52 protein-coding genes and 1 riboswitch (2 of these 53 cut by a window edge) are annotated in these 57,671 nt (G+C 48.4%); of the genes, 27 read left to right on the top strand and 25 right to left on the bottom strand.

What is annotated here, in order from left to right:
* From JOY44_RS13370 to JOY44_RS13355, 4 genes are all read left to right on the top strand, one after another.
* Positions 1-294, top strand: partial view of a protein phosphatase 2C domain-containing protein gene (locus JOY44_RS13370; RefSeq protein WP_171574216.1) — the final stretch only. 2,112 nt of this gene lie to the left of the window's left edge; only the last 294 of its 2,406 coding nucleotides appear in the window; its start codon lies off the left edge, out of view; its stop codon occupies positions 292-294.
* A gap of 102 nt (positions 295-396) precedes the next feature.
* Positions 397-2,055 (top strand): CHAT domain-containing protein, encoded by a 1,659-nt coding sequence (locus tag JOY44_RS13365; protein ID WP_171574215.1) that lies wholly within the window; start codon positions 397-399, stop codon positions 2,053-2,055.
* Between the two features lie 10 nt (positions 2,056-2,065).
* Entirely contained in the window at positions 2,066-2,422 is a 357-nt protein-coding gene (locus JOY44_RS13360) for a translation initiation factor (RefSeq protein ID WP_171574214.1), read from the top strand.
* Between the two features lie 116 nt (positions 2,423-2,538).
* Positions 2,539-3,960, top strand: coding sequence for a 1-acyl-sn-glycerol-3-phosphate acyltransferase (locus tag JOY44_RS13355; RefSeq protein ID WP_171574213.1), 1,422 nt, complete (start codon positions 2,539-2,541; stop codon positions 3,958-3,960).
* Positions 3,961-4,080: 120 nt separating this feature from the next.
* Here JOY44_RS13355 and JOY44_RS13350 read toward each other — a convergent pair whose 3' ends face one another.
* Entirely contained in the window at positions 4,081-4,902 is an 822-nt protein-coding gene (locus tag JOY44_RS13350) for a biotin--[acetyl-CoA-carboxylase] ligase (protein WP_197985300.1), read from the bottom strand.
* A 175-nt stretch (positions 4,903-5,077) separates the two neighbouring features.
* Positions 5,078-5,206: riboswitch (guanidine-I (ykkC/yxkD leader) on the top strand.
* A 130-nt stretch (positions 5,207-5,336) separates the two neighbouring features.
* Here JOY44_RS13350 and JOY44_RS13345 point away from each other — a divergent pair.
* The 4 genes from JOY44_RS13345 to JOY44_RS13330 all read left to right on the top strand — a co-directional run bounded on the left by JOY44_RS13345 (position 5,337) and on the right by JOY44_RS13330 (position 11,403).
* Positions 5,337-6,086, top strand: a complete 750-nt coding sequence (locus JOY44_RS13345) for an urea amidolyase associated protein UAAP1 (protein WP_171574212.1) — start codon at positions 5,337-5,339, stop codon at positions 6,084-6,086.
* Between the two features lie 30 nt (positions 6,087-6,116).
* Positions 6,117-6,758, top strand: coding sequence for an urea amidolyase associated protein UAAP2 (locus tag JOY44_RS13340; RefSeq protein WP_171574211.1), 642 nt, complete (start codon positions 6,117-6,119; stop codon positions 6,756-6,758).
* 213 nt (positions 6,759-6,971) lie between these two features.
* Entirely contained in the window at positions 6,972-10,637 is a 3,666-nt protein-coding gene (uca, locus tag JOY44_RS13335) for an urea carboxylase (protein WP_171574210.1), read from the top strand.
* Positions 10,638-10,650: 13 nt separating this feature from the next.
* On the top strand, positions 10,651-11,403 hold the full coding sequence (locus JOY44_RS13330) for a cobalt-precorrin-6A reductase (RefSeq protein ID WP_171575974.1): 753 nt from the start codon (positions 10,651-10,653) through the stop codon (positions 11,401-11,403).
* Positions 11,404-11,420: 17 nt separating this feature from the next.
* On the opposite strand, the gene cbiE is transcribed toward JOY44_RS13330, so the two are convergent.
* Positions 11,421-12,653, bottom strand: coding sequence for a precorrin-6y C5,15-methyltransferase (decarboxylating) subunit CbiE (gene cbiE / locus JOY44_RS13325; protein WP_171574209.1), 1,233 nt, complete (start codon positions 12,651-12,653; stop codon positions 11,421-11,423).
* A 281-nt stretch (positions 12,654-12,934) separates the two neighbouring features.
* On the opposite strand from cbiE, the gene cobG reads away from it, so the two are divergent.
* From cobG to JOY44_RS13300, 5 genes are all read left to right on the top strand, one after another.
* Positions 12,935-14,542 carry a precorrin-3B synthase gene (gene cobG, locus JOY44_RS13320; protein WP_197985299.1) on the top strand — a complete coding sequence of 536 codons (1,608 nt, stop codon included), beginning with the start codon at positions 12,935-12,937 and terminating at the stop codon, positions 14,540-14,542.
* Complete coding sequence (locus JOY44_RS13315) at positions 14,535-15,164, top strand: precorrin-8X methylmutase (RefSeq protein WP_197985298.1); 630 nt, start codon at positions 14,535-14,537, stop codon at positions 15,162-15,164. Before cobG ends, JOY44_RS13315 begins: the two co-directional genes overlap by 8 nt.
* Complete coding sequence (locus JOY44_RS13310) at positions 15,161-15,865, top strand: precorrin-2 C(20)-methyltransferase (RefSeq protein WP_171574208.1); 705 nt, start codon at positions 15,161-15,163, stop codon at positions 15,863-15,865. The genes JOY44_RS13315 and JOY44_RS13310 overlap by 4 nt, the downstream gene beginning before the upstream one ends.
* Entirely contained in the window at positions 15,862-17,271 is a 1,410-nt protein-coding gene (cobJ, locus tag JOY44_RS13305) for a precorrin-3B C(17)-methyltransferase (RefSeq protein ID WP_171574207.1), read from the top strand. The genes JOY44_RS13310 and cobJ overlap by 4 nt, the downstream gene beginning before the upstream one ends.
* Positions 17,272-17,353: 82 nt before the next feature.
* Positions 17,354-18,748: a cobyrinate a,c-diamide synthase gene (locus tag JOY44_RS13300; protein WP_171574206.1), complete on the top strand. Its 1,395-nt coding sequence runs from the start codon at positions 17,354-17,356 to the stop codon at positions 18,746-18,748.
* A 22-nt stretch (positions 18,749-18,770) separates the two neighbouring features.
* Here the strand turns inward: JOY44_RS13300 and JOY44_RS13295 are convergent, their stop codons facing one another.
* The 8 genes from JOY44_RS13295 to JOY44_RS32375 all read right to left on the bottom strand — a co-directional run bounded on the left by JOY44_RS13295 (position 18,771) and on the right by JOY44_RS32375 (position 30,372).
* Entirely contained in the window at positions 18,771-20,270 is a 1,500-nt protein-coding gene (locus tag JOY44_RS13295; RefSeq protein WP_171574205.1) for a sensor histidine kinase, read from the bottom strand.
* Between the two features lie 81 nt (positions 20,271-20,351).
* The gene (locus JOY44_RS13290) at positions 20,352-25,631 is read right to left on the bottom strand and encodes an AAA family ATPase (protein WP_171574204.1); all 5,280 of its coding nucleotides are present in this window, start codon (positions 25,629-25,631) and stop codon (positions 20,352-20,354) included.
* Between the two features lie 245 nt (positions 25,632-25,876).
* Positions 25,877-25,999: a hypothetical protein gene (locus tag JOY44_RS32380; RefSeq protein WP_281063304.1), complete on the bottom strand. Its 123-nt coding sequence runs from the start codon at positions 25,997-25,999 to the stop codon at positions 25,877-25,879.
* An 84-nt stretch (positions 26,000-26,083) separates the two neighbouring features.
* The gene (locus tag JOY44_RS13285; RefSeq protein ID WP_171574203.1) at positions 26,084-27,676 is read right to left on the bottom strand and encodes a B12-binding domain-containing radical SAM protein; all 1,593 of its coding nucleotides are present in this window, start codon (positions 27,674-27,676) and stop codon (positions 26,084-26,086) included.
* Positions 27,677-27,880: 204 nt separating this feature from the next.
* Positions 27,881-28,357, bottom strand: a complete 477-nt coding sequence (locus JOY44_RS13280) for a phosphohydrolase (protein ID WP_171574202.1) — start codon at positions 28,355-28,357, stop codon at positions 27,881-27,883.
* 45 nt (positions 28,358-28,402) lie between these two features.
* Complete coding sequence (locus JOY44_RS13275; protein WP_171574201.1) at positions 28,403-29,602, bottom strand: HhoA/HhoB/HtrA family serine endopeptidase; 1,200 nt, start codon at positions 29,600-29,602, stop codon at positions 28,403-28,405.
* Between the two features lie 326 nt (positions 29,603-29,928).
* Positions 29,929-30,072 (bottom strand): hypothetical protein, encoded by a 144-nt coding sequence (locus JOY44_RS13270; protein WP_171573854.1) that lies wholly within the window; start codon positions 30,070-30,072, stop codon positions 29,929-29,931.
* 177 nt (positions 30,073-30,249) lie between these two features.
* Positions 30,250-30,372 carry a hypothetical protein gene (locus tag JOY44_RS32375; RefSeq protein WP_281063303.1) on the bottom strand — a complete coding sequence of 41 codons (123 nt, stop codon included), beginning with the start codon at positions 30,370-30,372 and terminating at the stop codon, positions 30,250-30,252.
* Positions 30,373-30,592: 220 nt separating this feature from the next.
* Here JOY44_RS32375 and JOY44_RS13265 point away from each other — a divergent pair, with 220 nt between their 5' ends.
* Complete coding sequence (locus tag JOY44_RS13265; protein ID WP_171574200.1) at positions 30,593-32,044, top strand: nicotinate phosphoribosyltransferase; 1,452 nt, start codon at positions 30,593-30,595, stop codon at positions 32,042-32,044.
* A gap of 39 nt (positions 32,045-32,083) precedes the next feature.
* Here JOY44_RS13265 and JOY44_RS13260 read toward each other — a convergent pair whose 3' ends face one another.
* From JOY44_RS13260 to JOY44_RS13245, 4 genes are all read right to left on the bottom strand, one after another.
* Positions 32,084-33,688: an ATP-dependent DNA ligase gene (locus JOY44_RS13260; protein WP_171574199.1), complete on the bottom strand. Its 1,605-nt coding sequence runs from the start codon at positions 33,686-33,688 to the stop codon at positions 32,084-32,086.
* A gap of 23 nt (positions 33,689-33,711) precedes the next feature.
* Positions 33,712-34,293 (bottom strand): Uma2 family endonuclease, encoded by a 582-nt coding sequence (locus tag JOY44_RS13255; protein ID WP_171574198.1) that lies wholly within the window; start codon positions 34,291-34,293, stop codon positions 33,712-33,714.
* Between the two features lie 85 nt (positions 34,294-34,378).
* Positions 34,379-35,341, bottom strand: coding sequence for an isoaspartyl peptidase/L-asparaginase (locus tag JOY44_RS13250; RefSeq protein WP_171574197.1), 963 nt, complete (start codon positions 35,339-35,341; stop codon positions 34,379-34,381).
* A gap of 19 nt (positions 35,342-35,360) precedes the next feature.
* Complete coding sequence (locus tag JOY44_RS13245) at positions 35,361-35,525, bottom strand: DUF2256 domain-containing protein (RefSeq protein ID WP_171574196.1); 165 nt, start codon at positions 35,523-35,525, stop codon at positions 35,361-35,363.
* 130 nt (positions 35,526-35,655) lie between these two features.
* Here JOY44_RS13245 and JOY44_RS13240 point away from each other — a divergent pair, with 130 nt between their 5' ends.
* From JOY44_RS13240 to JOY44_RS13215, 6 genes are all read left to right on the top strand, one after another.
* Positions 35,656-36,513, top strand: a complete 858-nt coding sequence (locus JOY44_RS13240) for an RNA methyltransferase (protein WP_307821944.1) — start codon at positions 35,656-35,658, stop codon at positions 36,511-36,513.
* 181 nt (positions 36,514-36,694) lie between these two features.
* Entirely contained in the window at positions 36,695-37,360 is a 666-nt protein-coding gene (locus JOY44_RS13235; protein WP_171574194.1) for a hypothetical protein, read from the top strand.
* 44 nt (positions 37,361-37,404) lie between these two features.
* Entirely contained in the window at positions 37,405-38,121 is a 717-nt protein-coding gene (locus JOY44_RS13230) for a hypothetical protein (RefSeq protein WP_171574193.1), read from the top strand.
* A gap of 215 nt (positions 38,122-38,336) precedes the next feature.
* Positions 38,337-39,242: an alpha/beta fold hydrolase gene (locus JOY44_RS13225; RefSeq protein WP_171574192.1), complete on the top strand. Its 906-nt coding sequence runs from the start codon at positions 38,337-38,339 to the stop codon at positions 39,240-39,242.
* Positions 39,243-39,464: 222 nt separating this feature from the next.
* A complete protein-coding gene (locus JOY44_RS13220) occupies positions 39,465-39,704 on the top strand; it encodes a helix-turn-helix domain-containing protein (RefSeq protein WP_171574191.1) in 240 nt (79 codons plus the stop codon).
* Positions 39,691-40,440 (top strand): type II restriction endonuclease, encoded by a 750-nt coding sequence (locus tag JOY44_RS13215; RefSeq protein WP_171574190.1) that lies wholly within the window; start codon positions 39,691-39,693, stop codon positions 40,438-40,440. Before JOY44_RS13220 ends, JOY44_RS13215 begins: the two co-directional genes overlap by 14 nt.
* On the opposite strand, the gene JOY44_RS13210 is transcribed toward JOY44_RS13215, so the two are convergent.
* On the bottom strand, positions 40,429-41,346 hold the full coding sequence (locus JOY44_RS13210) for a DNA adenine methylase (RefSeq protein ID WP_171574189.1): 918 nt from the start codon (positions 41,344-41,346) through the stop codon (positions 40,429-40,431). The two genes, JOY44_RS13215 and JOY44_RS13210, sit on opposite strands and share 12 nt — an antisense overlap.
* Before the next feature lie 262 nt (positions 41,347-41,608).
* On the opposite strand from JOY44_RS13210, the gene JOY44_RS13205 reads away from it, so the two are divergent.
* Entirely contained in the window at positions 41,609-42,169 is a 561-nt protein-coding gene (locus tag JOY44_RS13205) for a Uma2 family endonuclease (RefSeq protein ID WP_171574188.1), read from the top strand.
* A gap of 247 nt (positions 42,170-42,416) precedes the next feature.
* Here JOY44_RS13205 and JOY44_RS13200 read toward each other — a convergent pair whose 3' ends face one another.
* Entirely contained in the window at positions 42,417-43,088 is a 672-nt protein-coding gene (locus tag JOY44_RS13200; protein WP_171574187.1) for a TetR/AcrR family transcriptional regulator, read from the bottom strand.
* Between the two features lie 167 nt (positions 43,089-43,255).
* Here JOY44_RS13200 and JOY44_RS13195 point away from each other — a divergent pair, with 167 nt between their 5' ends.
* A complete protein-coding gene (locus JOY44_RS13195; RefSeq protein ID WP_242541781.1) occupies positions 43,256-44,284 on the top strand; it encodes an NAD(P)-dependent alcohol dehydrogenase in 1,029 nt (342 codons plus the stop codon).
* Between the two features lie 29 nt (positions 44,285-44,313).
* Here JOY44_RS13195 and JOY44_RS13190 read toward each other — a convergent pair whose 3' ends face one another.
* The gene (locus JOY44_RS13190) at positions 44,314-45,495 is read right to left on the bottom strand and encodes a TRC40/GET3/ArsA family transport-energizing ATPase (RefSeq protein WP_171574186.1); all 1,182 of its coding nucleotides are present in this window, start codon (positions 45,493-45,495) and stop codon (positions 44,314-44,316) included.
* A gap of 214 nt (positions 45,496-45,709) precedes the next feature.
* Here JOY44_RS13190 and JOY44_RS13185 point away from each other — a divergent pair, with 214 nt between their 5' ends.
* Positions 45,710-45,985, top strand: coding sequence for an NIL domain-containing protein (locus JOY44_RS13185; RefSeq protein ID WP_171574185.1), 276 nt, complete (start codon positions 45,710-45,712; stop codon positions 45,983-45,985).
* A gap of 37 nt (positions 45,986-46,022) precedes the next feature.
* Here JOY44_RS13185 and JOY44_RS13180 read toward each other — a convergent pair whose 3' ends face one another.
* The 7 genes from JOY44_RS13180 to coaE all read right to left on the bottom strand — a co-directional run bounded on the left by JOY44_RS13180 (position 46,023) and on the right by coaE (position 53,089).
* Positions 46,023-46,397, bottom strand: coding sequence for a DUF2358 domain-containing protein (locus JOY44_RS13180; protein WP_171574184.1), 375 nt, complete (start codon positions 46,395-46,397; stop codon positions 46,023-46,025).
* Between the two features lie 14 nt (positions 46,398-46,411).
* Complete coding sequence (gene recN / locus JOY44_RS13175; RefSeq protein ID WP_171574183.1) at positions 46,412-48,352, bottom strand: DNA repair protein RecN; 1,941 nt, start codon at positions 48,350-48,352, stop codon at positions 46,412-46,414.
* A gap of 179 nt (positions 48,353-48,531) precedes the next feature.
* A complete protein-coding gene (locus JOY44_RS13170; protein ID WP_197985296.1) occupies positions 48,532-49,491 on the bottom strand; it encodes a sensor histidine kinase in 960 nt (319 codons plus the stop codon).
* An 11-nt stretch (positions 49,492-49,502) separates the two neighbouring features.
* Positions 49,503-50,069: an IS630 family transposase gene (locus JOY44_RS13165; RefSeq protein ID WP_171572406.1), complete on the bottom strand. Its 567-nt coding sequence runs from the start codon at positions 50,067-50,069 to the stop codon at positions 49,503-49,505.
* Complete coding sequence (locus JOY44_RS13160; RefSeq protein WP_171572405.1) at positions 50,066-50,581, bottom strand: helix-turn-helix domain-containing protein; 516 nt, start codon at positions 50,579-50,581, stop codon at positions 50,066-50,068. Before JOY44_RS13160 ends, JOY44_RS13165 begins: the two co-directional genes overlap by 4 nt.
* A gap of 2 nt (positions 50,582-50,583) precedes the next feature.
* Complete coding sequence (locus JOY44_RS13155) at positions 50,584-52,209, bottom strand: cache domain-containing protein (RefSeq protein WP_171574182.1); 1,626 nt, start codon at positions 52,207-52,209, stop codon at positions 50,584-50,586.
* A gap of 226 nt (positions 52,210-52,435) precedes the next feature.
* A complete protein-coding gene (gene coaE / locus JOY44_RS13150) occupies positions 52,436-53,089 on the bottom strand; it encodes a dephospho-CoA kinase (RefSeq protein WP_171574181.1) in 654 nt (217 codons plus the stop codon).
* A gap of 176 nt (positions 53,090-53,265) precedes the next feature.
* Between coaE and JOY44_RS13145 the strand changes: the two genes are divergently transcribed.
* The 3 genes from JOY44_RS13145 (at position 53,266) to JOY44_RS13135 (ending at position 55,131) form a co-directional block, all read left to right on the top strand.
* On the top strand, positions 53,266-53,607 hold the full coding sequence (locus tag JOY44_RS13145; protein WP_171574180.1) for an NAD(P)H-quinone oxidoreductase subunit M: 342 nt from the start codon (positions 53,266-53,268) through the stop codon (positions 53,605-53,607).
* A gap of 262 nt (positions 53,608-53,869) precedes the next feature.
* Positions 53,870-54,586 carry a heme oxygenase (biliverdin-producing) gene (locus JOY44_RS13140; RefSeq protein ID WP_171574179.1) on the top strand — a complete coding sequence of 239 codons (717 nt, stop codon included), beginning with the start codon at positions 53,870-53,872 and terminating at the stop codon, positions 54,584-54,586.
* Between the two features lie 344 nt (positions 54,587-54,930).
* Complete coding sequence (locus JOY44_RS13135) at positions 54,931-55,131, top strand: hypothetical protein (RefSeq protein WP_171575969.1); 201 nt, start codon at positions 54,931-54,933, stop codon at positions 55,129-55,131.
* A 31-nt stretch (positions 55,132-55,162) separates the two neighbouring features.
* On the opposite strand, the gene crtH is transcribed toward JOY44_RS13135, so the two are convergent.
* Entirely contained in the window at positions 55,163-56,713 is a 1,551-nt protein-coding gene (gene crtH, locus JOY44_RS13130; RefSeq protein WP_171574178.1) for a carotenoid isomerase, read from the bottom strand.
* Between the two features lie 338 nt (positions 56,714-57,051).
* Here crtH and upp point away from each other — a divergent pair, with 338 nt between their 5' ends.
* Positions 57,052-57,671: the 5' portion of a uracil phosphoribosyltransferase gene (gene upp, locus JOY44_RS13125; RefSeq protein WP_197985292.1), read on the top strand. The gene runs 70 nt beyond the window's last position; the window shows 620 of its 690 coding nt (coding positions 1-620); its start codon is at positions 57,052-57,054; the stop codon falls past the right edge of the window.

Here is a 57,671-nt window from a genome sequence, read left to right as displayed (position 1 = left end):
TCAGGTCAGCCTTTATCACGCCTGATTTCGATTCCCGTGGGGACAGTGTTGGAAGTGGCTGCTGTGCAAGTGCGCTTGGATCAACGTTGGCTACAGCTTAAAGTGTGCTCTCTGCCTACAGCAGCGAGGACTACGGATCAAGCAACACCCTTTGGTCAACCGGGCGATGCCGGATGGATACAAGAAACCGCGATCGCGCCCTTGGTCACCTCTAACATCAGCCTCACTCCTGTGCAATTGGGTGCCTGTGCTGCTAAACGCCAAACAGCCACCCCATCTATAGAAACTAACTGAGGACTGCAATTTCTTTCCAAACACCGATTAGACTGATAGAACGAATAATTACAGAAGATACTAAAAAGCTCTCTATTTTGAATTGGGCTACATTGCTTACGAATGCCGTTACCTGAAAGCCCCTACTTGAGTTTGGCAGTGACCCCGTTACAGATTTCTGGCGCGGCGCACTTCGCAATTCACGTAACCAAAGCGCCCTATCCCGGTGGGCTTGCCCTACATAATTGCATTTGGACTGATTCCCTGAGTCAATTATGGCAAGTGTGGCAAGAAATGTTTTTCACCCACCCCCTGCCACCCTATCCGCTTGAGCAGACTGCACTGCCCGATATTTCCTCAGACTCCAATCAACCAGGAGGGATGTCTGCGCGATTGATGCAAACGTTGGGTGTCAGCCTATGGCAATGGTTATTTGATGGCTCAATTATGGTGAGCATTAATCAAAGTCGTGGTATTGCGATCGGGCAAGGAAATCCTCTCAGATTACAGATTGAAATTCGCGATCCTATGCTAATTTCCTTACCCTGGGAAATTATGCAAGAATCCCCCGGCACTCCAGCCATTTCCCTAAGCCAAAACATTTTGTTTAGTCGCACCACCAGCGATGTCTCTGCATTACCGCCCTCTCGCCCTGAAACCGCGCTCAAAATCCTGTTAGTTCAAGGACAGGCTTCTGATAGCAACGGCATGGGGCTTACTAAAGAAACCCTGCCCATGCTGAAGCTAGAGCAAGAAGCAGACCTGTTAGCGCAAGTGTTAAAAAGCTCTGGCAACTCAGGCATTGGAGGTTCCAAAGACATTCCTTGTGAAGTCCGAACACTGGTTCAACCCACTCCAATTGAGCTGATTCAGGCACTTGAAACGCGCAATTACAACGTAATGTTTTACGCCGGGCATGGGATGCCGGGTCCCGATGGAGGCGTGTTATTTGTCCGTCCAGATATGCCTTTGAATGGCACAGAGTTAGCTCAGGTGTTGACTCGATGCCAGGTAAAACTAGCGGTATTCAATGCTTGTTGGGGTGCCCAGTCTGACCACTACTATCGCAACGATGCAACGATGCCGGGGGGGAAAATATCTCAACCTATGCCCCGCAGCAGCCTTGCTGAGGTGCTAATTCATCATGGGGTGCCTGCCGTATTGGGGATGCGTAACTCGATAACGGATCAGGAGGCGCTGAGCTTTATTCAAGAATTTGCCAAAGCATTAGCGGAACGGAAACCGATTGATCAGGCGGTTGCGATCGCCCGTCAACATCTACTAGCAGTGTATAAATTCAATCAGCAAGCCTGGACGTTGCCCGTGCTGTATATGCACCCTGAATTTGATGGAGAATTGCTTACGCCGATTGCATCCATCGCACCCGGACATACTCAGATTGGAGTAGAATCATCCACCTCCGTTGCCTGTCTGCGATCGCTGCAAGATAACCGCGTTTGGCAAATTCGCGGCGGATACATGACCATTGGCAGAAGCCCAGATAATGACCTGATTTTGCGAGAAGATGAAGCGGGAGCCTCGCGTGAACACGCCATGATTCTACGCCGAGAAAGTCAGGGAACGCTTGACGATGTCACCTACTTTCTCCGGGATGTTTCCCGCTTTGGCACTTGGGTTTCCTTAGATGATAAAAGATGGCAAAGAGTGCATCAACAGGAAGTTCTGCTGATGCCAGGAAGCCAGATCAAATTTGGCAGCTCTCAAAACAATCCCCTAGAGTTTACGATTCTCAGTACGTCTGAACCCCCACCATCCAGCTAATCAGAGTCTTGTGGTTAAAAAGAAAACTCCTAATCCCAATCCTACCGAGCGATTTATTTATCGCGAATTTGGTGCCTCTGAAAACTCAGAGGCGCTACAACGTGGTGTTCCCGATCTGCCGCCGAATCAGCAAAGCCCACGGGTAGAGACTTCCAGCAAAGGTCGTAAAGGAAAAACTGTGACCATTATTCGCGGTTTTCAGGCAAATCCAGAGACCTTGACCGACCTGCTAAAAAAACTGAAAAATCTGTGTGGTGCAGGCGGCACCCTCAAGGAGAATGAACTTGAAATTCAAGGTGACCACAAGCAAAGAATTGTTCAATATTTACAGCAGTTGGGCTACAAAGCGAAAGGGAGCGGGGGATAGGAAGTACGGAGTTGAGAGTACGGAGTACTTAAATCGCACTTCGCACTTCGCACTTCATACCCCGCACCCGTACTTCGCACCTTGTACCCCGTACTTTTCCTTTCTGGAGCCATCCCTTGCCTGACACCATCACCCGCGTTCAGCCACCTTTGGAGTTTCTTCCTCCTATTTTCAATCCCATCGTGCGGCGGTTGGTGAGTTGGGCATTTCCTTTTTTGACTCGCTCTCAGACTACGGTGCGCCAAATCGAAGCAGAAAACGTAGAAACGCTGGTTGATCTTTATCGTCAATTTCAAGATGGCAAAATTCGGTTTTTACTCGCTTTTCGCCATCCCAGTGCCACCGATCCTTATTGTGTAGGGCAATTGATCTGGAGATTGGTGCCTCAAGTTGCTAAACAGCAGGGGATTTCGCTGAAACGTCCGGTGCATTCTTATTTCATGTACGATCGCGGCATTCCAATTTGGGCAGGGTCTTGGGTTACTTGGCTTTACCCACGACTGGGCGGCATTCCCATTCGTCGCGGCAAGATTGACCTAATGGGGCTGAAAACTGCCCGCACTCTCTTCGCCAACGGAGACTTCCCCCTAGCGGCGGCTCCTGAAGGGGCTACAAACGGACACAACGAAATTATTAGTCCGTTAGAGCCGGGAGTGAGCCAGCTTGGTTTTTGGTGCGTGGAAGATATGGTCAAAGAGAAGCGATCGGAGCAAGTTTTTATCTTGCCTATTGGGATTGAATATCGCTATGTCACGCCTCCCTGGGCAGCAGTGGAAAAAATTATCACTCAGCTTGAGATAGACACTGGCATAAAAGCCCCAGAGATGAGCCAAGCACAACGATTGGACGAGTCTACTCTGTATAAACGGTTATATTGTTTGGGTGAACATCTGCTATCCGTGATGGAAGCTTTCTATACGCGGTTTTATCACAAAGCTTTGTCAGTTCCAGTACCCATTCCAGATCAACACAGCGCTGGCTCAACAGCTTCGTCAATGCCCTCGTATGAAGCCTTTTCAGCACGACTGAAGGCTTTGTTAAATGCAGCTCTACAGGTTGCAGAAGATTATTTCAACCTGCAACCTAGAGGTAGCGTTATAGATCGCTGCCGTCGGTTGGAACAAGCCGGGTGGGATTGCATCTATCGAGAGGACATAAAGCTTGAAACTGCCTCCCCGCTTGAAAAAGGGCTAGCCGATCGCGTTGCCGAAGAAGCCGATTTGCGCGTGTGGCATATGCGACTAGTGGAAAGTTTCGTGGCGGTCACTGGTAATTATGTGAACGAAAGACCGACTATAGACCGTTTTGCCGAAACAACGCTCTTGATTTGGGACATGGTTTGCCGGATTAAAGGAAGAAATTCGTTTGAACGACCTAAGTTAGGCAACCAGAAAGCGTTTCTCAAGATTGGAAAACCCATTTCTGTATCTGATCGGTGGGACGCTTATCAAGGTGGGCGAAAAAATGCGAAACAAGCCGTCACAGATCTAACCCAAGATTTGCAGATTGCGTTGGAAAGTATGCTGACGAAACAGTAAATGTCGCTTCGGTGTTCGACATTCGCCAATACGATTGACACGATAGCTTCAGGGAGATAAATCCTACTTTATAGCCCTCATATCACTGCCCTAAACCCTCTCCCATGCGGGAAAGGGGCTTCAATACTGAATAATCCGACCTGATGTAAAGGGGTGAATGACACCCTGGGGCGATCGCACTAACAACCTGCCCTGATCATCAAATCCAACGGCTTGCCCTGAAATCGATTCTCCATTCAGTTCGAGAGTAATGGAGCGATCGCGTAATCCATCGCGTTGATGTAATTCGGGAAATAAAGGAACAATCCCATCGAATCGGGATGAATCCCAGTGTTGAACAACAATATCTCGCACCTGCATCAAATAATGCCGCGATCGCTCCAGCAAATCTAACTCTTCGGGCACCGTAGAGATTTCATGCAGGCTAATCGCGTTACCGACCTGATCGGGAGATAATTCAGCTTGAACAAAGTCAACACAGCGGTTGAGTCCAATGCCCACAACAACCCGCGTCTGTCCAGAACGACTCCCCGAAGTAGCTTCACACAAAATTCCAGCTACTTTGCGTCCGGCAATCAACACATCATTGGACCACTTCAAGCACAATCGTCCGCGTTGGTCGGGAAGCAAATCTTCAATCGCGTGAATCACAGCTAACCCGATGACCAAACTTAACCCTGATAGTTGAGGCATGGGAAAATCGAGAATAAAACTTGCGGTTAGCACACCCATTGGCGAATGCCAGGTGCGCCCATGTTGTCCGCGTCCTGCGGTTTGACGGCGCGTAAACACAACGGCTCCATGAGGTAAGCGATCGGCGTGCGTCGTTGCCCAGGTGTTGGTACTGGGACAACTGTCAACCCAATGCAGCCAGCCAGGTAAATCCATTGGATCAGGATTGCCAGACGCAGGAAATGGAATTAGGGCTTCCCTATGTTTCACATGTTCCCCTTTCCACATCTTCAACTCTTTAATTCTTTGCCGCCTGACCGCTGACATTGTCAAGATTGACTGACTGCGGCATGACCGATGCCTGGGGTAGGCATTGCATGGCTTTGAGTTTGATTATATAATCATCAAAGTTTTATCTGACATATATCTAAATAGTCAATGAACAGGAATTTGCTTCTAGGGTTCCGATTTAGCCGTTTATTCAGCTAAGTGACTGGTCCGAGAGAAGCAGCTAACTCAAAATTCTGTTGAGAATGCTGAGTTGGTCACACGGCGGGAAAAAAGCCCGGGAGAGCCATACAGAGTTAAGTCTCTGTTGGAAACTCCTGGGCTTTGCATTTGAGTCAGTGGCTGCTCCAGTTCCAAAAGCTAGGTAAAACTTCTGGGGTCTCAACTGAATTATTCACCGTCAATAGGAGACTTTTATGGTGCAAGCATCTGTTTCGCCAGATTCTGGTCTATCCAATCCAGCCGCAATTGATCCAGGGCTGATTTTATTGGATGAGACCCTGCCGGGTAGCGCCTATTGGCATGGCGTGATCAAGCGAGGAAACACCTTGCGTGTAACGGATTTAGCAGGATCTCAGGGCGTTTCGCTGATTTGCTACAACGCAGATAATGCGATGGAGCGGCTGAACGTCGCTGATACTGCAAAAATCCAGTTCAATGCCTTCTTAAAAAAGGGCATGGTGATTTACTCCGATATGGGGAGAGTTTTGTTTTCGGTTACAGAAGACACCTCTGGCTATCACGATCTATTTGGAGGATGCAGTCATACTGCAAGCAACGCTACCAAGTATGGAGATGGCGAGTTTTGGGTAAATTCCCGCGATAACTTCCGCAGAGCGGTGACGCGATATGGCTTGAGCAAAAAAGATGTGATGCCCAATATTAATTTGTTTACGCAGGTAGCGATCGCGCCAGACGGCAAAATGAGTTTTGTCGAAGGGCATGAGCAACCGGGAAGTTTTATCGATCTTCGCGCCGAAATGAATGTGTTGGTAGTTTTATCGAACTGCCCTCATGTGCTGCATCCTAGTAATACCTATGAGCCAAAACCCATTCAAGTGACCGTCTGGAACTCTCCGGCGATCGCAGCCGATGATGTCTGTCGATCTGCGAATCCTGAAGCAACTCGTGGCTTCATCAATACCGATGCTTTATTTGCTCAATAGTTTACCAGCCGCATTTGTTAGGACTGAATCATGACGCTTACGATTGAACCTGTTCTCGACCCCAAAACAGCCATTTATGACGAGGTGCTTCCTGCTAGACATCCTTGGTCACGGGTCATTCAGAAAGGGCAAATTCTTCGGATTGAAGATTTGGGTGGCAACCAAGCCGTTGATTTTCTAGTTTACAATGCCGATGATCCCTCTGAGCGCTACAGTGCGCAAGATACAACCGTTACCCAAGGCAATCTTTATTTGAATACAGGTAGCAAACTGATATCAAATGATGGTCGAGTGATGATGACGATCTTGAAAGATACCTGTGGACGGCATGACACATCGGGCGGTGCTTGTAGCTGTGAAAGTAACTCGGTACGCTTTGGGCTAGATAAAAAATATCAACACGCCTGTGTCGAAAACTTTCTCACAGCTTTAGCACCCTATGGCTTGGGCAAACGGGATCTGGTCAGCAACATCAACTTTTTTATGAATGTCCCTGTTTCAGAGGATGGCACCTTAGAAATTGTTGATGGCATTTCTGCCCCTGGCAGCATAATCGATTTGCAGGCGGAAATGAATGCGATCGTTGCCATTTCTAACTGTCCACAAATCAATAATCCCTGTAATGCTTACAACCCTACGCCAATCCGACTAATTATTTGGGATGCGGCATAAAGGGATAGAAATAGGGGATGACGCGATGTGTAACGTCCCCTCTCACCTCAAATCCCTCTTCCTAAGCAGGAGAGGGATTTTGATTATTACCTTCTCTCAAGGCAAGAGAAGGAGCTAGGACTGGGGAGTGCCTTTAGTTGCACATCCGGTGAGTGGATTAAAGACTAACCCTACTTCTGTTTGATGTTTTCAGCACTTACTGAGAAAGCTTTCATGTTCAACAAAGTTTTGATTGCTAATCGGGGTGAAATTGCCTGCCGTGTAATTCGGACGCTCGATCGCCTGGGAATTGCTAGTGTTGCAGTCTATTCAGAAGCGGATGCGCCTACTCAGCATGTTTCAATGGCGACAGAGGCCGTGTGTATTGGCGCGGCTCCTGTTGCAGAAAGCTATCTCAAGGGCGATCGCATTCTAGAAGTGGCACAGCAAACTGGAGCGCAGGCAATTCATCCCGGCTACGGTTTTTTGAGCGAGAACATCGAGTTTGCAGAAGCCTGTGAAGCCGCCGGGATTGCATTCATTGGTCCTACGCCACAACACATTCGCCAATTTGGTCTAAAGCACACTGCTCGTGAATTAGCAGAGCAAAATCAGGTGCCATTAGTCCCTGGAACGGGTCTGTTGAAGGATATAAAGCAGGCACAACAGTTAGCAGCAGAAATCACTTATCCAGTGATGCTGAAAAGTACCGCAGGCGGGGGCGGCATTGGAATGCAGGTCTGCTTGAACGAAACAGAGCTAACGGATGGGTTTGAGAAAGTACAACGTTTGAGCCAAACCAACTTTAAGCAAAGCGGTGTTTTTCTAGAAAAATATATTCAAGCAGCACGACATATTGAAGTGCAAATTTTTGGGGATGGCGCTGGTGCTGTGATTGCGCTCGGAGAGCGGGACTGCTCAACTCAACGCCGCAATCAAAAAGTGATCGAGGAAACTCCTGCACCGGGCATCAGTGATGCACTACGGCAGCAACTTTATGACTGTGCTGTGCGATTAGGGCAGGCGGCAAATTATCGCTCCGCAGGCACGGTTGAGTTTGTATTTGCTGTAACCACACAACAGTTCTACTTTTTGGAAGTCAACACGCGGCTCCAGGTCGAACATGGAGTGACTGAAACGGTCAGCAAAATTGACCTGGTGGAATGGATGGTACGCCTCGCAGCAGGCGATTCCACATTTCTAAAAAATTATCAACATCAATCCCGAGGGCATTCAATCCAAGTACGGATTTATGCCGAAGATGCGAACAAGAATTTTCAGCCGAGTTCTGGGTTATTGAGTGCTGTTCGGTTTCCAGATAATATTCGCTGCGATCGCTGGATTGAAGCTGGAACAGAGGTTACGCCATTCTATGATCCGCTGTTGGCAAAGGTGATTGTCCAGGGAGAGGATAGAGAAGCGGCGATCGCCCAACTTCAAACCGCTTTACAGGAATCAGAAATCGCTGGGATTGAAACGAACCTAGAGTATCTGCGTCAGGTCATCGCCAGTCCCGCATTTATTCAAGGAAGCATCAGCACTCGCTATCTCAACACTTTTGAATATAAGCCACGCACGATCGATGTTCTCGACTCTGGCACTTACACTACCGTTCAAGATTATCCCGGACGGATCGGCTATTGGGATATTGGGGTGCCGCCATCAGGACCCATGGATCATCTGGCATTTCGTCTCGCGAACCGGATATTGGGTAACGCTGAATCGGCAGCAGGACTAGAATGCACGGTCACAGGTCCGACCTTGCGATTTAACTGCAATACAGTTATCTGCCTCACAGGTGCCGTCATGCAAGCCACGCTCAACGGTCAGCCTGTACCCTATTGGACATCGATTCCCGTTAACGCAGGCAGCACCCTTAAGCTTAAAACCATTCAAGGACATGGATATCGCACTTATCTTGCCATCCAGCACGGATTTGATGTTCCTGATTATTTGGGCAGTAAAGCAACGTTCACACTCGGCAAATTTGGCGGACATGCGGGACGCACCTTACGGACTGGAGATGTTCTGCATCTCTATCAAGTCGATGATCAAGCGCAGGAGATCAATGAGCAACGCCCGCCTCAATTAATTCCGCAGTACACAAATGCGTGGGAAATTGGTGTTCTCTACGGTCCTCATGGCGCACCCGATTTCTTCACAGATAGTGATATTGAGATGCTTTTCTCAACACATTGGACGATCCATCACAACTCAGCCCGAACCGGTATTCGCCTCATTGGTCCTAAACCAGAGTGGGCGCGATCGGATGGCGGTGAAGCTGGTTTACATCCCTCCAACATTCATGACAATGCATACGCGATCGGCACCATTGACTTTACAGGCGATATGCCAATCATTCTGGCTTACGATGGTCCCAGCCTAGGTGGATTTGTTTGTCCTATCACGATCGCCCAAGCTGAACTTTGGAAAATTGGACAACTCAAACCAGGTGATACGGTTCAGTTCTATCGCCTCACACTTGAGGAAGCTCTTCAGCGTGAGTTAACGCAAGATCGTCAGATTGAAATGCTGAAAAGTGGAGAATTGGAGGGGAAAAGTGGAGAAGTAGAGAAGTTAAGAAGTCGAGAGATCGATGCTGTAAATATCATCAACACTCCTTTACCACTCCACTCTCCCATACTCCACCAAATCCCTGAATCATCTACTCAAATTGCGGTTACTTATCGACAGGCGGGCGACAAATTTTTGTTGATTGAGTATGGCCCACTGGTGCTGGATCTCAACTTGCGCTTTCGCGTTTATACATTGATGGAGTGGTTGAGGGCAAATCGATTAGCGGGAATCATTGATCTCACACCGGGGATGCGATCGCTGCAAGTCCATTACGACAGTCGAGTGTTGCCAGTTCAAGCATTGCTGGATGCATTAATTGCAGCCGAGTCCGAGCTGCCAGCGATTGATGCATTGGAAGTGCCCACTCGAATTATACATTTGCCGCTGTCTTGGGATGACGAATCGACTCAACTAGCGATTCAAAAGTACATGCAATCGGTGCGATCGGATGCGCCCTGGTGTCCGAGCAATACCGAATTCATTCGGCGGATTAACGGACTTGACACGATTGAGCAAGTGCGAGAAATCGTCTTCAATGCTAGCTATTTAGTGATGGGGCTAGGCGATGTATATCTCGGCGCACCCGTTGCGACCCCGCTTGATCCGCGCCATCGCCTTGTCACCACAAAATATAATCCGGCTCGTACTTGGACTCCCGAAAATGCCGTGGGAATTGGGGGTGCCTATATGTGCATTTATGGCATGGAAGGTCCAGGAGGCTATCAGTTTGTGGGGCGCACGGTGCCTGTTTGGAATCGCTACAAGCAAACTGAGGATTTTGAGCAACCTTGGCTGCTGCGCTTTTTTGATCAAATTCGCTTCTTTCCAGTTTCGCCGGAAGAACTGTTGCGCTATCGAGAAGCAGTAATTCAGGGCAAAGTGAAGCTGCAGATTGAGGAAGAAACGTTTAGTCTGAGACAGTATCAGCAGTTTTTGAATGCGAATGCAGAAGATATCGCTGCCTTTAGAGTCAAACAACGAGCTGCGTTTGCGGCGGAACGCGATCGCTGGGCGACTGCTGGAGAATTTACTCGTCAAGATGTGGAAGTATTAGAGCAACCAGAAGTCCCTGAGATCGTTCTTCCCAATGATGTTGAAGCGATCGTGGCTCATGTGTCTGCCAATGTGTGGCAGGTGTTGGTGCAACCCGGCGATCGCGTGGCAGAGGGCGATCAGTTGATCATCCTCGAAGCGATGAAAATGGAAATTGCAGTCCTTGCCGATAGTGCTGGCACGATTACCCAGGTGTTTTGTCAACCAGGACAAACGGTGACGGCTGGGCAACTTTTGGCGGCAATCCAATCGGATGAAACAGAGCATTAAAGCAGTCTATGAAATGACTCAACAAAAACGGGTGTTGATATTGGGTGGCACAGGCGATGCCGTGGAGCTAGCTGGGAAAATCGCTGAAATCCCGGAAGTGGAAGTCATCAACTCTTTAGCAGGGCGAACTCAGCAGCCTATCGTGCCATCCGAGAACACAAGGATTGGGGGTTTTGGAGGAATTGCAGGATTAACAGCTTATTTGCGAGAACAGCAGATTGATTGGCTAATTGATGCCACTCATCCATTTGCGGCTCAAATTTCGTTGAATGCTGCTGCTGCTGCCACAGCGGTGAATATTCCCCACTTGATGTTGATTCGTTCGGCATGGAACCCTGTAGCAGGAGATGATTGGATCGAGGTTGAAAGTAATGCAGCAGCGGCAGCAGTATTGCCAGGATTAGCCCAGCGGATCTTTCTGACGATTGGTCGCCAAGAACTGGCTGCCTTTGCCCACCTTAAAATTTGGTTTCTGATGCGGATGATCGATCCCCCCTTGCCCGATACGACTGTGCCACCAGGGAAGTTATTGCTGGCTCGCGGACCTTTTTCACTGGAGAATGAACGATCGCTGTTGCAGCAGTATGAGATTGGGGCGATCGTCAGCAAAAACAGCGGCGGGACTGCGACCTACGCCAAAATCATTGCCGCACGCGAATTAGGAATTCCAGTGGTGATGGTGCAGCGCCCACCCCTTCCACCCGGAGAAAAAGTTGCCGATGTAGAAACCGCTCTCTCTTGGCTCAGAGACAGGATATCAAAATAATCGCTGAGTTCTTGCCCTTAATTTTTCACTACGACCCACTGCGTGATGGGAGCCATTGCTTTCCAACCCAGAAATTTGCCGACCGGTTCTGCCCGTTGAATTGCCATCCGACTTAGTTGACCGCCTAATTCACGCTGCCACTGAAAGAGCAGGTATTCGCTTTCAACCGTGACGGCATTCGCAACCAGACGACCGCCTGAATGTAGCGATCGCCAGCAAGTTTCTAATAACTCTGGCGTAGTCAAGCCACCCCCAATGAAAATTGCATCGGGTTCTGGTAATCCTTTAAGGGCGATCGGGGCGGCTCCGGCAACAATGGTGAGATTGGGAGTCCCTAGGGCGATCGCATTATCAGCAATATATTGCAGGCGAGTCGGATGCTGTTCAATGGCGATTGCTCGACAGCGGCGATCGCTCCTCAGCCATTCAATGGCGATCGAGCCACAGCCCGCGCCCACGTCCCAGAGCAATTGTCCCGGTAAGGGGGCAAGGGCAGAGAGAGTAATGGCGCGAACTTCGCGCTTGGTGAGTTGCCCGTCGTGGTGATAAGCGGTGTCGGGGAGTCCGGGGAGAAGGGTAGAGGGGTGGAGGGGTGGAGGGGTGGAGGGCAAACAGGTGATGGCGATCGTGTTGAGGTCGGCAAGGTCGGTGGTAGTCCAGGTGGAGGCGGTGCCGGAGGTGATACGTTCGTAGGTGCCGCCCATGCGTTCCAGGACGGTGATTTGACTATCGCCAAAGCCTTGCTGGATTAGAAGTTTGGCAACAGTTATTGGAGTCGATTTATCTGCGCTTAACACTAATATTCGTGCTTCTGGATAGAGTAGGGCATTTAACAAAGCGGGATTGCGACCACACAGGCTGAGGGTTTCAATCTCGGTCAGCGACCAGCCCAAACGGGCACAGGCAAGGCTAAAAGCAGAGGGAGCCGGAACGATGGTTATCTCTGAGATCGCAATCCGATGAGTCAGAGTCACACCAATGCCATAGCACATCGGATCGCCACTTGCCAAAACACAGATTGCCTGTCCCCGACGCTGAATAATCTGATTCACCGAGTCTTCAATGGGAGCAGTCCAAAGAAGCTTTTCTCGTGTATCTTCTGGAGGCAACATTGCCAAATGGCGATCGCCCCCGACGAAGACAGTGGCTTGATCGAGGAGAGATCGCCCCACCATGCTCAACCCCTCTAACCCATCCTCTCCAATGCCGACAATCGACAGCCATTTTTGCCTGAAATCTTTGCTGCTCATGTTTTAAGAAAGGTTGGAGGAATAAAGGTTATCACATCGTCTATGCTATGCTTCTCAGGCTTAGCGTTGGGAAAGTTCGGTGTGATTCCGGTACTGTGCCGCAACTGTAATACGATTTTAGGGCGGTGATTTTAGAGCTTAGAGTGGAAGTTGCTAACCCAATTTCAATTCAAAGTCCAAAATCTCAAATCCAAAATTGATTGAGTCAGAATGCCAACCTCAAGCATGTTCTAAAGAACACGCGACTGTCGATTCTCTGCGTCGCACAGGGAAGGAGGGGAATGGTGAATGAAGTAGCTCAATCAATTGTTTGTCCAGGGTTGTTTTACAACACTCCTGCCCAGGATGCCTATCTAATTCGCATCCGCACACCCGGTGGGTGGCTAAATCAACAGCAAGGACGAGCGATCGCGGAACTTTTCACAGAACTTGCTACTGTTGCCGCGTGGAACAAGAAAACGATTCAAGTTACGAATCGGGCAAACCTGCAAGTTCGCTCCATTCATCCACCGACTCCAGAAATTTTTCAAACATTACAAGATCTTGGCTTAGCGGCTCAAAATCGGAGTGTCGATCATCTGCGTAACTTGATGACCAGCCCTACCGCAGGGATTGATTCTCAGGAACTGATTGATACCCGTCCGTTGGTTTTAGCACTGGATACTTACATTCGGAGTCATCCAGAACTGGCTGGATTGCCTGCCAAGTTTAGTGTGGGTATTGATGGTGGAGGGGCGGTTGGCATTGGCACTCGTTCTCCAATTCCGTGGGAACACCGCTACAACGAGATCCAGCTATCGGCAGTTTTGGTTCATCAAGCCAACCATTCAATCGATCTACCAGCAGGTGTGTATTTTCGATTGGCATTGGGATCTGAAAAACAACTGCGCAACACCTCAGTATTGATTAAACCGGATGAATGTGTACCCGTAGTAGGGGCGCTGGCAGCCGTTTATCTGGACTATGTGAATCAGAACGATGGGAATCAGAGCTGCCAATCGCCGAAAAAACCGCGCATGAGAGATTTGCTACAAGATTGGGGAGTAGACCGTTATCTCCAGCGGGTCAGTGGCTATCTTCCGCAGCCTCTCCGTCAAGTAACCCATTGCCCAATGCCACTTCCGACCCAACCCTATGGACATCTAGGCATTCACCCGCAACGTAGCCTTTTGGGAAGCGTGGGACGAGCCTTATCGGTTTCCAAAACTGTTGCAGCCGGAGTGTCTTACATGGGAATGAGTCTGCAATTAGGGCAATTGACGGCTGCTCAACTGCTGGGATTGGTGGAATTGTCTACAACGTTTGGTAGGGGTGATCTTCGATTGACTCCCTGGCAAACGGTGATTCTCCCCGATATTCCCAATGAACGGGTGACTGAAGTTGTGCAAACTCTCGCATCACTAGGATTATCTACACGCCGCGATCGCCCGGATGCCGCGATCGCGGCGTGTGCTGGGAAACCAGGCTGCGCAGCATCGGCAACTGAGACTCAACCTCACGCGATCGCCCTGGCAAATCATCTGAACCGACAGTTAAAGCTGGAGTGCCCTGTCAATATCCATCTAACAGGCTGTGAAAAATCCTGCGCTCAACCCAGTCCGGCTGAAATCACACTTTTGGGTACCACATTTGAGCAATCTGGTGAGATCGTTGAGGGCTATCACATTTACATTGGCGATGACCAGGAATCATTAAAATATCATCTTGGCAACGCGATCGCCGCTGATATTCCATCACTGATGGAGCAACTACTGCATCTGTATCAACAGCACCAGAAAACACACAATGAATCATTTAGAGAATTCGCTAGCCGCCAGGCGATTTTAGATCTAAAAGCACTGATGACTTCCTCAAAACTCGAAACTTCAACCGTTAAACTGCATGATTGACTATATTCGCAATGGCGATGACATCTATCGAAAATCTTTTTCTATCATTCGTTCTGAAGCTAAGTTAGATCGCTTTCCTGCTGATTTAGCTCATGTGGCAGTGCGGCTCATTCACGCGTGTGGCATGACAGATATCGTGCAAGATCTAGCCGCTTCGACGGATGCAGTCCAGGCAGGACGAGATGCTCTGGCATTGGGTGCGCCGATTTTTTGCGACTCGCAAATGGTGGCAAATGGAATTACGCGCAAGCGGTTACCCGCGAATAATGAAATTATTTGTACGCTGAATCATCCCGATGTTCCGGAGATGGCACAGCGGATTGACAATACGAGATCGGCGGCGGCACTCGACCTGTGGCAACCTCTAATGGCAGGTGCAGTGGTCGCGATCGGTAATGCCCCCACCGCCTTATTTTATCTACTGGAACTGTTAGATAAAGGTGCGCCCAAACCTGCGCTGATTTTGGGCTTTCCGGTGGGATTTGTCGGAGCAGCAGAATCGAAAGCAGAACTTGCAGCCGACAGTCGTGGGGTGCCGTTTCTTACCCTGCATGGGCGACGGGGCGGCAGTGCGATCGCGGTAGCAGCGGTAAATGCATTAGCAAAGGAGAATGAACTATGACTGAACTAGGACGGCTGTATGGCTTGGGGATTGGTCCAGGCGATCCAGAATTACTGACGCTAAAGGCTCACCGGATTTTGACGACCGTTCCGGTGATTGCCTACCCGACGATGGAAAACGGCAAAGTGCTGGCACGGGCGATCGTGGCTGGGTTCATTCGTCCCGATCAAATTGAACTTCCGATGCCACTCCCGTTTAGCGTGGAGCGATCGTCGCAGCCCTATTACGATATTGCCGCCGAGAAAATTGCGGAACACTTAACCGCTGGGCAAGATGTGGCGGTGCTGTGTGAAGGTGAGCCGATGCTGTATGGCTCTTTTATGTATCTCTTTCAGCGATTAGCAGGGCGGTTTCCGACTGAAGTGGTGCCGGGAATTTCTTCCACAATGGCGAGTGCGGCAATGTTGGGTGCGCCGATTACCTTCCGCAATGATGTGTTGAGCATTATGCCTGCCACATTGGATGCGGCGACTCTGCGCGATCGCCTTGCGGTGGTGGATGCGGCAGTGATCATCAAGCTGGGCAGACATTTTGCCAAAGTTCGCACGGTTCTCGATGAGTTAGGGTTATTGGATCGCGCCCTTTACATTGAACGGGCAACCCAACCCACTCAGCGAATTGTGGCGATCGCCGAGGTCGATCCAGTTGAAGTGCCTTACTGGTCGTTGATTCTGATTCCTAGCCAAACCCAACCAACATGAAGCCGCCTGCGATCGTTATTTTGGGAGAAGCCAGCATTTCTGTTGCCCATCAAATTCAGACTGCACTGCCTGAAGCGCTGGTGTATGGCTTGGCGGATCGTGTCCAATCTAAAGTGATTACTTATGAAAACTTTGGTGAAACGGTTCGAGAATTGTTTCAGGCTGGAATGCCCATCATTGGGGTTTGTGCAGCAGGAATCCTCATCCGCACGATCGCCCCGTTGCTCACGAATAAATGGCAAGAACCACCCGTATTAGCGATCGCGGAAGATGGGAGTGCTGTCGTTCCCTTGTTAGGCGGGTTGCAGGGTGTGAACGATTTGGCTCGTCAACTTGCGGCAGTGTTGCACGTTGCTCCCGCGATTACGACCACCGGTGATATTCGATTCCGCACCACATTACTATCGCCACCGCCCGCATACACACTGGTGAATCCCGATGATGCTAAGACCTTTATTGCAGATTTGCTGGCGGGCGTGACCGTCAAACTCATCGGTGAAGCACCTTGGTTAGAAAATAGTCGTTTGCCCTTCGCCGAGGCGGGAAAGCTGACAATTCAAATTCTGCCAAAGAGCCAGTCTGAACCAACATCAACACTGAGTAAAGATTGTTTAGTGTATGAGTTTAATAGCGATTTAATTGAACCAAACCGAGGAAAACTGGCGATTGTGGGGACAGGTCCTGGATCGGCAGAGTGGATGTCTCCAGAAGTGAAAGAGATTCTAGAATCGGCAACGGACTGGGTCGGTTACAAAACCTATCTCGATTTGGCAGAACCCTTGCGGAAAACCCAGACCATCCGCCATGAATCGGATAATCGGGTGGAACTCGATCGCGCCCGTTTCGCGTTGGATTTAGCCGCACAAAACCGAACCGTGGCGATCGTCTCCTCTGGCGACCCAGGAATTTATGCCATGGCTGCTGCCGTGTTTGAAGTACTGGAGCGCGAGGCAAAATCAGAATGGCAAGCGCTTGAGATTCAGGTTTGTCCAGGAATTTCGGCAATGCAGGCAGCCGCAGCCCAAGTCGGCGCACCGCTGGGACATGATTTTTGCGCGATCTCCCTCTCCGATATTCTCAAACCCTGGGACGTGATCGCCCAGCGGATTGCAGCAGCAGCACAGGCAGATTTCGCGATCGCCTTCTACAATCCCGTCTCCAAACAGCGCACCTGGCAATTGGAAAAAGCCAAAGCCATTTTGTTGCAGTGGCGATCGCCCGAAACTCCTGTTGTGCTGGCATGCAATCTGGGTAGACCGGGACAAACGGTGACGGTTAAATCCCTCGATCAGTTGGCGATCGAAGATGCCGATATGCGTACCGTGATTTTGATTGGCTCCAGCAAAACTCGGATGATTCAACAGCGCCAAGGAAAACAATGGGTGTATACGCCTCGATCCTATTAACGCCTGAAAATTGGACTTAAGGTAAAGGGGGAAAGAGTCCAGAAGTAGATAATTTGATGGCATCAGGTAGATTAAGCAACTTATGGCAATAGTAATTGCAGGTGAACGGAGCGGTGTCGGGAAAACAACTGTCACGCTGGCGCTGTTGGCGGCGCTATGTCAGCGAGGCTCCTCGCGGGTGCAGTCCTTTAAAGTCGGACCTGATTACATCGATCCGATGTTTCATCAGTTTGTCACCGGGCGCGCCTGTCGCAATCTCGATCCGGTTCTCACTTCGGAATCTTATGTAATTGAGTGTTTTCAGCAGCACTGCCAATCCGCTGACTATGCCTTGGTGGAAGGCGTGATGGGATTATTTGATGGAGTAACGGGCAAAGATGATTGGGCAAGTACGGCGCATATTGCACGACTTTTGGGATTACCGATTGCTCTGGTACTCAATTGCAGTAGCACCTCTCGTTCAATCGCCGCGATCGCCCATGGTTACACCACCTTTGACCCTCGGCTAACCTTTGCCGGAGTTTTCTTAAACCGGGTCGGTAGCGATCGTCACCTGGAACTCCTCCAAGATGCCCTCGCACCGCTCAACTTGCCTATTCTCGGAGTCCTGCGGCGACAAGACGAAATCACCGTTCCCGATCGCCATCTTGGACTCATTCCCACCGCTGAACTCCCCCAGCTTAGAACCGTGATCGATCACCTCGCCCACCTTGGCGAAACGTTCAACTGGAGCGTCCTCTCTTCTCTGCTCCACGATCCCTCCACATCTTCTCTTCGTCCTCGTCCCCTCGATCCCTCCACTCCTCCACTCCTCCACCCTCACCCTCCCCGACTCGCCATTGCCCGAGATCGCGCCTTCAGCTTCTACTATGCCGACAACCTGGATCTGCTACAGGCGGCTGGTTTTGAACTTGTGGAATGGAGTCCAATCAGCGATCGCGCCCTCCCAGAAAACATCCAGGGACTCTATTTTGGCGGCGGCTTTCCAGAAGTATTTGCAGCGGCATTGAGTGACAATCAAACGGCGCGTCAGGCAGTCAAAGCAGCGATCGCAACAGGAATGCCCACCTATGCAGAATGTGGAGGATTGATGTATTTATGCGATCGCATAATTGATTTTGAAGCGCAGGCGTATTCAATGGTGGGAATTTTGCCGACAGCAGCGCAGATGGGTAAACGTCTGACTTTAGGGTATCGACAAGCAACCGCACAGCGAGCCACGCCTTTAATTGCAGCGGGCGAAATCATTTGGGGACATGAATTTCATCGTTCTCACTTGACCTCGGAGCCAGAACAGCCATTGTTTGCAATGCAAAACTATAACGGCACTTTGCATCAAACTGAAGGATGGCAACGGTTGCAAGTTCACGCGTCCTATCTGCATCTCCACTTTGGCGGGAAGCCCCTGTTGATTCAGCGCTTGCTTCAACAGTGCCAGCACTATCAAAATGCGCTTCTGCCCAATAGCTTTACATAGCAGTGAAAATGGTGGTCAGCACCTATACTGTTGGCTGACACGGTAAAAGGACGGTGAAGGTCGTGCCAACACCAACTTCACTGATTACATCAATCTGCCCTTGATGGAGTTCTACACACCGCTTCACGATCGCCAATCCCAATCCTGTGCCTTGAATGGATTGAGCGTTGGAAGCTCGAAAGAACGATTCAAACAGTTGAGCCTGCTCTGGTTGAGGAATTCCAAGCCCCTGATCTTGCACCCGAAAAATCACGGTCTGTCCACCCGTACCATAGCTATAGTCGAAATGAATTCTTCCACCGATTGGCGAATACTTGATGGCATTGTTCAATAAATTGGAAAAAATTAGGCGTAGAAGATTTCCATCTATCCAGGTTTCCAGACCATCATCTGGATGGGTAAATACCAACTCGTGAGACTCAGAAAGATGGGGAGAGCATTCTTCTAGCACTTCCTGGCACAACTGCTGTAAATTCACCAGGGCGGGCGTAAAGTGTAAACGCTCTGCTTCAACCCGTCCCATAATCAGCACATCTTCCATCAGTTGAGTCATCTGTTGAACGGAGGTTTTGATCCGATCTACATAAGTTTTCATTTTTTCATCAAACAGCGTTTCCCCACGCAGGTTTAGCAATTCGGCAGCAGTTCGGATCACTGCTAAGGGATTGCGAAACTCGTGAGAGACGGTTGAAATAAATTGCGATTTTAGTTGATTAAGTTCTTGTTCTTTTTCTAATGCTTTCTGCAATAACTCACTCTGGCGGTAAGCAGTCATGTCCCAGAACACTATCACCACGCCGCCGATCGCCCCTAGTTGCCGAGGTAAAGGAGAAGCACTATCCCCAATTGGAATGCGATCGCCGTTCCGATTGATCAAGGCAGTAAATTCGTTGAGAAAGGCAACTTCCTGCGTTTTTAGGACTTGAGCCACGGGATGATCGGTCGGCAGACCCGTCACTTCATCGATAAGCTGTAGCACCTCAGCCGCATCTTTGCCAAAGGCTTCTGTTTCTCGCCAGCCCGTTAAGGCTTCTGCCGCCGGATTCATGAAGGTGACCAATCCCTGTTCATCGGTCGCAATGACAGCATCATTCATGGAGCGCAGTAGCGTTGCCAAGTACGCCCGATTAGCTCGGAGTTCCTTGTCTACCTGATGCTTAAATAGTGCCAGCTCAACTGCAACTCGCAGTTCTCCCGGACTGAATGGTTTAACGACATATCCCAGGGGGAGGGTATTTTTTGCCCGTTGCAGCGTATTTTCATCAGCATACGCTGTTAGAAACACGATCGGAATATCCTGCTGACTGCAAATCTGGCTGGCGGCAGTGATTCCATCCATCTCGCCTTTCAACACCACATCCATCAACACCAGATCGGGGTGAGTACTGGCGGCTTTGGCGATCGCGGCTGCTCCAGAAGATGCTGTGCCCACGACAGTGTAGCCAAGCTGGGTTAGTTGATTGGTGATTGTGCGGGCAACGATGATCTCATCCTCAACCACTAAAATTTTGGCTTGTCCCATTTAATATTTTTCTAAGGGTAGAAGTTCGCGGCTTGTCAGGATATGTAGAGGCTATCACTGAAAAACAACCGTTTCCAACAGTTAGCCAAGATCATCTGGGTGTGCCGCTTCTGCTAACCTCTTGATTAACAGGGAAGCTTGGGGGAATTGAATTCTAAAGGTTGTTCCTGGGTGGCGCTCAACGGTTAAACTGCCCTCTAGTTGTTCTATTACCAAGTCATGTACGAGGGAAAGCCCCATAGATTGGGCATATTCCCAGTCCACAGTTTCTGGTAAACCGATGCCATTGTCCTGGATGGTCAGTTCGACCTGCTTGGGTGAAGCAGTGTGTAGGTGAACCCGAATTTTGCCTTGGCGATCGCCCGGAAACGCATACTTAAGGGCATTAGAGATAATTTCGTTGACAATGAGACCGCAGGGAATCGCCTGATCAATGTTTAGTAAAACCGGGACAACGTCTATCTCTAAGGCCACCTGAGCAGGAGTAAGCTGGTAGGAAGCTAAGAGGCTGCTTGCCAGACTGGGAATATAGTCTGCTAGGTCAATTTCTCCAAAATCCGAAGCAGCGTACAGTTTTTTATGGATTAAGGACATCGACTCGATCCGATACTGGCTTCCTTTGAGGATGTTAATCGTACTGGCATCTGTGATGCTTTGCGACTGAAGTTGCAGCAATCCAGAGACAATCTGCAAATTGTTTTTTACCCGATGGTGAATCTCCTTTAGCAAGACTTCTCGTTCAGTTAGGCTGTGTCGAAGTTCCTCTTCAGCGCGGCTGCGATCGCTCACTTCTTGTTGCAAGGCGTGATTGTTCGTTTCTAGAGTTTGCGAATCGGCTGCCAATTGTTCATAAAGTTGAGTATTTTCCAACGCGATCGCAGCCTGAGCGGTCAATACTTGCAATATTGTTGCCCGATCAAGGGTAAAAGCATTGGTGGTGAGGTTGTTTTCCAGATAAAGAATGCCGATCAGCTTACCGTGTCCCTGAATTGGCATACACAAAATAGACTTGGGCTGCTGAGACTGAATATAGAGATCGCTGGCAAATCGTGTTTCCTGAGCAGCATCTGCCAAAATCACCGTTTCCTGCTTGCGCGCCACATATTGAATGAGCGAAATCGGCAGTTGCTCCGTGACTTCTAACGGAATCGATTGCTGAACAACGATCGCTTCTGGATCAACGGTTCCAGTTGCCTCAATCCGAAGCTGTCGATTGGTTTCCAGTAAGAGAGTTCCGGTTTGCGCTCCAGCATTTTGCAGCAGCAGGGTCATGATTTGAGCCAGCAGTTTTTCTAGATTCAATTCCCCCGATAGAGTCTGAGAGGCTTTGATCACTGTTGCCAGATCCAGCCTTTCAGAATTGCTGCTGTTTGTCGTGCTCAATGAGACTTTTGGATTGACGGTGAGCGTTTTAGGTTCGCCTGTTTGTTGAAATAACTGAGAATAGCGTTCCTCTAAAGCTTGTACTTTAGCAGTTGCGCCCCATCTCAGATAGCTATACTGGGCCTCTTGCAAATAGGCTTTGGCAGCGATCGCTTTGTTATGTTCGAGATAAAACAGGGCGGCTCGTTCATAGGCTAGCGCTTCTTCTTGAATGTATCCTTGCGCTTTAGCCTGGGCAATTGCGCGATCGTAAAGCTCTGTGGCTTGCCAAGGTTGACTCAGGACACGCGCCTTTTCTGCTTCCACCAGGTCAAAACGATGCTGGTTGTTCATGGGGGCATGGTGTGCCCAATGCTGCATTTGTTGTTGATTAGCAGCCACCTGCTCTAAATACTGCTGCTGTTGAATCCGATTGACCTGGGAATAATGGGCAAGCAGCGTCAGGGAATGATAGAAATTTAAGATACCAACCTGAAGAAATCCAACGGCTGCTCCTATTTTCTCATTAGCCAGTGCCGCATTTTGAAGTGCCAGAGCATAATCTCCAAAGTGGTAAGTTAACACTGTTTTGGCAGTGTAGAAGATGAAGAGATCGGTTCCACTTTTCGCTGCAATTAGACGGGGTAAGCGTTGAGCTTCATTAAAGCTTTCACCTATCAGCAGCAGGCGATCGAAGACGTCATCTCGAAAATTTTGTCCCAGTTGCCGCCAAACCTGTGAAAAATTGACAGGGATTTCTTGCTTAATTTGAACACACAGATCAATATAAACAGCTTGTTTTTGAATGGCAACCGTCAGGCTTTCTTCAGTAAAAAATAGATACGCACATAAGTTCGCTGCACAGTACCCGCCCCATTCAAAATCTCCGCTCTCTAAGCCGCTTTGTATCCCTTGCTGTAGAGGTGTAATGCTATTACGGGCATGTTCTTTCCAGGTGCGAATATTAGAATTATATAGGTTATAAACTTTTGCCTTCAGTTCTTTTGCGTCAAATTTTTCTAATAGATTTAGTGAAATCAAGCCCGCTTGATAACCAGCCTCTAACTGGTTTAAGCCAACTAATAACACCCCATAAAGTCCATAGGCAAAAGATGATTGATTTGAATTGCCATGCTCAAGACATAGATGAATCGTGGTAACAATAATCTGTGGAAAAAGCTCTGGTTTTGCCATGAACACAGGCGCGCAGAGAGTTGTCAAAATTCGCATTGCAGAAAGCCTATAGCGATCTGTCATTACGGGCAGACTATCTAAAGATTCGAGAGCGGGTAAATCAACGATCAAGCTTGCGCTATTTTCTATAGTCAGGAGGGTAACTCCCAGCTCTTCTAATGCTTGCAGCCCGATTTCAATCCCGTTAATGATCTCTAACTGAGCCATGCAGGTTTGCATTTGCACTTCATAGACTTTGATGCGATCGAGTAGGTTTTTGGCGTGGTGGAGTGAGGTTTTGGTCAGTGCTACTGAACGCTCAAAATTCACATTGAGATACTCTGCTTCTGCGGCTGCAATATGCAGCGCTAGCGTAAAGTCATATTGATTTTGCCAGCTATCGGTTGCTAGTAGCTCTAGCCCAACCTGGAGATAGCGCGCAGCAGCATCGTAGGCTGCCGCTGCTTTTGTCTTCTCACCTGCTATGAGATTTAACCGAGCCAGTTCATCCCGCTCTGCTTGAGTTTCGATTAGCTCTCGGCTCAGATTTAACTGGTTGATACTATCGAAAAGGTTTTGCCCCTGTGGCTCTAAGGATGTATTTTGCAGCAATTGTTGACCGATCTGGCGATGAATTACCACTCGTTCTGCTGCTGAATTGAGTGAATAGGCAGCTTGTTGAATGCGATCGTGGGCAAATTTATATTCCATTCGCAACGCATCGTCCGGTTGGGGAATACCCAACTCAATCCGCTTATAGCAATCATTCAACGGCATGATTAAACCAATATTGATGGCTTCTTTGAGCAGGGCGATCGCTTCTATAGCTTCAGGCTCTCGAAGAACGCCCGCCGAATAGAGAATAAACGTCAACGTTTGCAGATCAAACTGATTGCCAATACACGCTGCTCGTCGTAATCCATTCTGAGTGCTGGGTTGCAGGCGTTGGATCTTAGTGACGAGCAACTCCACTACGTTGTCGGTGATGTTGCGTTGTTGAATGTCGGCGATCGACCATTCCCACTGACTGTGTTGATGGTCAAACCTTAGGAGCTGCTCAACATACAATGCTCGTAAAAATTCATTCACAAAAAACGGATTGCCATCCGTTTTCGCCAGCAATAGATCAGCCAAAAGTGCAACATCTTCAGTAGAACGATTTAGGGTATCTGTCAGTAAATGTTGAATATCAGTTTTCTGAAGCGGAGAAAGGGCGATCGCCCCAATCCTCGTGCCTGTCTTCTGCATCTCCTCGATCGCTTGCATTAGCGGATGAGTCGCACTGACTTCGTTATCTCGATACGCCCCAATCAAAAACAAAAAAGGGACTTCTGTGGTCATCAATACCTGGATTAATTGCAGGGATGCCGCATCCACCCACTGCAAATCATCCAGAAAGATCACTAATGGATGGTTGGGTTTCGCCAACGCTTGAATGAACTGTTGAAAGACTCGGTTAAAGCGATTCCTGGTTTCGATCGGCGGCAATTCTACTACGGGAGGCTGCTGTCCTAGGATTAGTTTTAGCTCAGGCAGCACATCCACCATGACCTGAGCATTCGGTTCTAAAGCTTCTAACAATTCTTCTCGCCACTGGCTCAGTTGCACTTCTGGCTCGGTCAACAACTGCTCCACCCACACAGAAAAGGCACTAACAAACGCCGCATAGGGAATATCCCGCTGATATTGATCAAACTTCCCCGCAATAAAGTATCCCCGTTGCTGGGTAATGGGTTTATAGATTTCTTGCACTAACGACGTTTTACCAATGCCAGAGTAACCGGAGATCAGCATGAGTTCGCTCTTGAATCGATTGAGCGTTGAGAATTGAGAAACTTCTGTATTTCTCAGACTCAATACTTCCTGCTCAACTCCTGCAACTCGTGCAAACGCCGCTAGCAGTGTCTCAACTTCCTGACTTCTGCCGTAGAGTTTTTGGGGGATTTGAAAGCTGTCTGAAATATCCTGCTGGGCTAAAGGAAACGGAGAGATTTGGTTAGTCGCCTGAAGCTGAGTCAGGCAAGCTTCTAAATCGACTTGGATGCCATGACAGCTCTGATAGCGGTCTTCTGCGGTTTTCGCCAGCAGCTTCATCACAATATCTGAAACAGCTTGGGGGATCGCTGAGGTGCGATTACAGGGAGGCACTGGACGTTTTGCCAGATGGCAATGAATCAATTCCAGCGCATCATCGGCAGTAAAAGGAAGCTGATGAGTTAACAGTTCGTATAGCGTCACCCCTAGAGAGTAGAAATCTGTGCGGTAGTCGAGCGATCGATTCATCCGCCCAGTCTGTTCCGGTGACATATAGGCAAGCGTTCCCTCCAAAACATTAGGACTGTGAAGGGTAGGGTTTTCGCGAGTAATGCGGCTAGCAATGCCAAAGTCAATCAGCTTAAGCTGGCCAATGGTAGGATTCCAGACAATATTAGAGGGATTAATATCTTTGTGAATGATCTGCTGCTGGTGCACCTGTCCCAAAATTTTGGTTAGCCGAATACCCAGCATCAAAACTTCTTCCAGGGTCAACGATCGCTCTATCAGCCAATTTCTTAAAGACTCTCCACCAAAATCCTCTAGAAACATCACCAGGGTATTCTGATAGGCTTCAATCCCATAGACATTGATTACCCCTTCTAGGTTCAGCGATCGCGTGATCTCATACTCCTGCCGATACCGAATCAGCTCATTCGGCATGGGATAATTGGACTTCAAAACTTTAAATATTAGGGGCTGCGAGTCCAGTTCCCGAACTCCCCGATAAACCAGTGAATTCGCACTTTCGTAAATCTGTGAGGTGATGCGATAGCTGGGAAGAGACAGCATGGTTTGTTCGCCTTACGGGAGCGGTATATTCCTTAGATTAAATCACTCTGCTCCAGAGCATTAACTCGTAAGATCTTTGCGGTGGTAAGCCTGAATAATGTTCATTCTTTAAAGCCATAGTCAAAGATGAATGAGGAGGGTCGTACACCTGTCTTCCTTTCAAAAATTGTTTGAGCGCAAATCTTTCAAAACTCTGCTGTGCGGGTGAAATTTGGGATCTGTTACGACAGTATTGATTCATGGCATCATTCAGCAACGCCGGACGTTTTAACTAACCGAACAATCTCCTTAATCAATATCTCTGGCTCTACGGGCTTCGGGATATGCGTTTGAATATCTGCCGCGATCGCCTGCGCAATCAATTTCACCTGCTAAGGTAGTCAAGGTGCTCGCGGTAATCAACTCTCCTTGCTCGGTTGGTAGAGTTCTCACTTGCCGCATCAGCATGTATGTTAGCTGGCGATCGCTTCACCCACTTTTTCTTCCTCCAGGCTCGGTAAGATTTGCAGCCCAGTCTCAGTCGCCAGATATTCCGACAGTTGCGCCTCAATCTCGGTCTGCACCACCTGACGGTATTCCAGGAAGTGTTCATTTAGGGCGCAGAGTCCCAGGTAGTGTTCCCAAACGGTCGGGTTGTGCCGCAGGATTCCTGCTAGATACAGCCAGAACTTGACGCGGGTTTTGCGAACTACGCCTTGCCGCCAGCACAGAATCAGCAGAGCCCGCATGTTGACCCAGTTGAGCTTGCGAACTCGGCTACCAGGACACTTGGGTGCGCCCAGCTTCAGGAAATGCTGGTATGTGCGATCGAGATAGCGTTCGGGGTCATACAGTTCCCAGAAGGCAGCGACGAACTCGTTGGCGATGTCTTGCAGCGGCCGAGTCGGCACAAAGTTCATCAGCGTCGTTTGATTGATGTTGGCTCCCTGCTCCCGCATCCGGCCCTCTTTTTTCAGGCGATGCCAGAGAGCGGTGTCTGGCAAGGCTTGCAGCATGCTGAACATAGCCAGGGGCACAGTAGTTTGTTCGACGAAGCGGACGATGCGCTCACCGGCCCCTTTCTTCTCACCATCGAAGCCAATGATGAATCCGGCGTTGACCCGCAGGCCAGATCGGATAATCCGATCAACCGATTCTGCCAGAGAATCCCTCGTGTTCTGAAACTTTTGCGTCAGGGTAAGGCTGGCTTCATCTGGCGTTTCGATGCCCAAGAACACCGCATTGAAGTTGCACTCCACCATCAAATCCATCATTTCCTGATCCTGGGCCAGGTCAATTGAGGCCTCGGTGTTGAAGCGAAACGGGTAGCCGTGGGATGCCATCCAGGACTTCAGTTCCCTCAGCATCAGCTTGCCGTTGCGCTTGTTGCCAATGAAGTTATCGTCCACCATAAAAATGCTGCGCCGCCAGCCCAGTTCATACAGGCACTCCAGTTCTGCCAGCAGCTGCTGCGGAGTTTTCGTCCTGGGCTTCCGGCCGTAGAGGACGATAATGTCGCAGAACTCGCACTGAAACGGACAGCCGCGCGAGAACTGCACCGACATACTGTCATAGGAATCGAAATTCAGCAGGTCGAACCGAGGAATCGGTGTACCTGTCACGTCAGGCTTCACGCCATCGGAGCGAAACACTCCCTGGGTGTGGCCGCGCTGCACCGCCGCCACAAACATTGGTAGCGTGATCTCGCCCTCATCCAGAATCTGAAAGTCGGCATCGGCAGCTTCGTGGGGCAGAGCCGTAGCATAGGGGCCGCCGACTCCGATCGGAACTTTGTGGCGCTTGGCTTCCTGAATCAGGTGCAAAAAGTCTTCCTTCTGGACAATCATGGCGGACATGACTGCCAACTCTGCCCACTCCCAGTCGGCTTCGGTCAGGTCGCCGACGTTGCGATCAACCAGCCGAAATTCCCACTCCTGGGGCAGTAGGGCCGCGACTGTGACTAATCCGAGAGGCGGCAGCATTGCCTTGCGATCAACTAGTTCCAGCGCTTTCTCAAACGACCAAAAGCTCTTGGGAAACAAAGGATAGAGCAACAATACTCGCATACACGCCAACTCCTTACAAACCGCGGATTTCAGCAGATTTCCTTAAGCTTACTCTTTCGCTCCAGCTTTATTTCTTAGAGCGATCGAATATTTTTGCCCAATATCTGTTGATGTTCCCAGACGAGGAATCGTTTTGGACTTTAAATCCAATGATTTTAATCTAAAGGTTTCCCGCTTACGGAGCAAGTTTGCCTTGAATCAATGTTAGCCTTCCAACTTTTGGATTTGATTCATAATCCGATGATGTGCTTTGTGATAGCGCTGGAGACGTTGCAGATCTTTGTCAGACACACTTTCTAAACGTGTCAGAGTCATATTGTCTTCAAGGTCGTAGCGTTTGACGCGGGTGGCAAGAGAATTAGTCAAAACGCGATCGAGAAATTGATCATAGGTTTCTTCGGGGAGGCGGGTAAGACACTCGATCGCGGTGATAATTTCGGATGAAAATCCCTCAGCAGCAAGCTGTTCTAACGTCCAGTCAGAATCTTCTACTACATCATGCAGTACTGCAACGATTTGTTCCTCTATGGTTTGTCCTCGCATCATTAACCGCAGAGGATGAAGGATATAGGGCGCGTGGGCTTTATCTAACTGATCTTGGTGGGCGATCGCGGCGATCGCCACTGCCCGCGCCAAGAGTTGATTTAACGGGATTTCCACGCGATCGCCCCTAAAGTTCATTCATCAGGCAGAGCGTTGAATGCAGTCAAAACACACCCACAAAAGTTATCCATTTTGGTCTGGCATGGGAGCAGGTTTCACGGTTAGATTGACCGACTGCCCATTCCGCTTCACCGTTATTTGAAGCGGGTTGCCGATTTTAGCTGATTCAACTTGCTGCTGCACTTGCTTGGAGGCTTGTATAGCCGTGCCGTTAATCGCTTCAATCACATCCCCCGCCTTCAAGCCACCCGCTGCTGCGGGTGAATTGCGCTGAACTGCCAAAATAATAACTCCCTGGTCTTGCTCAATGCTCACATTGCCCTCGCGGCGATTGATTTGCTCACGCAGTTCAGGAGTCAGTTCTGCCATTTGAACTCCTAAGTAGGGATGATCTACTTTGCCGCTCGTAATCAGTTGGTCCGCGACCCGTTGAGCAGTAGCGATGGGAACGGCAAATCCAATTCCAAATGCGCCTTGAATGATAGCCGTGTTCATTCCCACCACTTCACCTTTAGAGTTAATCAGCGGTCCGCCGGAGTTACCAGGATTAATGGCGGTGTCGGTCTGAATAAAATTGACGCGGGAAGAACTGCCGAAGTCTGCGCCCGATCGCCCTGTAGCGCTGATGATGCCCTGAGTGACCGTATTGTCGAGTCCAAGCGGATTACCGATCGCAATGGCGGTTTGCCCTGGCAAGAGGCGATCGGAATCTCCCATTTTCACAGTGGGTAGTCCAGAGGCGTTGATTTTAATCACCGCCACATCAGTCATTTCGTCTGAGCCAACCACTTCTCCTTTAAATCGTCGTCCATCTTTCAAAACGACGCTAACCGTATCTGCGCCCGCTACGACATGAGCATTGGTAAAAATGCGCCCATCGGCTGAAGTAATAAAACCCGATCCTGTCCCGCGCTGCACCCGTTGAGGCTGATCTTGTTCGCGTTGCCTTTGTCCCCGTTGCTCTCGTCCAAACAGGGAGCCAAAGTCTAAGTTATTTAGGGGTTGTTCAACCGCGCGACTGGAATCAATCCGAACGACGGCAGGACCCACTTGCGCCACAATATCTGCCACGTAGTCGGGCGCACTAGCATCGATCGGGCTAGAACTAATCGGGCTGGGTGTTTCAACTTGCGTCTGCTTTGGTTCGGCAGACGCAGTTTGTTCAATCGAGCTGTTACCTACCAGCGGGTTTGTACATCCACTACTGACCGCGATCGCGGCGAGTGCAATTAACGATAACGGCAGTTTTAAAGAGGAGTTCATAGGATATAAATTTTAACCATATTCACGGTGACTCATTTAATCTAGCTTTCTAGCGTGAAGTTGGTATGTAATTTATATCAACGCAGCGTATCAGGGCGGCATCTTGCTTATTTCAGCCGGATAAATCTCTTCCTTAGAGTGGTTGAATTTTCCCAATATTCTGAGACGCGAAATAGCTTGCCAAATCAGAAAAGGCTCTGCTATTTGCAGAGCCTTTTCATTCTAAATATCAACTGAATAGTTCAATTCAATTACGGCTTTGAGCAGTCTCATCCAAGCATTATCACTTAATGTTATCTGCCAATGTTGCTCTTTTTTGCGGCACTTTAGTCCAATAGGTGTGGGTCTTTATTGGACTCTCCATCAAATGGCTGAACGCCCGTTTCTGGATAGGAATTGTCGTCAGGACCAAAGATACGAGAGATTGCAGCAGAGAAATATTGGATGACATCGTCGATTAGTTTTGGCATGCCCATTATTGCCTCCAGAAAGCTATTTGAAGTGAAGTGAAGTGATTTAGCTTGCTTGTGTGAGCGATCGCGCTTTCCTTGCCGCGAGATCGTCTTACTCTTTCAGTATGAATACTTTTTAGTGAAACTTACTCTTTTGCATTAATTGTTCAAGTTAATGTTGCGGTTTCTAACAATTCAAATCGCCTTTTGAAAGTGCAATTTGATAACTGTAGGTAACAACGCAGATGGGGCTAACCCATCACGCGATCGCTTAGCACTGGTTTGACTGCTGGCTGCACCCGCCTCAAAACGTCGCATTCAAAAGCAGACTGAAACGCGAAAAATCATGGCGAGTCAAAATTTTAATAGAATTCACTATAATTTACAGGATCGGGAAGTCTCTGCAAACCCTGGAAGCATTATTTTTAGGCGAACTCGATAGACATAACAGGATAAAAACTATCGCCTACCGGCTAGCCTGACTCGCCAAATTATGGTTTTTATTACTATAATCAAGAAACACAGTTTCAGGTAGAGCATGAACATATCTACGCCTTCCAATCAGCAGACTGCATGGGCAGTGACAGGCGATCAAGAACTGGCGATCGCCCCCGAAGATTACAGTTTGCTCACCGATCTCTATCAACTCACCATGACCGCTTGCTACGTCGGTGAAGGTCTAGAACAGCGGCAAGCCAGCTTTGAACTGTTTGCCCGTCGCCTACCTCAAAACTTTGGCTATCTGATTGCCATGGGATTAGCCCAAGCATTGGATTACTTAGAAAAATTGCGCTTCAGTCCGTCTCAAATTTCAGCGCTGCAAGCCACTGGCATTTTTGATCATGCACCAGACGCTTTTTGGACTCTATTAGCAGACACAAAATTTACGGGTGATGTGTGGGCAGTACCAGAAGGAACGGCAGTCTTTGCCAATGAGCCACTGTTGCGGGTAGAAGCACCTTTATGGCAGGCGCAACTGGTGGAAACCTACCTGCTGAACACGTTAAATTATCAAACCCTCATCGCCACTCGTGCCGCTCGATTGCGAGATGTGGCGGGGGTAGAAGCAACGCTGTTGGAGTTTGGTACACGCCGTGCGTTCGGTCCCCAGGCTTCCATTTGGGCGGCACGAGCGGCTTTGGCTGGTGGGTTAGATGCCACCTCCAATGTGCTGGCGGCACTTAAGCTAGGACGCAAACCAGCTGGCACTATGGCGCATTCCCTTGTCATGGCATTAGCCGCAACTCAAGGCACCGAAGCCCAGGCATTTACCGCCTTTCATCGCTACTTTCCCGGTGCGCCGCTGTTGATTGATACCTATGACGCGATCGCTGCTGCCCAGCAGCTTGCTGCACAACTCCAGTCAGGAGACATTCAATTAGCAGGAGTCCGGCTCGATTCTGGAGATTTGGCATCGCTATCTCAACAGATTCGCCAGCTTTTGCCCAATGTGCCCATTTTTGCCAGCGGCGACCTAGATGAATTCAAAATTGCCGAACTGAAAGCTGCCGGAGCTTGCATCGACGGCTATGGATTGGGCACCCAGCTCGTGACAGGATCACCCGTCAATGGCGTTTATAAACTGGTAGAAATTGACACTATTCCTGTAATGAAGGAATCCACAGGCAAAGTCACCTATCCCGGTCGCAAGCAGATTTTTCGACACCATGAAAACGGTATTGTAGTCTGCGATCGCTTAGGGTTGATGGCGGAGGAAGGGGAACAGGAAACTGGGAATGGAAAGCAGAGCACCACTCACTCCTCTGCCTCTCCAACCCTCCCCCTCTCCACTCCTTTACTTCAACTCGTGATGCACAATGGTGTGCCAATGCAGCTTCCCGAATCGCTGAACGCGATCGCTCAACGCACGGCGCAATCTGTTGCCAGCCTTCCCCTCAATACTCGCCAGATCCAGCAGCCGCAGCCGATGACGGTTAATCCTTCCTCCGCCCTGCTTGACCTCATTACCCAGACCCAACGCAGTTGCTAATCCCTGTTTAGCGAGTGTTATGGCGATGACTAATAGAAGCTAAGGAACTTCTAGAAGCTGGATGGCGGCAGCGATCGCGTCGGCCTCTTGGGCGGGTTTGTCTTTGCGCCAGCGCAGGATACGGGGAAAGCGGACTGAAATGCCAGATTTGTGCCGTTTAGATTGAGAAATTCCTTCAAAGCCAATTTCAAATACCTGAATAGGTTCAACCGATCGCACGGGTCCAAACTTTTCAATCGTGTGTTTGCGAATCCATTTGTCTAACTCGTCAATTTCTTTGTTATCTAAACCAGAATAGGCTTTGGCAAAGGGCACCAGTTCTTCCCCTTGCCACAGGGCAAAAGTGTAGTCAGTAAACAGGTTTGCCCGTTTGCCAGTGCCTGCTTGGGCGTAGATCAACACCGCATCTAGCGACATGGGATCAACTTTATACTTCCACCAGTAGCCGCGCTTTCTCCCCACCAGATAAGGGCTATCCAAGGCTTTGATCATTAACCCTTCGGCTCCCTGATGGCGGGCTTGTTCTCTAAGCGATCGCAGATTTTCTAGCAACTCAATAGGCATTGTTTCAGACAGCGTAACCAGGGCAGGATCGACGGTTTGTAAGGATGCTACGAGTAAGGAACGACGATCGCGTAAGGGGCGATCGCGAATATCCAGCCCCTCATATTCCAACAAATCATAGGCAATGAAGTGCGCCGGATTTTCCTGCATCATTTTTTGCGTCACCCGCTTTCTGCCCAACCGCTTTTGCAAATGGTTAAAGCTAAGAGGGCGATCGTCCTGCCAGCACAAAATCTCGCCATCAAACACCAAGCCATCGGGCAACGCCAGAAAGCCTGCGGCAAGTTCGGGAAACTGCTCAGTAATCAAATCTTCGCCCCGCGACCAAATGAAAACCTCTTCATTGCGGCGAATAATCTGCGCCCGAATGCCATCCCACTTCCACTCGGCTTGCCAACGATCCAACGATTCCAATGCAAACTTATCTTCTTCCAACGAGGATGCCAGGAAAAACGGGTAGGGCTGACTGGGGGCACGCGCCGATTCTGCTTGTTGCATCAGTTGAGTGTAGGCAGCGATCGACGGTGTAAAATCGCCCATTAATCGATGCGCTAATACGGCTTCCGACACGCCCGATGCTGCCGCCAATCCTTTAATCACCAGCTTGGTGGATACCCCAACCCGAAAGGCTCCCGTCAGCACCTTATTCAACACAAACACTTCCACGGAGTTGAGGGAAGACCACCAGGAAATCACTAGGTCTTTCAAGGCTGACTCCGACTCCACAGATTTGATCTGGGGAATGATGACCTCCATCCAGTGGTGTAGGGGAAAATGGGGGCTGGCAACTGGGGGATCGAGTGTAGAGGGCAGCAACAGGGCGATGACTTCAGCTGTGTCGCCGACTTGAGCGTAGCAGTCTTCAAACAACCATTCGGGAATATCAGAGATTTGGAGGAAAATATCGCGCAGCGATCGCGAAGTGATTAGCCGCTTACGAGTTTTGCCCAACAGCAAATACAGCGCCCACACCGCATTTCGAGCTTCTTCCGCCTGAAAATAGGCTTGCAAGGCCCGAATCTTTTCATTCGTTGAAGTGGTGGCATCCACTTGCTGAAACAACTGCGTAAACCGCTTCATATTTCCCTGCTATTGATGAAACCCTAAGCGCTAGTGAACTCGATCGCTTCGTATAAGTCTACGATTTGAACTTGACACTCAAAAGCGCTGAAAGACAACACGACGTTTGGGTCATCGTATTCCGAGAACAGCCATTGATTGGCAGCAGTTTTCACATGATGCTCAACGTGAACGCGATGTTGATCGACTAAGAGATATTCCTGAAAGTTGGAAATAGTGCGATAGGCGGCAAATTTTTCGCTGCGGTCGTAGTTTTGAGTGGATTTGGATAGCACTTCAGCAATGAAGCAAGGATTCACGACCGTATCTTTGCGTCCAGTTTGAAGCTCCAGCGGCTTGGGCACCACCATTACATCAGGATAAGTATAGAGATTGACTGCTGGAATCCAGAGCCGTTGGTCTGCATAGAAAATTCGATAATCTTTTCCCTTGAGAGCAGATTTAAGCAGGATGTAGAGATTCCCAGAAATGTCGTTGTGGTTGGGGGTGCCGCCAGTCATCGGAATGATGTCTCCATCGCGATATTCGCTGCGCGTTCCAGCCGCAAGCTCCAGTTCTAGATACTCTTCAGCGGTATAAATTCTTCTCTCGGTCTGGGCAATCATGGCACTTTAATTCCCAAAGCTTTAGGATGGATTGGACTTAGTTATGGATGCCGTTGCTTGGTGAATCTGGAGCGATCGCTCAGAACTAATACATCCCAATGCTGCCGACCCGATCGGCACCTAACCATTCCAGGGTATCGTTGATCGCATCGCCTGTGTGGTATGCCGCCAGCAGCACTTCGCTGGTTTTACCCCAAGCGATCGCGCCCGTTGCATCCAGACCGATCGCGCCCAAATCGCACCGATTTTTATGCGCTTCGGTGAAGGAGCGATCGAAAGCTTGGTGCAAGGTCATGCCATCTGCCACCCGCACCACAATCTTTGCTGCCAAACACTCATTGATAATGTCTTCGCCAATGCCGGTACAGCTAATTCCCGCTTGAGCCGTAGCATAGTTGCCAGCAGGCATAGCGGAATCGCTGACTCGACCAATTCGTTCAAACCCTTTGCCGCCTGTGGAGGTGCCTGCGGCTACGCGCCCTTCCCTATCTAATACCACTACGCCAATCGTGCCTCGTCCGGCTTCGCTATCCACCAATTCTTTTTCGGCGACGACCCCTGCCATCTCTCTAGAAAAGTTGCCTGCCCGTTCTTGCATCCATTCCTGTAGGCGAATTTCGGTCGTTGGGTCATAGGATGGCAAGCCGATCTCTCGCAGAAATTCGAGTGCGCCATGATCAGAAAGGACGCGATCGCTTGACTCTTGTAATTTCAATGCCAGCTCAATGGGATGCTGCACCCGCGACACATTAATCACCCCGCTAAACCGCTGTGCTGTACCATCCATCAGCGCCGCACTCATGCGAATTTGCCCATCCGATTGCAGCACCGAGCCAGTACCCGCATTAAAACAAGCATCATCTTCCAATAGCTGACAGCCCCGCACCACGGCATCTACCGCAGAAGCTCCTGCCGCCAGCATCGGATACACGTCCTCTAGCACCGCATGCAGCGATCTCCGGACTAACTCTACCCCGCCCTTTCCTTTCAGCGAACTGCCCGCTCCCCCGTGAATAATAATCTTCGGTTGCACCCGCTCAACAGACATGCCTTCAATCTCCTAATCGTCATTCGTCATTTGTGCTTGCTTCTGATCGCCGCTTACGACAGCGATCGGAGCAATACTTTACTTCATCCCAGCAATCTTCCCACTTTTTACGCCAAGTAAAAGGACGCTGGCATACCGGACAGATCTTTGTGGGTAAATTCGATTTAGAAACACCGCGTGGCATGGGTTATAAGTTTTGAGTTTTAAGTTGAGAAAAATGCTTAGACTTGAGAATGAAATGCGCTAAGCGTCAGTTTAGAACAGGAACACTAAGTTAGCATTCATGCTTTGATCACTCTACCCCTTTGGGTGGTTTGTCAATTTGGTTTGATAAATTGCCGTCTTCTGCCCCCGCACTTCTCCTCGCCATTCGCTATTCCCCCTTCATGCCTACTTCCCTAAATGCTGTTCGGATTATTCTTGTTGAGCCTGCTGGCACACGCAATATTGGCTCTGTGGCGAGGGTGATGAAAAATATGGGGTTGCTGCATCTCACACTGGTCAATCCTCAATGCGATCACTTAGATGAAGAGGCGCAACACATGGCAGTTCATGCGAAGGAGCTATTGGAAGCAGCACAAGTGGTGCAAACTCTGCCAGAAGGATTAGTGGGATGCCGCCGCGCGATCGCGACTCTGGGTAGACCTTACGCCGCTGCAACCCCCGAACATCTGCGTGACGCGCTCCCTTGGCTTGTGGAAACTGATCTTGCCAACAGTACTGCTCTTATTTTTGGTCCTGAAGACCGAGGACTCAGCAATGATGAATTGAGCTATGCTCATCGCTTTATCACTATTCCTGCCAATCCTGTTTATCCATCTCTTAATTTGGCGCAGGCAGTTGGGATTTGCTGCTACGAACTACACGAAGCGGTTCGCACCCCGCAAATTAAAACCTTTCAACCCTGCACTCCCAACCCCATACTCCCAACTCCCAACTTTCCTTCTGCTCCCATCAACGAAATCGAAGGCTTCTACCAGCACCTCGAATCGCTCCTGCTCACCATCGGCTATCTGCAACCGCATACAGCCAGCAGCCGCATGAAAAAGTTTCGTCGTTTGTTTAATCGGGCGATGCCATCGAGTGAAGATGTAACGATGCTGCGTGGAATTTTGAGCCAGATGCAGTGGGCAACAAAAGTGCGATCGCAGGATTCAGAAAAAGAAGGCTGAAATAGCTACTTTATTTGGATAAAAGCCTTATATCATGCAGTTTTTATTGCAGATACCAAATTTCTCCGGTAAAGCTTGTATGAACTTCCGAAATGATTCAAATTTGGGCTGTATTTTCTGAAACCTGCAAGCCAGTTACAGCATCATCTCTACTGACTGATTTTTGTGAAGGAGAGTCCAAATGAATTACTTCTCAACCGTTGTTTCGTTACTACGCGATCGCCAAGATTTTTTAGAAGAGATTCATGAGGGAGTCAAACTTAAGAGCAAAATCTCTGCCTTAATGATTTCTAGCTTTTGCTTTTTTGCGATTTATGGAGCCATCATTGGCATGTTCCATAGCCCGCTTCAGGCGTTGGCTTCTGCGATTAAGCTTCCTGCTCTTTATCTGATTACGCTGTTAGTCTGTTTGCCTACTCTCTATATCTTTAATGCGCTGTTTGGTTCCAAGAAAACCATTGCTCAACACTTCACTTACTTGTTAACGGCTGTGTGTGTAATTGCAGTGTTACTGTGTGCTTTTGCGCCAGTCACTTTATTCTTTTTAATCACTGTTAATGATTACAGTTTCTTCTTGCTAATGAATGTAGTGATCTTCTCCTTAACTGGAATTTTAGGAATTTCTTTCCTATACCAAGTAATGAAGCCGATCGCAGACGGTGACGGAGCAAAAGTGCGAACTAGCATCCTCCGATTTTGGCTGTGCTTATATGGTTTTGTTGGCACTCAGCTTGGCTGGACTCTACGCCCGTTCTTTGGCTCTCCTGGTCAGTTTGAGCTATTTCGCCCACGGGAAGGCAGCTTCTTTAGCGGCGTGTGGACTGCACTGCTCAATTTGTTGACTTAACGCTGTAAGTCAGGAGCGAGATAATAGGAGCTATGGGGAATGAGATGAGGTCAGATTTAGCAGATTTGAAGATTAGCGATCGCGAATTGGAGCGGCTAACCGGGTGCGATGTGGGCGATATTTTTATCGGCGGTGTGTTTGGCGGCACCTATCGCATTTCTGCTTTGCAAAATCCCAAAAAACTGATTGCACTGTGTCTAACAGAAGCTGTTGTATTTCTACTGATTGTCATATTCACGTTGCCGCTAAGTTTATTTTTGACAGGCGGCGCGAACGGCATTGCCGATGTTTCCAGCATATTGAGATTTGTGTTTGTGGCTTCTAGCATTGCGATCGCTTTGCTGCTTGCCTGGAATATGTATATGAAGTGGCGAGGAAAACATCTGCGAAGTCTGATGCGCTTGCTTGATGAGGTGGATCGATATGAAGATGTGCTGAATGCGATCGCGGTCTTAGATCGGCTAGAAACGGTCAACATTGAAAGAAATCTGAACTCCGCTTTGCAAAATCGATCTGAGATTTTGGAAGCCATTCATCTCACACGAGATAGCCTAATTGCTGGGTTGACAACTGAAAAAATCCTGCGAGAAAATCGGGGTTTACTCGCTCGCCAGCAAGATTTACTCACCAGCATTGAAACGAATCTGTCTCTAGTGAGGAGCCTGGAAGTGAAGCATCAAGCTGATGAATATGGACAGTTCTTGAATGAGGCGCTGCAAATTGGCATCAGCGTCCATCAAGAAGTCCAGCGGCTAAATTGAGCGATAGATGCTCAAGAGTGATGGATAGATAAGTAGATGAAGCAATGGAGTCAAGGAGGCGCATGTTAGTGAAAGCGTTTTAAAGATAGCGAACAGCCATCATTTGTACTTCGCACTTCGAATGAATTTTCTGCCCATTTAAACGAGTGTTACAGTAAATTGATAGTTGGGCGCGATCGCCGACACAATCAAACTTGTGATACTTCAATAAACCGATGCCTGTAACTGCTCCAGAATTTGTACTTTACGCACAGCATGGTTGGGCAGATGATTGCCGCGCGATGCGATCGCTGGCTCAAACCCTGGCAACTTCAGAAGCGCTGATTGTTGCGCCCAGCCTGGGATTTATCAAAACCTGGTTGCGAATTGAGCCATTGATTCAGGCAGTAGAACAGTTGGTCATCAACACCACATTGCAATCCCCCGATCTGCCAATGCGAATTGTAGGTCACTCGTTAGGTGGCTTGATCTGGCTAGAAATACTCGATCGCCATCCTGAATGGTGGTCAAGAGTGGAATCGATTGTGCTGGTTGGCTCACCTGTGGGCGGTGCTGATTTGGCGAGGGCGCTTGACCCGATGAAGTTGGGGCTGGGAATTGCCCGTGATCTGGGTGCTAATCGCAGACCCCTTGCAGAAGCGATCGCGGCCCAAATTCCTATGTTGGTGATTGCGGGAGATGTCGATGATGGCAGTGATGGCACCGTGCCGATCGCCGCCACCAAAGTTTTTGGCGCAGAATTCGTCAGCATTACCAGGGTTACTCACTCCGCACTGAAGAACCATCCTGCGGTTGCCGCTGCCATTCGCCAGTTTTGGGATTTGCCCAAAGATCGTATTGCTCAGCCCATGGAACCCGATCTGTCCATCCTGTTAATTCGCAGACTGCAAGCGATCGATGGCATGACCGACGGACATCGCCGAGGCTTCAACCAATCTTCCCTCTTCCTGACCTTAGAGGACGGCACCACCCTTCGCACCTGGAAAAACCCATGGGGCATTGACCATGTATTTGTCGCCTGCTCCGAAGGAACTTGCCTTTACAGCGGCTTCGTCGGCTGGGGACACGTTCGGGAATTACAAGAAACCCTAGAATCTTTGAAACTAACAATCAGCAGTTAAGTACTAACCGAGAATACTAGCAACTAAAAAATATCAGTTAGTGAAGCGTTCTTAACTCTTGCCTGTTTCTAACAACCTTTCGACATCTAGCTCATATTAGGATATTTAGCCTAGGTGAGCGGTGTTGACATCTTAATTTCTCATGGCACTTCCATAACTTCGGAATGTAATGAGAGCTTATCCGAATTTGGGATATTCCAATTTGGGATAGATAATCTCCGTATGCAAAGGCGACAACGTTATGAGCTTTTCCAGAAAGCTTTAATCGATGCTAGGCAAGCACAGGGACTAACTCAAACTGAGGTAGCTCAGCATCTTGGCAAGCCTCAGTCGTATGTATCTAAATACGAAAGTGGAGAGAGGCGACTAGACGTAGTGGAGTTTCTAGAAGTCTGTGATGCTTTGAGTATTGCACCTCAATTAATTATTCAAGAGATTAAGAAAGAGCATGGTAACGGTTGACTTCAAATCAGTTTTTGAGAAGAAATTGGCTGAACGAAGTAGGGATTTCAAAATTTGTGGCCTGATTTCAACGGAAGGAAACATCTATCCATTAGGTAGTGATACAAAAGTCTTAGGTGCTGTTTTTGAAGTTTTTACCAGACCTATGATTCTTGAAATTGCTCAAGAAAATAGTTTTGAAGTAGTTGAAGCAACTGTGCAGAATTACTATCCAGACTTCACTTTAATGAATGACAGAGAAGATAGTAGAAAAATTGCTGTTGATGTAAAAACAACCTATATCGAGAACGACAGTGACTCTTTTAGCTTCACATTAGGTGGTTATACTAGCTTTATTAGGGGCACAGGAACTAAGAATATTGTTTTCCCATTTAATGAATATGCTGAACATTGGATAATTGGCTATGTTTACAAGCGATTAGCAAGAAAAAAAGCGGCTGATCATGGAGTTTTTACTACAGATCAACTTGATGTAATCGCACTACCTTACGAAGATGTACAAGTATTTGTACAAAAAAAGTGGAAGATATCTAGTGACAGGGCAGGCAGTGGAAATATAACCAATATAGGCAGTACCAATGGAAGAATAAACGACTTTAGAACTGGTAATACTCCTTTTGAGTCAGAGGAAGAATTCCTAGAATATTGGAGAAACTATGAGCGAACAGCTGCTTTAAGAAAAGAAAAGTTCAGCGAAATTAGTGAATTTCGCGAGTGGAAGAAATCACAAGAGTGATAACTGTGTCAATTCTTTCTCTGAATGTACTTTTTCATTAGGAGCTAGAAAGTCAGGGCTTATAATTAGAGCCTCTTCCATTGCATTTCGGAGATTCTCAGTTGAGCCAACATGATAATAATGATGGTAAATAACACATGGATAATGAGAGAAATGCTTAATCAAATGCTCATTCTCACGATATTTATTCTTCTTCCACATAGAATAAGCAAAGCCACAAGAAAGCTCTTTAATAGCTTCTGCTAATTCATCAGCTTCGGTATCGCTCCAACTGTTGAAGTAATCAGTGTGTCTGCCAATGTAAGGCGGATCTAGATAAACAAAATCTTCAGGAAGGACACTAGCCAGTGTTTCTCTCCAATCTTGGACAAGAAAAATCCAGTCCTTGTCCTGCAATATTTTTGCAACCCAAGCAACTTGGTTACATATTTTAGTAATGTAAGCCAGTCGAAACCGATTTACTTTCTTGCAAAAGGGAACATTAAATCTACCTTTTGAATTAAATCTAATCACACCGTTGAATGAGGCACGATTGAGAAAAACAAAATCAAACGGACTACCTAACTGATTAAATCGCTCACGTACTGCATAATAATGTTCTTCGCCTCGTGCCTCTAGCTGTTCTCCTTCCCTTTCTAAATATTGTCTGAGGGAGGCAGATGACATTTCACCAGTCTGAATCATTTTATAGACTTCGATGACATGACGATTTGTATCTGATATCAGTGCTTTATCCGGCTGAATATTGAAAAGAACAGCACCAGAACCAAGGAATGGCTCGATCCACCGACCCTCGCCATCCCATTTAACACTGGCAAGTATTAGGGGGGTTAGTTTTGTCTTGATCCCTTGAGATTTAATGGGCGGCGCTTTTGGCTTTTGGCAATATCTAGGAAGAGTCATCATGCAAGCGATGGTATCCCAAAATAGGATAGTAAGCAATAGAATTGCTCGATATATATTTACAGGCTGCTGTAGATATTTTCAGTCCGATAGCATCTTCACTAAAGCCTGGATCTCTTCAACTTTCCTCAAACCGCAGCAAAACGGATTTTGAGATAGCCTTAAACACGCTCTAAGAAGCTGAATTACGATGATTTTCTTATTAAACTTTTAGATAGAGTAGGGGACAGCATCTAAGCTGACAGATTTTAGAGGGAAGCCCAAAATGGTACAAGCACCATCTAAACCGTTGACACTGGCGGAGTTTCTCCAGCTGCCAGAAACAAAACCTGCCAGTGAATACGTGGATGGTCAAATTATCCAGAAACCGATGCCCCAAGGGAAGCATAGTGCCATTCAAGGGGAACTTGTACCCGCTATTAACGGTGTCGTAAAGCCTCAGCGTGTCGCTCGTGCGTTTCCAGAGTTGCGTTGCACCTTTGGCGATCGCTCAATCGTTCCCGACATCGCAGTTTTTCTTTGGAGCCGGATTCCTTGCGATGAAAATGGGGAAGTTGCCAATACATTTTCTGCTGCGCCAGATTGGACAATTGAAATTTTGTCTCCCGCTCAAAGCCAAACGAAAGTAACGAAGAATATTCTTCATTGCCTGAAGCATGGAACCCAAATGGGTTGGCTAATTGATCCAGACGAGAAAACCGTGTTTGTCTATCGTCCCAAGCAAGAAACGGAAGTGTTTGATCAGCCAGATGAGTCTCTTCCTGCACCATCCTTTGCAGAATTACAGCTTACTTCCAAGGCTTTGTTTGCTTGGTTGTTAGGGTAAACAGTTCATCATTCTTCAAAGAGCGACAGAGCGGATTTTGAGATAGTCTTCTTCCATTCTGGCTCTTCAAGGCTGGAACATTGCCCATGGTTGAGGCGGAATGAGGTCCAGCGAGGGTTGCTATGCGGATGTTGAATTCATCTTTTGTGTTAGGGGCAAGCCCAAAATGGCACAAGCATCATCTAAAACATTGAATTGGCGGAGTTTCTCTAGGTGGCAGAAACAGAACTTGCTAGTGAATACAGTGTTAGGTAGTGCCGTGTCGAAACCTCTCAAGACCATCGAGAATCAATTCGAGACCAAACTCAAAGTCATGAATACCGTCATATTCACTCTCTATAACGCGACGTGCGAGTTGATTGAAGTAAGGGTATTGGTCAGCGGGGATTTGTGAAAGGTAGTTCTCTACTACTACGGAATATTCCGTAGCCTCAATCGGAAAGTTTATCTCTTGGAGTGTAAACCCATAGATGTGGCTGTCGATCGCATTCCATGCATGATCTGCCATTTCAACCGAAAAGCCTGCTTCGCGCAGACAGCCCAACGTTGCATTGATGTAGCGCAACATTGCTGAACCGATGTTCACCTGTGACATCAGCGCCATCGTCGCCCAGGGATGACGCAACAGCACCTCGTGAGCCGCGATCGCCCGCCGCCGCATTGCTATCTTCCAGTCAGTTTCAAGGCTAGGCAACTCAATCTCGCTAACCACCATATCGACAATACCACATAGCACATCATCTTTATTGACTACGTGGTTATAAAGCGACATTGCTTTGACTCCCAGATCTTCAGCCAGCTTCCGCATGGACAGCGACTCAATACCGCTCTCGTCAGCTATGTGGAGAGCCGCTTGCAGCAACCGTTCCCGACTTAACGGGGCTAGGGGAGACGTATCAGGATTGCTCGTCTTAGCCATTTAACCGATCTCGCTATCAATTCTTAAAGTACAAAGAAAGTCATTCGTGAGGGATTAGTTTGCTTTTCATCTTGACAAACTTACGGCGTAAGTTAAACTTACAGTGTAAGTCAACAGGGTAAACACTGGCTCATTCCTGAGTTAATGTCCCCATTGGAGAGAAGGTCATGAAAACATCGAATGCCCTCACCGCTGTTCAAGAAAATAGCAACAAAAATGACACAATGAGAGCGATCGTCCAGACCGAATACGGCTCAACCGATGTATTAAGGCTGGAGGAAATTGACAAGCCCGTTGTATTTGACAATGGCTTACTGGTTCGGGTTTATGCCACGTCTATCAATGCTGGCGATTGGCATCTCATGCGAGGAACTCCATTTCTCAGCCGCCTCATGTTTGGGGGGCTACTCAAGCCGAAAATCAAGATCCTCGGCTTTGATGTAGCCGGACGGGTTGAAGCCGTTGGTAAAAATGTCACGCAGTTTAAGCCTGGTGATGAGGTCTTTGGAGATTTGTCGGAGTGTGGTTTTGGTGCGTTTGCCGAGTACGTTTGTGCAACCGAAGCGGCATTAGTGCTGAAACCGATCGCCACGACCTTCGAACAGGCAGCAACGGTTCCTGGAGCAGCCCTTACCGCTTTGCAGGGACTCCGAGATATGGGTCAGATTCAGTCTGGGCAGAAGGTATTGATCAATGGTGCGTCCGGGGGGGTGGGGTCGTTTGCCGTGCAGATTGCCAAGGCGTTTGGCGCTGAGGTAACCGCCGTATGTAGTACAAAAAAAATGGATAGGGTGCGATCGCTCGGCGCAGACCATGTTATTGACTATACTCAAGCAGACATTACCCAAAGTGGGCAGCGTTATGACCTGATGCTGGATGCGGCAGCCTACCGTTCAGTATTCGACTATTTGCCATCATTGACGACCCAGGGAACCTACGTCATCGTCGGCGGATCTACTGCTCGACTTTTTCAGATCATGATTTTCGGATCTTGGATTTCGAGAATCAGTCGCCGCAGGGTGAAATGCGTAGTAGTAAAACCCAATCAAAAGGATCTCATTACGTTGAGGGAGTTAATGGTAGCAGGCAAGATCACCCCCTTGATTGACCAGCACTACACCCTGAACGAAGTCCCCGAAGCTATCCGCCACCTTGAACAGAGGCAAGTGGTGGGAAAAGTCGCTATTCGTGTTTAACATGCAGCTAGGATGATTTCGAGCTTTTCTCAAACCGCAGCAAAGCGGATTTTGAGATAGTCTTCTTCCATTCTGGCTCCGGAGGGCTGGAGCGCTGCCAAGGCTTGAGGCAAAACCAGGTTGCGGCGATGGTTGCCGATGCGAATGTTGAGTTCATCGCCTGTCTTGCTCAGTTCAACCTGGCGCTTTTCAATGCCGGGTAGGTAGACTTCCAGACTATATTCCTGCTGTTCTTGCACAATCCGCATGGTGGTTTCTTTGTAGTAGATCTGCGCCGGATCTTCGCCATCAGGATAAAGGGTTTCCTTGAGGCGATCGAGGGCTTCTAAACCACACATTTCCTCAGAGTAGAGCGGCACTTCTTTAATCGGCAGAGGTGAAAAGTTATCGTGAATTTCCTGGCGATACTGCTTTTGGTTTCCCTTCCAACGGGCAAAGAATGGATCGCTGACTTCTTCAGGAATGATCCGATTTGCCACGACCATATCGGTTGCCACGTTATACAAACTCAAGTAGGCGTGAGCACGCAACGATTCCTTAATCACCATCTTTTCAGGGTTCATGATCAGCCGCACCGATGTTTGCGTTGGATCGGTGAGGATTTTTTCTAAGGATTCGATTTGTTCATAAAATTCGTAGGGTGCATCCATCACTTCTTTGTTGGGCAGGGAAAAGCCAGCGATCGGGCGGAAAAACGGCTCCACTAACGGTCGCAACGCCACAGAAATTCCCTGAAACGGCTTGTAGAAGCGACGCATGTACCAACCGCCTACTTCCGGCAGGCTCAATAGGCGTAACGCAGTGCCTGTAGGTGCCGAGTCAATAATCAGCACATCATATTCGCCTTCGTCATAGTGGCGCTTCATCCGCACCAAGCCAAAGATTTCATCCATCCCTGGAAGAATTGCCAACTCTTCAGCCTGCACGCCGTCTAAGCCCTGGGCCTGCAAAACTTGAGTAATGTAGCGTTTGACCGCGCCCCAGTTGCCTTCTAGCTCCTTTAGGGCATCTAGTTCAGCGCCCCACAGGTTGGGACGCACTAAGCGGGGATCATGTCCCAGTTCTATATCAAAGCTATCTGCTAAGGAATGAGCCGGATCAGTGCTAAGAACGAGGGTTCTGTGACCCATTTCGGCACAACGTAACCCAGTCGCAGCCGCAACGGAGGTTTTACCAACGCCACCTTTGCCTGTCATTAGAATTACGCGCATGAGTGCCACTTTCCTGAGAATCTGTTTACATTCTTTTACTTTAGCACCGCATCTGGAGGGCGAAAGACCCGAAGAGAGCTAATCCGACCAAAAGTGAGAATTTCTAGGGGTTGCAAAACCAAGACTCTAGCTCTTAAACTAATTAAATACACAATCTCTATCGAGAATTAGTTGTTTGCTAGAGATTGTCCAGTTGTTTAAAAAAGGTTGTTTTATGTCAATCAGCATCGCGGAACACCGTCTAACACAACAGTTAATTCGGGTCAGAATTTCTAAAGATCATCATCAAGATCCGGTGATTTCTCGTCTAGTGTCGCAGTTTCACTTGACAGTTAACATTACTGCGGCAGTGTTGGGGAAAAATGCGAATGGGGACGGCTGGTTTGCCTTGGAATTGCGGGGCACCCATGCCAATATTCAAAGCGCATTAACATATTTGCGTGAACTGGATTTGGAGGTTTGGGATGAAGCGGAGACGGATGGTTGGTAAGGAAAAGAGTTCGGAGTTCAGGGTTCAGAGTTGGGGACTAGCTAAAGTGTTGTTTAATGACATCAAGTTTGGAGCAGTGCCAGTGATCGATGTGGGAGGTGATGAGTCCCTGCTCGTTCAAGGTTAGGTCGCTCCAACCGCTGATGGCAATGTGGGGTTTCCAGGGAAGGGGAGTATTCCAACTAAGCGTCCAGTCGGTGCGGATCTGGTTGCCGTTTTGCTGAATATCATGCACTTGCATGGTGCAGTTGCGAAACCAGGTTTCGATAAAACGAATCATTGTCTGGTAGCGTTGGACTCCACGAAATTCAGTCATGGGGTCTTTGAAGAAGACATCTTCGGCATAGAGACTATAGGTTTGGTTGTGGGGAAACTGTTGATAGTCTGCTTTTAAGGCTTCAAGAATGTTCATAGGGCTGGAGAAACTTAAGCTTTTTTAGCAGTTTTGGCGCGGGTGGTTTTGGATGCGGCAGGAAGTTCTGTGGCGATCGCACGACCTTCTTCTCTCACGTGAGTTTGTCGAATAGCGGCAGCCTGGGTTAACAACGATTCTGCAAAGGCAATGACTTCTTGAGCAGATTGCCCACCCGCAAGTTGGGCGAGTTCTTGCTTTCGGTCTTCGTTGGAGAGGGGCGTGATGCGAACAACCGTACGAACCGCATCAGTAGCGGAAGTGTGTAGTGTGGGCTGATCGGGGAGCATAGTGCTGGCGATTTCTGGTTTGCTGTTTTTGCTGCCTCGTCTAGATTTGCCTGGTTTAGTTGCGCCATTATCAGAGGTCAAATTATCAGCCGCTTCGCTCGATTCGATGATCTGTTTGCTCACGCGAAAATGGTGGTCTGCCATTGCGGCAACAATGGGCTGGTGGGTGACGCAGAGTACTTGGTGGTGCTGACTAAGCTGGAAGAGCTTTTCGGCGATCGCTTGGCTGACTCTTCCCGATACACCCACATCGATTTCATCAAACACGAGCGTTCCCACCGGATCAACCTGGGAGAAACTGGCTTGTAGGGCCAGCAGAAAACGGCTCATTTCACCACCAGAAGCAGTGTCGGTCAGAGGTTGCAGCGGTTCGCCAGGATTGGGACTGAATAGATAGGTGATCTGATCGGCTCCTGTTGCAGTTGGAGCGATCGCCGCAATTCCGACCTGAAATTTGACTTTTTCCATTGCCAAGGGCTTCAGTTCACCAATTAGGCGGCTTTCCAAGTCTTTGGCAGCAGCTTGGCGCAGATGGGTTAGCTCAGTACAGCGCGTTTCTAAGATTTGCTGAGTATCTTTGACAGCTTGTTCCAGTTCTTCTGCGGATTGCCCGCCGCCGGTAAGTTCGAGGAGTTCGGCCTGTAGGCGATCGCGCAAGTCAATTGCCTCTGCCAGAGTGGGTCCATACTTGCGGCAGACTTGCTTCAGCTGTGAAGTGCGCTCTTGTACGTCGCTCAAGCGTTGGGGATCGGCTTCAATGTCTTCACCATAAGCATTTATTTCCCGTGCAGCTTCTTCTACTGAGGCAAAAGCCCCGGTCACCAATTCCAAAATCGGCTGTAACTCAGTATCAATTTCCACCATGTCTGTTAAAGTTTTTTCGGCGCGTCCCAGCAGATCCGCGCAGGCTTTTGCATCCGTGTCACTTTGATACAGGGTTTGATACACCACATAGCTTTGCTGCTGCAGCTCTACGCTGTGGCTGAGGCGCTTTGCTTCTTGCTCTAGCTGCTCTAATTCATCTGGATTTGTGAGGTTTGCCGAGTTTAGATCCCGCAGTTGATAGTCAAATAAATCTAATTGTTGCAGACGCTCCCGTTCGGCGCGTCTGCGATTTTCTAACGTCTGCACCGCTTGCTGATAGGCACTAAAGGCAACACCTACCTGGTCGCGAGTCTTGAGCAAAACGTCGCCGCCATAGCTGTCTAGCCAGTCACGCTGTAACCCTGGCTGCCCAAGCTGTACGGTTTGACCTTGGGCAGTCAGTTCCACTAAGCGCTCGCGTAAATGCTCCATCTGCTGCTTGTTGACCAGCACTCCATTTACCCGCGATCGACTGCGCTGACTACCCCCACTGGCAACAATTTCCCGGCTGCAAACCAACGTTCCCAATGCCCCGTCTGCCGATGCCCCGTCAATGCTTTGCTCCTTCAACCAATCGCTTAGCTCTGCTTCCAAACGAAAGGTGGCTTCCACCAGAGCGCGTTCCGCACCCGTTCGCACAGCACGACTGGTCACCTTGCCCCCCAACACCGCATCGATCGCATCCAAAATGATGGATTTTCCGGCACCCGTTTCTCCTGTCAACACGGTTAACCCCGCGTCCAGCTCCCAATCCAAGCGATCCACTAAGGCAAAATTTTCAATTCGCAGAAAGAGCAGCATGGATACTTATCAACAAAGAAGGTGAAAGGAAAAATAACGAGCAGGCGTACTGTAAATAAAACTACGCCAAAATCCTATTCCATCCTATCGACCCTACAACAGAAACGGGGAAAAGAAGAAAAACAGAACTGACAATCTGTTTGAAGAAGTTAAAAACTAGGAAAATTGAGTTCTGTTCGTCAATTGAGGTATTCAGCCTGCTGAATGGGAATTTCAATCACAAATTCGGTTCCCTGTCCGGGAGTAGAGGTGCAATTCAAACGTCCATTGTGCTGTTCCGTGACAATCTGATAGCTGATTGCCAATCCCATACCCGTGCCTTTGCCCACAGATTTAGTGGTGAAGAAAGGGTCAAAAATACGCGATTGAACTGCTTTTGAAATACCAGCTCCGTTATCGGCAATGCGGATCTTGATGTGGTGATCGTTGGCTAATTCGGTGTGAATATAAATGGTCGGAAGGTGGGAGTCGGGAGTCGGGAGTAAGTTATTTTCCTTTAACCCATAACCTCGTTCGTCTGAGCGCAACTCAACTGAGCGATCGCCAAACGCCTCATGTCGATTATCCTCTAATCTCTCTTCTAACGCATCGATCGCATTACTAAGCAAATTCATAAATACCTGATTCAACTGTCCGGCGTAGCATTCCACCGTAGGCAGCGAACCATATTTTTTCACTACTTGAATTTCGCGCTGAGTAGATTTTGACTTTAGGCGGCTTTGCAAGATCATGAGGGTACTGTCGATGCCTTCGTGGATATCTACGCCTTTGACGCCAGCTTCATCCAAGCGGGAAAATATTCGTAACGATTGCACAATTTCTCGAATTCGCTCAGTGCCAACCTGCATTGACTCTAACAGTTTGGGAAAATCCTCACTCACAAAATCCATATCGATTGCCTCCACTAAATCTTCGATCGCAGTGGGGGGATGGGGCATGTGCGATTGATAGAGTTGCAAAAGATTTAACAGTTCTTGGGCATATTGATTAGCGTGAATAATATTGCCATGAATAAAGTTGACGGGATTGTTGATTTCGTGGGCAATACCAGCAACCAGTTGCCCCAAGCTCGACATCTTTTCGTTTTGAACCAGTTGCAGTTGAGCCTGATGCAGCTTGGTGAGGGTTTGATTCAGCAAATCATACCAATTTAAATGGTGTCAATGACAGATAGTGCATTGAGGATAAAGGGGTAGCCTGTAAGGGAAGCAATCACTTGAGGGGTTAGCTGGGCTAAGAGTTGATCAACCCTGGATTGCAGTTGGTCAAGCGTTTTGAACGCAGCCCACTTGAGATCCGCCTTGAGATGTTCCCATAAACGCTCGATAGGATTTAACTCTGGGCAGTAAGGCGGTTGAAACACCAAGATAATGTTCTCTGGCACAATAAGGTCTTTGCCTTTGTGGAACCGTCCGTTATCCACTTGCAGGATGTTGAGACTATCGGGGTAAGCCTTGGAGAACTCATCTAAGAACCATTGGTAGCATGCGGTATCGACATGGGAGAATTGCAAGAAAAAGGACTCTCCTGTGGTAGGTTCCACAGCACCGTATAGCCAGAATGCTTTGAATATCCATTGCCACGCCCCGATGGGTTTAACCCCAACTGCCGTAATTAATCGTCCGATGAGCGTGTGAAGTCCAAAGCGACTCTCATCTTGTGCGAAGTAACGAATCGGTCGCTCATCCTGGCGCACCTGCCGATAGTACTGACTCAATAAGTCGAGGTCGTCTGCGAGGTTTGCTTAAATGCCTCTCGCTGGACTCGGTTCTGCTTGATGTTTTGAGGACGGGCGACCTTGAGTTTCGCTTTGAGTCGATAGCGCGTCATCTGGTAGACCGCATGATACTCGGCTTCTACCCCTAAACTCTCTAACAGCCACTGCTGCACCTTCCCATAGCTGCTAAACCCATTGCTCGGTTCCTGCAATCGCTTGGCTAAGGCAACCTCCGCCCACATTGGAATCACCCGGTTGCCTCCTCCTGGAGTGGGTTTAACCACCAGCAATGCTTCTAATCCTTGCGCTCGGTACAGGGCTAACCATTTTTGCACCGTGCCCCGATGCCTGCCAATTGCAATCGCAATCTGACTGACACTCGGTGCGTGCGCTTGTTTGAGCCAGTACAACACTTGCAATCGCTCTTTGAGTATCGGCTGTTCAACCGCTCGCAAACGGGTGCCTAGCTCCTCGAGACTTTCTTTAATTGCGATTGCGCTTACTCCAGCCATTGTTAGACTCTCACCTCTACATCGCTCAGTTTATCTGATCTGTAATGGCTCCAATTTAATTTGGTATCAACTTGTTCTTGAGTCTGACTGTAAAGTCTTGCCTGTGTGACGGCGATCGCGAGTTGTTCGGAAACTGCCTTCAGTAGATCTTGGTCTTCTGAGTTTAGTGCGCCATTATAAAGTCCGATCAAAAAACCTGTTTGTCCATCCTGTGTTGGATTGGCTAAAGCAATATACGACCCGGCAGTCAGCTTTAGAGGAGAATCATCAGAAGGAGCAACTGGGTTGAGTTGCAGCGTGCTACCGCGTTTTAGAAAGTCCGCTAAATCACCTAGAGCATTGGTTTGAAACTCAAGCGATTGATCATTTTTGCCAGTCACGCGATCGCCAATCAGAGCAAGGGTTTGCGTTGCCGGATTGTAAGTTCCTAAAAATACTTGTTGCAAATCTAGCAGGGTGCTTAATTCCGTGACGGTGGTTTGCACAATGATAGACAGATCCAGGGATTCCCGAATGCGGGTGGTTAAGCGATTCAGTAAGGCTTCTTGAGCAGCGTGTAGACGAGCCTGTTCATAAGCTTGTACATACTGCCATGCGGCAGCGATCGCAATCAGCAGAACCGATCCCAAAATGCCCGCCAGCACATTTAAGGCTCCTAAAGCAGACTCAATATTTTGGCGCGGAATGACCAACGCCATCGACCAACTAGCTTCTTTTAAGGGAACATACGCGATATATTGCCAAGCGCCATCCAGTTGAACCAGCCGAATCCCTTCACGCCGACTGACCATCTCCTGAGCAAGGGCAGCAAGCGCTGGATTATCTGACGTCAGCAGGCTAGTACCCGGTTTTTCTGGTGTGCTAATCATCGCTGGATCAGGATGGGCAATCGTAAATCCTTGAGAATTTAAGGCAAAAGCATAACTCCCGCCTCCATACTGAATTTGGTTGACCACTTGTACCACTCGATCAACTCGCATCGATGCCGCAAGGGCTCCCAGAGGTTTGAGGCTAGAAGGATGAGGAACTGAAGCACCCACATAAACTTTGGCAACCTTATTGGTTCTACTGATCACTGGATCGGAGACAGAGGTTTCTCCTGCCATAGCCTTCTTAAACCACTCGCGATCGCTGATGCTCCCTTTCACCTTGCCAAAGCTGGTGTTGGCACGAGACCCATCGGATTGAGCAAGGGTGAGTTGATCAAAAGCCTGTTGCCGTTTTACCTCTGCCTTGAAGTAAGGTTCAATGACTGACCAGTCCATGGTGCGAGTAATCGGGCTGTTCGCTAAGACTGTTACTTCTGCTTTGCGGCTGGCTAACCACTGATCAATCTCTCCCTTGCCCTGATGGGCTTCCAATAGCGCCTGCTTTGTAATACTGTCTAAAATGATTTCTCGCACCACTTGATAACTGCCCAGTGCGATCGCGCTAGCGGCAATCGTTGACCCAATCAATAGCGATCGCACCAAAAAGCGCCTTGATTGTGCCATCTGACGGTGGTTCTTTTGATTGGAATTCACGAATTTCCATAGCCATCGGCGTAAGAAATTTTGTTTTGCTTGCGAATAATCGCTGTCAGAGGAGGTATCCAGTGCAATGCCTGCCTGTTTATCTGGAAGAATCACCAGTTCTTGCTCCTTATGGTCGATTGAATAATGGTGCCCTTGAAAAATAGACCAATTAAAAGCAATTAATCATGCAGTTTGCTATTCATAAAATATTAATGTGCACCTAGAATGCCCTAGCCCAAAGGCCTTGCTCCAAAGTTGAGGAATTCTATCTTCAGGCGTAATTGATTTGGCTGAATGTTTCCTCAATTTGGCGGAGAGGGTGGACCTAAAGCGACAAGAATCAAGAAAAAATTGACTCAGCCGATTGAGAAACATGCTGATCGACTTGACGATATAGTGCTTCTGGAGTTGAGGAGTTATCCAACACCACCGTTGCTTGAACCTTTTTTTTAGTAATTTCCATCTGACTGTTGATGCGGGCTTCTGCTTGTTCTCGTGTTAGACAATCGCGGGTCATCAATCGTTCAATTTGCTGAGCTTCGGTGCAAGTGACCACCCAAGTTTCAGTCACTAAGTCAGTCATGCGCGCTTCAAACAGCAGCGGCACCACCATCACCACAATCGGGTGCTGCTGAGGATCATTTAAGGGTGGGTGGTTAACCGCCTGCACCAAGCGATCGCGCACGTAGGGATGAATGCATTGCTCGACCCACAATCGTTCTGCTGGACTGCTAAAAATAATCTCTCCTAACCGCTGACGATTTAAGCTGCGATCGGGTAAAAGCACTCCAGAGCCATATCGATCCACCATACCTTGCAACACCAAGCTATCTGGCAAGACTGCTTCCCTGGAGTAAATATCAGCGTCTAAAATCGGCAATTTATATTTAGTTGCCAGATACTCAGAAACCAGAGTTTTCCCCATCGCGATTCCTCCCGTCAAACCAATGATGCGTAAAGGGGAATGGACTGGCTCGGTAAGATTGGTCGTCATAAATCTCAAACAGTGCGTATGTCTAGAATTTATACAGGTCTACGGAGATAATCTTCCATAACATGTGCATTCTTTATCATTCCTACAGAAATCTATAGTCTTGGAACGGAGCTAAACATGGCGAAATTGCTCCTACAATAAAAGACGTAATCTTAAGCGTTCCTCTGGGTCTGCCAATGCTGTTAAAGTCTACAACCCGCCATATCCACATTTTCACTGCCACTGTTGAAAATAATGAACTGGTTCCTAGTGAGAATGTATTGACTCTGGATGTTGACCCAGATAATGAGTTTAACTGGAGCGAAGAAGCCCTACAGCAGGTTTATCGTAAGTTTGATGAGGGCGTAGAAGCCTATAGCGGTGCAGATCTGACCGATTACAACATTCGCCGCATTGGCTCAGATTTGGAACACTTTGTGCGATCGCTCCTGCAAAAGGGCGAAATCTCTTACAACTTAGAATCTCGCGTGATGAACTACAGCATGGGGCTACCCCAAGTCGTCTCCAACGACAAATAGCTGGCGAAGATTTTTCACGAATTGTTAAGACACTCTAAGCACCTTATAGCAACAAGTAAGGAGATGATTCAGTCTTCTTGCTAAGGTCTATAGCTATGAGACTAGCTTTTGCTCTGAGCGATGCTTGGAGTCTTACACCTCGACTTCAGAATTTTTAATGAAAATACTGAGCAAATCGGTCTAACGTAACAAATTAGGTGGCTTTTTAGCGTTTTAGAACACATCTGCACCTGAAAACTAACGATAGGCTAGACGATTTAACATGAGTAGTAATTTAGCAACCAAGCTGCGTGAGGGCACTAAAAAGTCGCACTCAATGGCAGAAAATACTGGATTTGTTGCATGTTTTTTGAAAGGAACCGTTGAAAAAACGTCTTACCGTAAACTCGCTGCCAATCTCTACTTTGTCTACTCTGCCATGGAAGAAGAGCTTGAGCGCCATCAACATCATCCCATCCTTTCCCAAATTTACTTTCCGGAGCTAAACCGTAAAGCACCTTTAGAAGAAGATCTCAGCTTTTATTACGGCACCAACTGGCGCGAACAGATCGCTCCTTCTGTTGCGGCTCAGAACTATGTGGCTCGGATTCGAGAGATTTCTAATACGCAACCTGAGCTATTGGTTGCTCATTCCTACACGCGCTACTTAGGTGATTTATCGGGTGGGCAAATTCTTAAAGGGGTTGCCCAGCGGGGTATGAACCTGGTTGATGGAGAAGGAACCCACTTCTATGAGTTTCCGACTATTTCTGATGAGAAAGCTTTTAAGAACAAGTATCGTCAAGCAATGAACGATCTGCCCGTAGATGACGTAGTAGCAGATCAGATTGTGGATGAAGCGAATCATGCTTTTGGACTAAATATGACCATGTTCAAAGAGCTGGAAGGCAGCCTGATTAAAGCGATTGGCATTATGCTATTCAACTCTCTGACTCGCCGCCGCAATCGTGGCAGTACTGAACTGGTCACTGCTGAGTAAATTCAAACTACTTTTGATCTGTTATCTCGAATCCTGAGGACTTGGCTGGGCGATCCCTGCCTGCTCAAGTCCTCAGGATTCATAGTATTTACCTAATCCGCCATTGCAGTAGTTGAAATCTCCTGGGGGATTTACGATTCTGCGCGCGATCGCAGAGCTTGCAGCTTAGTAATTTTATCGATGTAATTTAGCGTTAGATTCGATTAACCTATTCAGCATGGTCATTTCAAATCAAAAATAAGACTTTAGTAGATAGAAAGCGTGTGAAAGAAAGTATTTTTCTTCTCCCAAGACAGCTTCTATAGTTCATAGAATCTATGCTCTACGCATCACGGTTAATAGACATGAAGCAAGCAAGAATCCCAACTACTACTGTTGAGCAAACAGTTGATAAGATTACGTCTTCTGGACGAATTACCCGTTTAGACCAGCAGCAATTTATGGCGACGCTGCTTTCTCTAGATACACTCAACTCTACAGAACAAGCGCTGATTAATCGCGTGTTTGATCTGCTGCGTGCCGGACGGCTACGGGTAGTCGATTGAGCATCGCATTTATTCAACTATTTCACTGAGCTTATAAACCGAGATCAACCCCAACTCGATGAGCACAAGCAAAACCAGAAAAGGCAACAGCGTTGAGTCCTTGTCCTGGAAATGTACTATCTCCCACACAGTAAAGCCCCGAAATTGCCGTCCGGTTAAAGGGCATGCCTAATAATCCTGCTAGCTTGCGAACCGGAATTGGACCATAAGTGCCATCGTCTCGTCCTAAAAAGCGGCGATGGGTGCGAGGCGTTCCCACTTCTTGATAGTCCAAATGGGCGGAAAGACTAGGAAAAATTGCTTCTAGTCGGGCAATAATGCGAGCCGCTGCTTCTTCTTTTCGCTCCTCATAGTCGCTTGGTGAAAGCCCCTGCCAAGTTTCTAGCCAACTGGGAGTAAAAGCGTGAATGATATGGTATCCACTGGGGGCGAGGGTTGGATCAAGTAGGCTAGGAAGCGACACAAAAATAGTACCTTCCTCTGTCTCCATGTTGTTCCAGTCTTCCAACAGAATATGGTGGCATTCTGTTCCCAAAGGTAGCGCCTGCGCTTTAACGCCAAGATGTAAGCTCAGAAAACTAGGAGATTTACGATAGCGCTGCTGCCATTTCTTCTCAGCCAAAGGCATTTTTTCGGGTGGAAGCAATTTTTCAAAGGTATCCCAGCGGGTAGCGTTGGAAACAATCTGCTTTGCTCGAATCGTTTCACCGGAAGCAAGCCGTACCCCAACTGCTCGACCATTCTCTTGAATTATCTGCGTGACTCTCGCTTTATATTGAATCCGCCCACCGTGTTTCTCTAAACCCTCTACTAGCGCTTGGGCAATTTTGCCAACGCCCCCTTTGGGATAGTTGATGCCTCCGTAGTGGCGATCGCTAAACACCATGCCTGCATTAATCATTGGTGTGAGATCGGCTGGCACCACTGACCAGCAAAAGCACTCCATATCAATAAATTTCAGCAGTTCAGGATCGCGGATAAACTGTCGGGCGTAGTCTCCAGCATTTTTCGGCAGATATTTGACTAAGCCTAAACAAGCGAGTGGATGCTGGAAGAATACCCGCATCAAATAGCGTGGTTCTTCTAGAGACAAAAGTTCGATCGCATTCAGACAGTTAAAAACTTTCCAGCACTCATCATAAAATCGCCGAATGCCGTCTTTTTCATGGGGGAAGCGATCGCTCAATTCTTGCAAGAACTTCTCATAATCGCGATGAACTTTGAGATCCAATCCATTCGGTAGGTGATAGTGAATTTGCACCGGATCGGCAATGGTTTCGAGCCGCATATCCACGGCTGCTAGAGCACGAGTTAGTAGATTGGTGGTGCCGCGATCGCCAAACCCAAACATCATGGAAGCGCCTACATCGAAGCGGTAGCCGGCTCGTTCAAAATATCCGGCACTGCCACCAGGAATTAAATACCGCTCTAAAACCAGAACCTTAGCGCCTTTTATAGCCAGCTGAGTCGCCGTGACTAAGCCTCCAATGCCGGAACCAACCACAATGACATCAAATTCTGGCAGAGTCTGATCTTCAGAACTGGTAGAAAGAGGGGAAAACAATTCAGAGCTAGAAGACACAAGTGGATTAGGAGACACAAGGGTACGCTACGAAATATTGCAGTCAGGCAAACTATGCAATGACTATTTTTTAGTGTATCTGGAAGTGCCTCTTGGCGGATTCACTTTAGATAAACACTCGGCTGTTTTCAAAAAAAAATGGGACTAGCCTGCGAACGCCGACTAATCCCACCTGCCGATCCTTCAAAGAGGAGAACACTTGAGAACCAATATAAGCTTGTTGATATTCTATGTCAACTATATTGATACTATTTCTCAATAGTATGGTGGCTTAGACGACATGCGAGCGATCGCCCCTTTCAATCCGCTGCTGCAAAAATTCTTCAAGGGGAAGTATTATGAGGCAATATCCACAGCCAGAATGCCACTCAGCGGTTATGACTCTTCAGTTACGGGTTTACGTTCCTCCACATCCCTTGATTAAGCACTGGCTAGCGATCGCTCGAAATGCAGCGACCCCTTCTTCGCTATTTCGCACATCTATGACTGAGTTAGGACGCTGGCTCACTTACGAAGCCATTCGCGATTGGCTACCCACAAAGGATGTCACCCTGGAAACTCCTTTAGCCACCTGTCCTGGCACCTTTGTAGATCCAGAAGTTCCTATGGCGATGGTGCCGATTCTGCGGGCAGGTTTGGCATTACTCGATGGCGCTCAAACCTTGCTGCCTTTAGCCTCGATTTATCATTTGGGCTTTGTTCGCAACGAAGCAACTTTAGAAGCGAGTTGCTATCTCAACAAACTGCCAGATAGTTTTGATCCTCAAACCCGTATTTTAATTCCAGAGCCAATGCTGGCAACGGGAGGAACTATCATTTCGGTTATGGCAGAGCTGACCAAACGGGGCATCGATCCGGCGATGGTACGGATTATTTCGGTGGTGACAGCTCCACCTGCATTACAAAAATTGAGTGCTGCCTACCCAAGTTTGCATGTTTACACTGCTGCAATTGATGA

Origin of the sequence: Leptolyngbya sp. Cla-17 (assembly GCF_016807185.1) — a bacterium.
In the GTDB taxonomy this organism is placed as follows: domain Bacteria; phylum Cyanobacteriota; class Cyanobacteriia; order Leptolyngbyales; family Leptolyngbyaceae; genus ULC077BIN1.
The sequence above is the reverse complement of the archived record's forward strand: the minus strand, read 5'-3'. Positions and strand labels throughout refer to the sequence as shown.

Bases quoted from the DNA above. Each gene is read 5' to 3' on its own strand.
- JOY44_RS13210 (WP_171574189.1), bottom strand. From the start codon at position 41,346: ATGATGACTCTTCCTAGATATTGCCAAAAGCCAAAAGCGCCGCCCATT.
- JOY44_RS13230 (WP_171574193.1), top strand. From the start codon at position 37,405: ATGAGGTCAGATTTAGCAGATTTGAAGATTAGCGATCGCGAATTGGAG.
- JOY44_RS32375 (WP_281063303.1), bottom strand. From the start codon at position 30,372: ATGCGACGTTTTGAGGCGGGTGCAGCCAGCAGTCAAACCAGTGCTAAG.
- JOY44_RS13145 (WP_171574180.1), top strand. From the start codon at position 53,266: ATGCTGTTAAAGTCTACAACCCGCCATATCCACATTTTCACTGCCACT.
- JOY44_RS13275 (WP_171574201.1), bottom strand. From the start codon at position 29,602: ATGAACTCCTCTTTAAAACTGCCGTTATCGTTAATTGCACTCGCCGCG.
- cobJ (WP_171574207.1), top strand. From the start codon at position 15,862: ATGAAGCCGCCTGCGATCGTTATTTTGGGAGAAGCCAGCATTTCTGTT.
- cbiE (WP_171574209.1), bottom strand. From the start codon at position 12,653: ATGAGCAGCAAAGATTTCAGGCAAAAATGGCTGTCGATTGTCGGCATT.
- JOY44_RS13190 (WP_171574186.1), bottom strand. From the start codon at position 45,495: ATGCGCGTAATTCTAATGACAGGCAAAGGTGGCGTTGGTAAAACCTCC.
- JOY44_RS13225 (WP_171574192.1), top strand. From the start codon at position 38,337: ATGCCTGTAACTGCTCCAGAATTTGTACTTTACGCACAGCATGGTTGG.
- JOY44_RS13135 (WP_171575969.1), top strand. From the start codon at position 54,931: ATGAAGCAAGCAAGAATCCCAACTACTACTGTTGAGCAAACAGTTGAT.
- JOY44_RS13260 (WP_171574199.1), bottom strand. From the start codon at position 33,688: ATGAAGCGGTTTACGCAGTTGTTTCAGCAAGTGGATGCCACCACTTCA.
- JOY44_RS13140 (WP_171574179.1), top strand. From the start codon at position 53,870: ATGAGTAGTAATTTAGCAACCAAGCTGCGTGAGGGCACTAAAAAGTCG.
- JOY44_RS13330 (WP_171575974.1), top strand. From the start codon at position 10,651: ATGACTCAACAAAAACGGGTGTTGATATTGGGTGGCACAGGCGATGCC.
- JOY44_RS13195 (WP_242541781.1), top strand. From the start codon at position 43,256: ATGAAAACATCGAATGCCCTCACCGCTGTTCAAGAAAATAGCAACAAA.
- JOY44_RS13245 (WP_171574196.1), bottom strand. From the start codon at position 35,525: ATGCCACGCGGTGTTTCTAAATCGAATTTACCCACAAAGATCTGTCCG.
- JOY44_RS13180 (WP_171574184.1), bottom strand. From the start codon at position 46,397: ATGAACATTCTTGAAGCCTTAAAAGCAGACTATCAACAGTTTCCCCAC.
- JOY44_RS13185 (WP_171574185.1), top strand. From the start codon at position 45,710: ATGTCAATCAGCATCGCGGAACACCGTCTAACACAACAGTTAATTCGG.
- JOY44_RS13315 (WP_197985298.1), top strand. From the start codon at position 14,535: ATGATTGACTATATTCGCAATGGCGATGACATCTATCGAAAATCTTTT.
- JOY44_RS13295 (WP_171574205.1), bottom strand. From the start codon at position 20,270: ATGGGACAAGCCAAAATTTTAGTGGTTGAGGATGAGATCATCGTTGCC.
- JOY44_RS13255 (WP_171574198.1), bottom strand. From the start codon at position 34,293: ATGATTGCCCAGACCGAGAGAAGAATTTATACCGCTGAAGAGTATCTA.
- recN (WP_171574183.1), bottom strand. From the start codon at position 48,352: ATGCTGCTCTTTCTGCGAATTGAAAATTTTGCCTTAGTGGATCGCTTG.
- JOY44_RS13290 (WP_171574204.1), bottom strand. From the start codon at position 25,631: ATGCTGTCTCTTCCCAGCTATCGCATCACCTCACAGATTTACGAAAGT.
- JOY44_RS13250 (WP_171574197.1), bottom strand. From the start codon at position 35,341: ATGTCTGTTGAGCGGGTGCAACCGAAGATTATTATTCACGGGGGAGCG.
- JOY44_RS13270 (WP_171573854.1), bottom strand. From the start codon at position 30,072: ATGCCAAAACTAATCGACGATGTCATCCAATATTTCTCTGCTGCAATC.
- JOY44_RS13265 (WP_171574200.1), top strand. From the start codon at position 30,593: ATGAACATATCTACGCCTTCCAATCAGCAGACTGCATGGGCAGTGACA.
- JOY44_RS13300 (WP_171574206.1), top strand. From the start codon at position 17,354: ATGGCAATAGTAATTGCAGGTGAACGGAGCGGTGTCGGGAAAACAACT.
- JOY44_RS13310 (WP_171574208.1), top strand. From the start codon at position 15,161: ATGACTGAACTAGGACGGCTGTATGGCTTGGGGATTGGTCCAGGCGAT.
- JOY44_RS13345 (WP_171574212.1), top strand. From the start codon at position 5,337: ATGGTGCAAGCATCTGTTTCGCCAGATTCTGGTCTATCCAATCCAGCC.
- cobG (WP_197985299.1), top strand. From the start codon at position 12,935: ATGGTGAATGAAGTAGCTCAATCAATTGTTTGTCCAGGGTTGTTTTAC.
- coaE (WP_171574181.1), bottom strand. From the start codon at position 53,089: ATGACGACCAATCTTACCGAGCCAGTCCATTCCCCTTTACGCATCATT.
- JOY44_RS13200 (WP_171574187.1), bottom strand. From the start codon at position 43,088: ATGGCTAAGACGAGCAATCCTGATACGTCTCCCCTAGCCCCGTTAAGT.
- JOY44_RS13285 (WP_171574203.1), bottom strand. From the start codon at position 27,676: ATGCGAGTATTGTTGCTCTATCCTTTGTTTCCCAAGAGCTTTTGGTCG.
- JOY44_RS13215 (WP_171574190.1), top strand. From the start codon at position 39,691: ATGGTAACGGTTGACTTCAAATCAGTTTTTGAGAAGAAATTGGCTGAA.
- JOY44_RS13220 (WP_171574191.1), top strand. From the start codon at position 39,465: ATGCAAAGGCGACAACGTTATGAGCTTTTCCAGAAAGCTTTAATCGAT.
- JOY44_RS13160 (WP_171572405.1), bottom strand. From the start codon at position 50,581: ATGGCTGGAGTAAGCGCAATCGCAATTAAAGAAAGTCTCGAGGAGCTA.
- JOY44_RS13235 (WP_171574194.1), top strand. From the start codon at position 36,695: ATGAATTACTTCTCAACCGTTGTTTCGTTACTACGCGATCGCCAAGAT.
- JOY44_RS13205 (WP_171574188.1), top strand. From the start codon at position 41,609: ATGGTACAAGCACCATCTAAACCGTTGACACTGGCGGAGTTTCTCCAG.
- uca (WP_171574210.1), top strand. From the start codon at position 6,972: ATGTTCAACAAAGTTTTGATTGCTAATCGGGGTGAAATTGCCTGCCGT.
- JOY44_RS13340 (WP_171574211.1), top strand. From the start codon at position 6,117: ATGACGCTTACGATTGAACCTGTTCTCGACCCCAAAACAGCCATTTAT.
- JOY44_RS13365 (WP_171574215.1), top strand. From the start codon at position 397: ATGCCGTTACCTGAAAGCCCCTACTTGAGTTTGGCAGTGACCCCGTTA.
- JOY44_RS13280 (WP_171574202.1), bottom strand. From the start codon at position 28,357: ATGAACTTTAGGGGCGATCGCGTGGAAATCCCGTTAAATCAACTCTTG.